The organism is Bradyrhizobium sp. AUGA SZCCT0431 (assembly GCF_018131065.1).
Lineage (GTDB): Bacteria > Pseudomonadota > Alphaproteobacteria > Rhizobiales > Xanthobacteraceae > Bradyrhizobium.
Window position 1 is genome coordinate 56,545 of the sequence record NZ_JAFCLR010000025.1, and the last position, 51,971, is coordinate 108,515.

A 51,971-nucleotide genomic window follows, 5' to 3' on the forward strand; every position below is an offset into this window, starting at 1 on the left:
TGAAGCTGTTATCGTTTCCTATGCACGTACGGGGCTGGCGAAGTCCGGCCGTGGCGGGTTCAATATCACCCCTCCGATGTCGATGGCGGCCCACGCCATCAAGCACGCGGTCGAGCGCGCCGGCGTCGAGAAGGATTACGTCGAGGACTGCTATCTCGGCAATTGCGCGCACGGCGCGCCCAATATCGGCCGCCAGGCGGCGCTGCTCGCTGGCATGCCAAAGTCGACGGCCGGCGTTTCGGTCAACCGCTTCTGCTCCTCAGGGCTGCAGACCATCGCGATGGCCGCCAACTCGATCCGCTCGGACGGCGCCGATTGCATCGTGGCCGGTGGCGTTGAAAGCATCTCGATTCCCGGCGGCGGTTCGCCCAAGGAATCGATCGATCCGGATTTGCTCAAGACCGCGCCCGACATCTTCATGGCGATGATCGACACCGCCGACATCGTCGCCGAGCGCTACAAGCTCAGCCGCGAATACCAGGACGAGTACTCGCTGGAATCGCAACGCCGCATGGCCGCCGCGCAGCAGGCCAACAAGTTCAAGGACGAAATCGTCCCGATGAAGACCAAGATGAAGGTGGTCGACAAGGCGACCAAGGCGGAAAGCATCGTCGACTACACGGTCGATCGCGACGAGTGCAACCGGCCCGAAACCACCATGGAAGGCCTCGCCAAGCTCGAGCCGGTCAAGGGCCCGGGCAAATACGTCACCGCCGGCAATGCCAGCCAGCTCTCGGACGGTGCGGCGGCTGTTGTGCTGATGGAAGCCAAGGATGCCGAAAAGCGCGGCCTGCAGCCGCTCGGCCGTTTCGTTGCATGGGCGGCGGCGGGCTGCGAGCCGGATGAGATGGGCATCGGCCCGATCTTCGCCGTGCCGAAGCTGTTGAAGCGCCATGGCCTCAAGATCGACGACATCGACATCTGGGAACTGAACGAAGCCTTCGCCAGCCAGTGTCTGTATTCCCGCGACAAGCTCGGCATCGACCCCGAGAAGTACAATGTCAACGGCGGCTCGATCGCGATCGGCCATCCCTTCGGCATGACCGGCGCGCGGCTCACCGGCCACATCCTGCAGGAAGGCCGTCGCCGCAAGGCGAAGTGGGGCGTCGTCACCATGTGCATCGGTGGCGGCCAGGGCGGCGCAGGCCTGTTCGAAATCTACAGCTGAGCCGAAGCAATCAGCCGGCGATACCAACAAAGAAAATGGCTCCGCGAGGAGCCATTTTCCGTTGAGCCCTAGTCTCAGGCATCAACCTCAGTAACGATGCTTCTTGATGATCACGACCTTGTCGTGGTGACCATGACCACGATGTCCGCGATGGTAGCCGCGGTCACGATGCCCGCGGTATTCGGCGCGTGCACCGTGGGAGTGGTGATGGCCTTGGTGATAACCGCTGCCACGCTTGATCACAACAGTCTGTGCGCTTGCAATCGACGGCACCCCGATGATGATCGCGCCAAGCGCGGCCAAAACTAATCCAAACTTCTTCATTACTTGTCCTCTCCTCAATTCAGCGAGGATAGAACAGCGCATCGACGGGAACGTTCCGACGAAACTTGAAGAGAATTCTGAATGTCTGTTCAGCAAGGATCGCGGATGCAATGCGTGCGTTGGTTCCACGCACGAGCAAATTTCTTTAGTCCAATAACTCACGCTCGAAACATTGCGTTTACACGTGGCCGTTCTGGACAACCGCGATCCCACGGACCGTCCAGCCGCACGGTCATTGATACCCGTGTGGGTTGATCGGGGGCATGGGCCGGCTTGCGGAAAGCCCGGTCCCGGCGCATCATCGCGCCATAAAAATCATCTGGGGGAGCGATGCCATGAGCGGGTTTTCACGCCGTGATTTTCTAAGCCTGTCAGGATCGGCCGCGGTCGCTGCGATGTCCGCACCGGCCAATGCCGCGATGGGTCCGAACGACAAGTTCGACCTCGTGATCAAGGGCGGCGATGTGCTCGATCCCAGCCAGTCGCTGCGTGGCAAGCGTGACATCGGCATTCGCTGGGGCATGATCGAGGCGATCGAAGCCGACATTCCGGCCGCACGCGCCTCGAAGACCATCGACGCCGCCGGCAAACTGGTGACGCCGGGATTGATCGACCTGCACTCCCATGTCTACCCCTATGGTTCGGCGATCGGCATTCCCGCCGACGAATTGGTGCAGGCCCAGGCAACGACGACAGTAGTGTCGGCGGGGGACGCTGGCGTCAACAATATCGCAGCGCTGCGCCGCTACATCGTGGCGCAATCGCGCGCGCGGATTTACGCCTTCGTCCATATCGCCAATCATGGACTGTCGGGCTTCCCGGTCGCCGAACTATACAACATCGACCACGCGCAGCTCGACGCCTGCGCCATGGCGCTGGCCGAGAATCCGGATTTCCTGCTCGGCGTCAAAGTCCGGATGTCGGAGAATGTCATCGCCAGGCACGGCCTCGAACCACTGAAGCGAGCCATAAAGGCCTGCGAGATGTGCGGCTGGCCGGCCAAGATGATGGTGCATATCGGCGGCGTCGAGACCAGGGAGTTGATGTCGCAGATTCTCGATCTGCTGCGGCCGGGCGACGTGCTGACCCATGCCTATTCCGGCGCACCGAACAACGGCGGCGTCTTCACCAACATCGTGCAGGATGGCAAGCTGCTGCCGGCAGCGCTTGCCGCCAAGCAGCGCGGCGTGATGTTCGACGTCGGCCATGGTGGCGGCAGTTTCGATTTCACGGTGGCGGAAGTCGCGATCGCGGGTGGCTGCCCGCCCGATACGATCTCGTCCGACATCCACGTCTTCTCCGGCAATTCGCCCGGTATGCCGTATCTGCCGAACGTGATGAGCAAGTTCGTCCCGCTCGGATTTACGGTGGAGCAGGTGGTGGCGATGGCAACCTCGGCGCCGGCCAAGATCATCAACCGTGCACCGAAAATCGGCACGCTGCAGGTCGGCGCGCCCGGCGACGTCGCGATCATGGAACTGGCGGAGGCGCAGGTCTCGTTCGTCGACACCCGCAACAACAAGCGCGAGGGCAAGCTGTTGCTGAAACCGGTGCAGACCGTGATCAACGGCGTGCCGTTCGGCCGGCCCTATCAGGCGCCGTTCGCGGTGCGGTAGGCGCCGGCGTCTTTTGGCGAGCCCACTGGATTATCCGTCGTACTGGTAGCGCCTTACGGCATCCTCGTCCCATTCCAGGCCGGCGCCCGGCCGGTTTGGGACCATGAGGAAGCCATCTGCGAGTTTAAATGGCGCGGCGAGGATGGGGTCCGCCCAATCCTGCCATTCCAGCCAATGAGCCGTTTCAGTCACGCGCATCAGATGCGCCGCGAACTCGGGATAGAGGTGCGTCGACATCTCGACACCTGCGGCTCCAGCGATCGATGATGCGCGGATCCAGCCCGTTACACCCCCGATCCGCATGAGATCGGGCATAACATAGTCTCCGGCGCCAATGGACAGGGCTTGATGCAATGCGCGTGGTCCGTAGAAATTTTCGCCAAGCTGCACGGGCGTCGTCAGCTCCCTGCTAAGCTGTGCGTATCCTGCGAGATTGTCGTAAGCGATCGGTTCTTCGAACCAGTAGAGCCCTTGCCGGTCGAGCGCGTGGCAACGGTGCAGCGCCTCGCCAAGACGGAGGCCTTGGTTGAAATCAACCATCAACTTGATTTCCGCGCCGACCGCGGTGCGCACAGCCTCTATCGCGGCGAGATCGTCAGCCAATCTGTCGCGACCCAACCGCAATTTCAGTCCCTTGAAACCACCTTCGGCCACGAGCGCTCGCGCGTCATCGCCCAAACCGGCTACCTCGGTAAGCCAGAGGCCATTGCTGTTATAGGCTGCGACCGGACCGGTTGAGCCCCCCAACAACACGGCCAGTGGCATACCGGCCGCCTTCGCCAAGGCATCCCATGCCGCCATATCGAGCCCGGATACAGCGATCATCGACACGCCTTCGTAACCGATCAGATTCAGCGCTCTACGCGCGTTCTGAAAATCCTCAATCGGGCGGATTGGCTGGCCCTTCCGCGGCTCGGCAAGATCGTAGATTGCGGGCACGATATAGTGCGTCGAGTGCTTCAAATAAGGCTCGAGATAACTGCGCCCGACAACGCCTTCCTCGGTTGCGAGGTCGATGAGAATAATGGGCCATTGATCGAACAGGCCGACCTTGGAAACCACCGGCCTGCGAAGCGGTACCAGCACCGAGCGAACCGTCACGGATCGGAATGTGAGCTTCTCGAAAGTCATCATTTCCTCCCGCGGACAGCATGGCGCTACTCTCGCTGTCGTCAGATCGGATGTCGCTCGGCCGGTGCATTCGAGACGGGATGTGTATTGTTGTAAATTCACTAACCGGTATACATTCCGCTCAGAGGGAGAGAGATGCCACGATCCTCGGCGCCGACTCGCCAGACCATCCTCGATGCAGCCTACGGTCTCTTCCGTCGCAGGGGATTCGTGCGCGTGAGCATGGACGAGATCGCAGCGTCAGCCGCGGTCACCAAGCGGACGCTTTACTATCACTTTGCAAGCAAGGACCTGCTTCTGGCCCAGGTGCTCGAAGCGCAGCACGCTTTGGCTCTGGCCGCTTTCCGGACTTTTGGCGAAAGCCTCGCCGGATCGCCCGAGAGCATCATTGATCAACTGTTCAAGGATCTCGCCGTCTGGTCGGACTCGCCGCGATGGGCAGGCTCGGGTTTTACCCGCCTTGTCATCGAGCTTGCCGATCTGCGTGGACATCCTGCTCGCCTGATCGCGCGCCGTCACAAGGCAATGCTTGAGGCCCATCTAGCTGACCTTTTGGCAAGCGTCGACGCGACGTCGCCGCGGCAACTTGCCCGCGAAATCTGGCTGCTCTCCGAAGGCGCAATCTCACTGATCTTAATCCATGGAGACCGCAGTTATGCTGCGGCGGCCGCCGAAGCGGCCAAGAAACTCATTCGATCAGAATGCGCCCAAAAGAAATACCCCGCGCGAGGGGAAGCCGCCGCGCGAAGGCAACGATCTGAACCTGTGGGAATCAAACGTCGCAGATGAACGATGCAAATCCTTACCCCGGGACCGGCGCTACGATCGCGCCCGCTTCTCCACATTGGCGCTTCGCTCGGGCACGCCGAACTCCTTGCGGCAGACGTCCGCCAGCACGGCGACGCCTTCGCGGATCTGCTCATGGGAGGGGCTGGCAAAGCAAAGGCGCAAGCGGCTGCCGGCATAGGACTTGTCGGTCGACCATTCCGGCCCCGGGTTGATGGCGACGCCGGCGGCCAGCGCTGCCTGGTACAGCTTCAGCGTATCGACATTGTCGGGAAGTTTGACCCACAGGAAGATGCCACCCTTGGGATCCTCGAACTCGGCTGATGTGCCGAACTGCTCGTTGAGCGCCTCCATCAGCGTATCGAGCTTGGCGCGCAGGCCGCGTGTCAACTTCGGCACGTGGGTTGCGAAATGCGGCGTGCAGAATTCCGCCAGCACCATCTGCTCCAGCGCGCCGGAGCCGGCATCGGTCTTCAGCGCCAGCATCCGCGACATCATCTCCCAGGGCGCGACGATGAAACCGACCCGCAGCGCCGGCGCAATCGATTTGGAGAACGAGCCGATATGGATGACGCCGCCTTGCTCGCTCATCGCATAGATCGCGGGCGGGCGCTGGCCGTTCCAGATCAGGTCGGCGTAGCAATCGTCCTCGAAGATCGGCACGCCGTATTCCTGCGACAGTTTTATCATTTCGGCGCGCCGCGCCTCCGGCAGGATCGAGCCGGTCGGGTTCTGCACGGTCGGGATGGTGTAGATGTATTTCGGCATGATGCCGCGGCGCTTGTGGTCGGCCAGCGCCGCCGCCAGCGCATCCATTCGCATGCCCTCGTCGTCGAGGGGAATGCCGACCGTGTTGACGCCGAGCCGGGTCAGCCGGCTCAGCGAGCCCTGATAGGTCTCCTGTTCGATCAGCACGGTATCGCCGCGCGCCAGCAGCGTCGCGTTGACGAGGTCGAGCGCCTGCAGCGAACCGGAGACGATCATGACATCGTCGGCGGCGCAGCCGATACCGGCGTCGCGCTTGAGTTTCCTGGTGAGGAATTCGCGCAGCGGGCGGTAGCCCTGCGGGCCGCTGGCGAGGCCGTAGGTCGCGAGCGTCTTGCCCTCGCGCTGGAGCACGGCAGTCAGCGCCTCGATCAGGCCGTCGACCGGGACCTGGTCGGGATCATTGTTGCCGCCGACGAAACTGTATTTGGCCAGACCCGTCCACCGCGCCGCCGGCGCCGGCAATCCGGCCGGCAGCAATGGTGCGAAATCAAAGATTGATGCGGTAGACATTGGACATTCACTCCCGTTTTGTTTTTCGTTGAGAAGGCCGCTGGCGCGGCCCTCCGGTATTCTCGTTTAGTTCTTGCCGATGATCTTAATCGGTCGCCCCTGGCTGATGAAAGCGTAATGTCCGCTGCCGACGCTGCCGACCATCAGCGCCTCGACCGCGGGCTCGGCGATTTCTTCCGTGGCCGCCCAATCCACGACGAAATTGGCCCCGGTGCCGCCGCGCACTGAGCGTGACCGAGAAATCCGCTCGCAATCTGCCCTGGCTCATCGACACGCTCGAATAAACCGGCACGTAGAAAGCGCCCGATATGGCGAGGGCGTCGGTGGGGACCGCGGTCAGAGAACTGGCGAAATTCTGCTCGATGCTGCCGGCCGCCTGCGCCCGACCATCCCCTGTGTAAAGGATCGACAGGCAGGCAAGAATCGCTAGAAAGAGACCTGTTAGGCGGATGTGACACATTGCTCGTTTGACCATTGCGCCCCGGCCTCTAGGTTGCATTGAGGAAAAGTCAGGAAATATGCACGAGCTTATCGGCGATATCACTTTATGCATCCTGTTTGCCTGGGTGCTTGGCTTGCTGGCGCATTTTACCCGGCAACCGCTGATCCTCGCCTACCTTATCGCCGGGTTTGTCATCGGTCCATTCGGCATGAAATGGGTCCATTCCAAGGACTCGATTCACGTCATCTCCGAACTCGGCCTAATCTTCATGCTGTTCATGATCGGGCTGGAAATTGACCTGAAAAAGATCGTGCGCGCCGGCAAGGTCATCCTGTTCGCCGCGGGCGGGCAATTGGTCGGCGGCTGCCTGCTCGGGATCCTGTTCTTCTGGGGCATCGGGCTGTCGATGGGGGCGGGCCGTTTCGACGCGCTGTATCTCTGCGTCGCCTGCGCGCTCTCCTCAACCGTCATCATCGTCAAGGTGCTGTACGAGAAGCGTGAACTCGATACGCTGCCCGGCCGCATCACGCTCGGCGTGTTGGTGCTGCAGGATATCTTCGCGATCCTGTTCCTCGCCGTGCAGCCGAGCCTCGACAATCTTCAGGTCAGCGTGATCCTGATCTCGATCGGCCGGGTCGGCGTGCTGGTGGCGACCGCTTTGGTGCTGAGCCGCTACGTGCTGCCGCGGCTGTTTCACCAGATCGCACGCCGGCCGGAGCTGATCCTGCTCGGCGCGCTGGCATGGTGCTTTCTGATCGGCGAGATCGCCGAGAAGCTGCATCTGTCGCGCGAGATGGGTTCGCTGGTCGCCGGTGTCTCGCTCTCGACATTCCCCTATGCGCTCGACGTCACCGCCAAGGTGACGACGCTGCGCGATTTCTTCATCACGCTGTTCTTTGTGGCCTTGGGCATGACCATTCCCATTCCCGGCCCGTCGGTGATCGGGTTGGCGCTGTTGATTGCGGCCTTCACCGTGGTGAGCCGCGTGGTGACGACATTTGTGCCGCTCTATCTGATGAAGCAGGGTCTGCGCGCCAGCCTGTTGCCGGCGATCAATCTGGCGCAGATCTCGGAGTTTTCGCTGGTCGTGATCCAGACCGGTGTGATCGCGAACCATATCGGGACCGAAACGTCGAGTGCGGCGTCGTTCGCGTTCGTCATTTTGGCCGTGATCAGCACCTTCGTGATGGGCAAGAGCGACGAGATCACGCGAGCTCTGATCGGTCCAATGAAGAAGATCGGCTTGCGCGATCTCGATCACGGCCAGGGCGAGGCCGCACATGAGGGCGGCCACGAGGCGCGCCGCATCGTCATTCTCGGCTTCTTCCGCGCCGCCAGCGCGCTGCTCGCCGAAATCGAGCGGCAGAATCCGCTCGTGCTCGAACAGATCACCGTGATCGATTTCAATCCCAATGTGTTCCGGACGCTGGCCGATCGCGGTCTGCACGTGATCTATGGCGATATCAGCAATGTCGATACGCTGCTCCATGCCGGTATCGGCAAGTCGGAGCTGATCATCCTGAGCGTGCCGGACTCGCTTCTGAAGGGCGCCAATAACGAGAAACTGGTCCGGCACGTCCGTACCCTCAATCCAACCGCCAAGATCGTCGCGACCGCGGATCTGCTGCGCGACGTCAATGATCTCTATGCAGCCGGCGCCGATTACGTGACCGTGACCCGGCTCAGCGACGCCCACGAATTGTACACCGTGATCGAGGCCGCCGCCGCCGACCTGCTGGGAGACAAGCGCGCCGAAATGGATGCACTGCTCGCCGAGCGCAAGGAAGTGCTGCCGTAAGGCCGTCTGCCTCGCAGGCGGAAGGGTGATGCGGACGTGTGACGTTACGCACGCACCCGCTTGAACCGGATTTAATGCAGCCGACACTGAGTACCGTATGGCGCGCCATTTCCCTGGCGGCAAAGAAATTTCAATCGGTATGCGGTTATCATTATCGTCATCAAATAACGCTCGTGCATCGAGCCTGGCGTCCTCGTCGTCCACGCTGTTCGGTTGCCTGCTGGCGGGAACGGCCGCGATCCTGTTTCAGCTGGCGCTCGGCGCCCTTGTGGTGGCGTACACGCCGGTCGTGCCGTGGATCATCGGGGTGTTCCTGCTCGGTTTGCCGCTGGCCATTGGCGTCACGCGGTTCCGGCCCGGCCTGTTCATGCCTGCGGTCGCGATCATGACATTGACGGGCGTGTCGCCGGCCTTTGTCGTGGATACCCCCTTGTGGGGCCGCACCGTCAATCTGCGTCTGGTCGACGATATTCCTGAAGGTCTCGGCGTCGCCGGCTACGCCGCGCCGCGCTGGCGCGTTGCCACCGAGTTCGCAGCGGAGGCGCGCTTGAGCGGCGGCCGCGGCAGCAAGAGTTACGGCACCCGCCGTCTTGCGCCGCTGGTAGGCGAGGGCTGGAGACCGGAGCTTCCCGTTGAAGTCTGGGTCGCGGGCGAAATCAGGGATTCCGGACGCATTCTCGCCTCGCATCCGCAATTCTGGAACGAATCCGGCGGTGAATATGCCCGGTTCGTCGGCATTGCCGTGACCGGCGCGCAGATCATCGCGCGCGATGCGGCCAAAAAATTCGGCCTCAAGACACTGGATGAGCCGCTCATCGTGACGCGTGCCCCCTCGGTTGCAGGCGCCCTCGCAGAGCAATACCGGGCCATTGCGCGGACGGCAGCCGTGCCCTTGCTGGGGTGGGCCTTCTGCATCCTCCTTGCTGCAGGCTTCTCCAAATGGCGCGAGCAGCGACGGCGGTGAGTTAGCAGGCTACAGGCTGCTTTCCAGCGGCTGATCGGGGCGGTCGAGCCGGGGTGGGGACGGGCCCGCGGCCCCTGCCATCAGGGCGAATCCCGCCCATGCCATCAGGTGGAAATTCAACCGAAAACGCATATGTCTCATCCCTGAATGCCTGCCGATTTCGTACAGCGAAACGCCTTGGGCGGCGTTCTGCCCTGCGTATTGATGCTGGCGCGGGCCCATGAGTCCGGCTAATGCACTCCCTGTCCAAAGCGAGAATTTGAGAAAATGGCCGATACGATCCAGGAAGTTCTGCAAGCCTTTGCCAACGGCGAACTCGTCGTCGTCACCGATGATGACGACCGGGAGGGTGAGGGCGATTTGATCGTCGCCGCCTCGCTCTGCACCGCCGAGAAAATGGCGTTCATCATCCGCCATACCTCCGGCATCGTCTGCGCGCCGATCACGCAGGACGACGCGCGCCGGTTCCGGCTCGATCCGATGGTCGCGCATAATGATTCCAACCACACCACCGCCTTCACGGTCTCGATCGACTACAAGCCCGATGGCGGCACCGGGATTTCGGCGGACGAGCGCGCCTCCTGCTGCCGGGCGCTGGCCAACCCGAATGCCGGCGCCAGTGATTTTGCCCGGCCCGGTCATATCTTTCCGCTGATCGCCCGCGACGGCGGCGTGCTGCTGCGTTCCGGTCATACCGAGGCCGCGGTCGATCTCTGCAAGCTCTCCGGCCTGCCGCCGGTCGGCGTCATCTCCGAGTTGATGAACGACGACGGCACCGTGATGAAGGGCGTGCAGGTCGCAAAATTCGCTGCCACCCACAGGCTCAAGCACGTCACGATCGCTGACATGATCGCCTACCGTCAGGCGCGCGAGAAGCTGATCGAGCGGGTCGCGACCTTTACAACGGATAGCCCGATCGGGCCGCTGCAGGGCTACGCCTACCGTTCGCCGTTCGATGAGATCGCGCATGCCGCCTTCGTCTATAACGGCATCGGCGACGGCAAGAACGTGCTGACGCGGCTGCACAAGCCCAACATCGTCAAGGATCTGTTCACCGGCCAGGCGCGCATGCAGATCGTGCTGAACCATTTCAAGCTGGCCGGCCGCGGCGTGCTGGTGTATTTGCGCGACGGCGCCGCCGGCGTTCCGGTCGAGCCGGTCGGCGAACAGAAATCCGCCGAGGCCGATCGCAACCGGCAATGGCGTGAAGTCGGCGTCGGTGCGCAAATATTGCGCGATCTCGGTATCACTTCGATCCGGCACCTGACGTCGTCGGTACACGACTACAAGGGACTGTCCGGTTTCGGGATCGAGATCGTCTCCAACGAACGGCTCGAAGGGTAACTGCAGTCGTCATTCCGGGGGTTGGTGCGCTAGCACCAGACCTCAGGGGCGCAAGCGCCCCCGGGGAATTTCGAGATTCCGGGTTCGCACTGCGCGCGCCCCGGAATGACGTGAAAGGCCCAATTCAATTGCGCTTCGGACGATAGCGCACTAATTTGGCCGCCAATTCCAATGAGGACAGTGATGCGAAAGGGATTTTTATGAGCGTGCGCCCTCAGTCCAAGGACAAACCGACATCCGCGGGTTTCCAGTGGGACGATCCGTTCCTGCTCGACGAGCAGCTTACCGAAGACGAACGCATGATCCGCGACACCGCGCGTGCCTATGCGCAGGACAAGCTGCTGCCGCGCGTCACCAAGGCCTATCTCGAGGAAAAGACCGATCGCGAGATCTTCAACGAGATGGGCGAGCTTGGCCTGATCGGCATCACGCTGCCGGAAGAATATGGCTGCGCCAGTGCAAGCTACGTCGCCTATGGCCTGGTGGCGCGTGAAATCGAGCGCGTCGATTCCGGCTATCGTTCGATGAACTCCGTGCAGTCCTCGCTGGTGATGCACCCGATCTACGCCTATGGCGACGACAGCCAGCGCAAGAAATATCTGCCCAAGCTCGCGACCGGCGAATGGGTCGGCTGCTTCGGCCTGACCGAGCCGGATGCCGGCTCCGATCCCGGCGGCATGAAGACCCGCGCCGAGAAGGTCTCCGACGGCTACAAGCTGACCGGCAGCAAGATGTGGATTTCCAACGCGCCGATCGCCGACGTCTTTGTCGTCTGGGCGAAATCGGCCGCGCATGACAACCAGATCCGCGGCTTCATCCTGGAAAAAGGCATGAAGGGCCTGTCGGCGCCGAAAATCGGCGGCAAGCTTTCGCTGCGCGCCTCGATCACCGGCGAGATCGTGATGGACGGCGTGGTGGTGCCGGAGAGCGCGCTGTTGCCCAATGTGTCCGGTCTGAAGGGGCCGTTCGGCTGCCTCAACCGCGCCCGCTACGGCATCTCCTGGGGCGTGATGGGCGCCGCCGAAGACTGCATGGCGCGCGCGCGGCAATACACGCTCGAGCGCAAGCAGTTTGGCCGCCCGCTGGCGGCAACGCAATTGGTGCAGAAGAAACTTGCCGACATGCAGACCGAGATCTCGCTGGGCCTGCAGGCCTCGTTGCGGGTCGGCCGCCTGATGGACGAGGGCAAGGTGGCGCCGGAGATGATCTCGATCGTCAAGCGCAACAATTGCGGCAAGGCGCTCGACATCGCCCGCGTCGCCCGCGACATGCACGGCGGGAACGGCATCCAGATCGAATATCACGTGATGCGCCACTCCTCGAATCTGGAAACCGTGAACACCTATGAAGGCGCCCACGACGTCCACGCCCTGATCCTGGGCCGCGCGATCACGGGCATCCAGGCGTTTTCGTGAGGCCTTGGACAGGGCACCCGAGGTGGCGTCAAACTTAGCTGTCATCGTCCGCGAAGGCGGACGATCCAGTATCCCAGAGACCTCCCGTTTAGTCTCGAACGCCGGCGTTTACTGGATACCCCGCCTTCGCGGGGTATGACGACTGTAGCTTGGTGACAGCGGGCAGGAACTCCCATGGCCGAAACCGACAACGAAACCATCCCGTTCAACCGTGACTTTCCCCTTCTGCCGGGCGTCGTCGACGAAGCCCGCCCGGGCGTGCGGCGGGTGCTCTGCAACAATCCGAGCCCCTTCACCTTCACCGGCACGGTCAGTTACATCGTGGGCAAGGGCAAGGTCGCGATCATCGATCCCGGGCCAAACGACGAGGCGCATGCGAGAGCGCTGCTGGACGCCGTGCGCGGCGAAACCGTGACGCATATTCTCGTCACCCACACCCACAACGACCATTCGCCGAACACCGCGCGGATCAAGGCCGCGACCGGCGCGCCGGTCTACGCCGAGGGGCCGCACCGCGCCTCGCGGCCGCGCTTCGAGAGCGAGAAGCACAATCCGGAATCGGGGGCCGACCGCAACTTCCGGCCGGACATCGAGGTCAAGGACGGTGACACCATCGAAGGCTCCGGCTGGGCGCTGGAAGCGGTGGCAACCCCCGGCCACACCGCCAATCATCTGGCGTTCGCCTGGCCCGAGCGAAAGATCAGTTTCGTCGGCGACCACGTGATGGGCTGGTCGACCTCGATCGTGGCCCCGCCTGATGGCTCGATGATCGACTACATGGAATCGCTGGCGCGGCTGGAAAGCCGCTCGGAGGATCTGTATTTCTCAGGCCATGGGCCGGAAATTCCGGAAGGCCCGCGCTTTGTGCGTTTCCTGAGCCGGCACCGCCGCGCGCGCGAAGCCTCGATCCTGCATCGCCTTGCCAAGGGCGAGACCGACATCCCGACCATGGTGCGCGCGATCTATATCGGCCTCGATCCGCGGCTGACGGGTGCCGCCGGTTATTCCGTGCTGGCCCATCTGGAAGATCTGGTGTCGCGCGGCATCGTGGCGACCGACGGCGATCCCGTGATCGGCGGGACCTACCGGATGGCTTCCTAGAACGAACCATATTTTTTCATTCCCCGATGTGCAATTGCACATCTGAGGACGCGCGTAGCGCAGGCCCGGAATCCATGCTCCCACTGGTGGATTCTCTGATGTGCAATTGCACATCATAGCTCGTGCTGAACACGCCTCGCTACGAAAGCCACCGACTACGGGCCCCACCACGTTCGAGGTACAGCAGTGATCCGCGCCATGGTCCGACGTGCACTTGTACTGATCGCGGCATTGGTCGCGGGGCTGACGCCGGTCATGTGCCTTGGCGAGGGCAACAATCGGTTACCGACCAAGGCAACAAAGGAACTTCCCCCTGAACTGCTCTCGCTGCTCCAACAGAAGAAGATGCCCAAATATTCACCTATCGTAGTGCGCCTTTTCAAGGAAGAGGCGGAGCTCGAAGTCTGGAAACAGGACACCACCGGCCGTTTCCAGATCCTCAAGATCTATCCGATCTGTCGGTGGTCGGGCGATCTTGGACCGAAGCTGCACGAGGGCGACCGTCAGGCTCCAGAGGGATTCTATGCAGTTACACCTGAGTTGATGAATCCCAACTCCAACTTCTATCTTTCGATCAACCTTGGCTACCCCAACAGATTCGACAAGGCGAACAACCGCGATGGCAGCTTCCTCATGATCCACGGCGACTGCTGGTCGAGCGGTTGCTATGCCATGACCGACGAACAGATAAGCGAGATTTATTCGCTGGCGCGCGACACATTCCTCGGCGGGCGGCCGGCGTTCCAGGTCCAAGCCTATCCGTTCCGCTTGACGCCGGCGAATCTGGCGCGGCATCGAAATAGTCCGAACTTGGCCTTCTGGAAAATGCTCAAGATCGGCAACGATCATTTCGAGACGACGCAACTCGAACCCAAGGTGGATGTGTGCAATCGCCACTATGTATTCGATGCGCAACCTCTCCCAAATTCGCCGCATCCTCTTGTGTTCAATCCCACCGAAAAATGCCCCTCCTTTGTCGTCAATCCGGAAATCGCGCGGCGGGCGCGGGAAAAAAATCGCATCGACGAGCTCGAATACGCCCAATTGCTTGAAGACAACGTGCCGGTTGCCCCGATCTACAGCGGATTGGACGGCGGAATGAACAAGGCTTTTCTCGCGCGGTTTCCGGGCAGAGTGATGCTTGCGAAAGTGATGCCGTATGCATCTTACCTGCCGCAATTGCCACCGATCCCCTGGATCGACAACGATGGCTCGTTGACGAGCAAATGGTTTGGCGCCTCGTTCTCCAAGCCGGTTGTGTGCGATCCGGCTCGTGCCAGCTTCCCATCGAGCCGGTGCTGAACTCTTGTCCAACGTCCGCCATGGGTCAGGCGCTGGCTTAACAGCGGCGACCCGAATGTTGCAGACCGAGGACGGAGGGCTGAGTTACTGGACCTCGGCGATCTTCGGTCCAGATGACGGCATCTGCGCGTTAGTTGCCGGGGGCCGGTTCGACGGCAATGCCGGGTTCGGCAATCGGAAAGCGGCGCCGGGCGGCGCTCCCTGGGATGGTCGACGGGCAGCGGTTACCGGAAGCACGATCACTTTCGCTCCCACTTTCACCCGCTCATAAAGGTCCACGACGTCCTCATTGGTCAGCCGGATACAGCCGGACGAAACCTGTTTCCCGATCGTGTCGGGCTTGTTGGTGCCGTGAATTCTATATTCGGTCTCGCCCAGATACATCGCCCGAGCGCCGAGCGGGTTGCCGGGACCGCCTGCCATAAACCGCGGCAGGTAAGGCTGACGCACAAGCATCTCTGCAGGCGGACGCCAATCCGGCCATTCTGTCTTGCGGGCCACCGTCTGTTCACCGGACCATGTGAAGCCTTCGCGGCCAACGCCGATGCCGTAGCGCATTGCTTGCGTGTCGTTCAGAACGAAATATAGGAATGTGTTCTTGATATCGATGATCACGGTGCCCGGCATCTGGTGGCTGGCGTAGTCAACCACCTGCCGAACAAATGCTCCGGGAGCATCAGCGGCTTTTGGTGTTTCGAATTGAGGCGCCGGGGCCGAAATCGGAGCCGGAGCTGCAATCGGAGCCGGAGCCGGAGCTGACGCTGATGCATGAACCGGAGTTGACACGTAGACCGGAGTTGACGAGGCCAGGGCCTGGTGCGCGGACGGTTTCCGTATCGGTTGCACGCTCGTCGGGCGAGACAGCAAACTGTACCCCAATGCGGCGACCGCCACGGCGCCAATTGCAACTCTCCCGACCATTGGTAGTGCGAGCGTCTCTGCCTTTCCACGTTTAGCCCGCTTACTCATATCGTTCCCCAGGTCACCGTGCCTGGAAGGGGTACACAGCAAAATTTAAGAAACTTCGAAGCGATTTCGCTCAGACTGGAACCGCTAGCGGTGGTTAACGCCGAACTCTTGTTCTGCAACATAAAAATTGGGCAGAGCGGACACGCTCCGCTCTTTCGTTAACGGCGGCTTTGGGTCATTCGCGTCGTTCTGATCGTGTGTCGATGACGTCCGGTCTGCCGAGGTGAACGGACATTCTCAGGACGGGCGGCATCTCTCAAAGGTGCCAAAAGGAGAAGGACCCAAGAACCGCCAAGTTCGCAATGGAGGATTGAGCCTCAATTGCGTGATCCCGCGAGAAAATATGGAAGCTTTATGGACGCGAAATCAGCCGCAAAATTCAAGCAGCACGCAGAGCGCGTCATAGAGGAGTTGTCCTTGGCGCTCACGCTCGCCAAACAGGCCTCTCCAACAGATGAGTTTCTGAGATTGAGGACCTCGATGGGCGATCTCATAGCTCGAGTAGACGCCATGCTTCTTGAGAATATCTATAAAGATCATCCCGATCTAGATGGCATGAAACGCTGAACCTGTTTAGCGTCTGCTATGGATCAGTCGCGTCGGTTTGGTCCTGTCCGCGTGATGTCCGATTTAGGGGGCAGTCTCGCAAATGCCGTTCTGTACCCCGCGCAAGCGCGGGGGCGAGTAGCTACGGCCAGCGCGCTACTGCTTCTTCACCGTCTTGGCCGGTGCCTTCGCGGGCGCCGCCGGTTTCTTGGCGGCCGGCTTGGTGTCGGCCACGGTGTTGATGTCCGCGATCAGCTTGGTGATGCGTGAGGCGTTGCTGCCGAGGTCGCTGTCGAAATAGCGCGAGGCCGAGCGGATATCGACGCGGGAATCCTCGCCGTCGGCCTTGATTCGGATCGAGACGTCTTCGCGAAATCCCATGATCATCGTTTGCGCGATCGCCTCGATGCGTCCTTCGCGGCGCGCCTGCGGCGGGCGTTCGTCGACCACGCGCCATTTGCGCTTGTTGACGAGCGCGAGCGTGATCTCATAGGCGCGCTGCGGCGGGACTTCGAGCTCCACGGTCTCGATATCAGGGTAGGCGATCGCCTGCTGCTCGGCTGAATAGAGCCCGGCATAGACGGCCGGATTGGTGCCTTCGCCGGCGCGCAGCGGCGCCAGCGCCTGGAACCGTGGCGGATCGATCGAATCGGTGGTGATGTCGTAGATCCGCGGCAGCTTGCGGTATTGCAGGGCCAGATAGGCGGGGTAAGCGAGGATGGCGGCGTCAAGCAACAGCGCCAGCAGGATGCGGCCCATGCCGCGCGAACCGTTCTGCCAGATCGCGGCAAACGCAGCCAGGCCGACCAGGATGGAAAGGCCGGCCAAGGCCAGCGCGCCGAAGAAGGTCGCCAGCGCCGGCTTCATTTCGAGGAAGCCGAAGCGGACGATCATGATCGAGACCACCACCGCAATCAGTGAGAACAGTGCGAGGTTGCGCGCCCATGTGGCGAGGCTGGACACGGGCTCCGTCTGGTAGGGAGCGGAAAACCTGCGGGCCATCCTCAAACTTCCATCATGGATTCAGCTGCCGTTCCGGTCGCAATACTGGAGACCCGGCGCCCTGAACTAGCGCATTTTTCGGCATTGTGGAAAGCAGCTTGCGCCGGAATCAGTCCAAATGGTGGTGCCGGGCGCATCATGCCGGCCGCCCGAACTGCGCGGCCACAAAGTCGATAAAGGCCTTGATGCGCGGGGCGCGGTGCCGGCCCGGGACCGTCAGTGCGTGGATCGGAAACGTCTCGGGGATGTGACTGTCTCCGAGCAGCGGAACGAGGGTGCCTTGCTGTATCGCCCGCGCGACCATGAAATCCGCTAATCGCGCAATGCCGAGCCCGGTTACCGCCATATCGCGCAGCAGGTCGGCGTTGTCGCTGACAAACGTGCCCGAAACGGCGATGCGATTGATGCCTTCAGGGGTGTGGAAGGGCCAATGCGACCACGCCGGTCCGGGCAGCGTCAGGCAATTATGCTGCAGCAGATCGGCCGGCACGCGCGGTGATCCGTGTTGCTTCAAATAGAGCGGACTGGCGCAGATAACCCGTGTGGCGTCGCCGATCTTGCGCGCCACGAGGGTTGAGTCGCCGAGTGCGCCGGAGCGGATGGCGACGTCGACCTGCTCGGCAACCAGGTCGACCTGGTGGTCCGAAACATGAAGCTCGACGCTGATGTCTGGATAATGGCTAAGGAAAACCGGAAGTGCCGGGCCGAGTATCTGTTTGGCCAGGGCCGTTCCGACGCTGATCCGCAAATGGCCGCGTGGCAGCCGGCTTGCCGCCGTTACCTCGGCTTCGGCCGCTTCGATCGACGCGAGAATGTCCCGGCTCCGGGCCAGAAACAGATCGCCCTCGGCGGTCAGGGCGAGCCTGCGCGTGGTCCTGGTCAGGAGGCGCACACCCAGCCGGTCTTCGATGCGCGTGACCAGCTTGGACAAAGCAGAGGGGGTCACGCCGAGGTCGTCGGCCGCGGCGGCAAAGCTGCCGCGCTCGACCACCCGCACGAACCCATTCATCTCGGCCGAGGCTGCGTTGATATTCATGAATTTAGTTCACGAGTGAATGTAATTCTTATGAGATTATATCACATCGGAAACGTAATACCAATTCCCTTCGCAATGAAGGGAGCACCGATATGTCTTGGGAAGAGAAGCCGGACGGCCCCACGCGGCGGGGTATTGACGGCGCGCTACGTCACCCGGACGGCAGCCCAGATATCGCCGCCTACGCCAGAATCGCGCGCCGTGAGCGGCAAGAGGCCATCGTTTCCGCCGTGCAGGATGCAGCGCGCAACGTGCGTGCGATGTCGTCAGCGATCTGGCGTGTTGTGGGCCGGCCGGGGCGCATTCGGTCGAATGCGCCCCTCCGAGGCTAGGCCGCCGCGTTCGGAAAACTGTAGCTCTTGAACTGGTCGCGCAGCGCGGTTTTCAGGATCTTGCCGGTCGCGGTGTGCGGAATGCCCTCGACGAAGGCGACGTCGTCGGGCATCCACCATTTCGCAATCTTGCCATCCATGTATTTGAGGATGTCTTCGCGCGTCGCCTTCTGGCCGGCCTTGAGCTGCACGATCAGCAGCGGACGCTCGTCCCATTTGGGATGATGGATGCCGATCACGGCGGCTTCGGCGACCGCCGGATGGCCGACCGCGAGGTTTTCCAGATCGATCGACGAAATCCATTCGCCGCCCGACTTGATGACGTCCTTGGAGCGGTCGGTGATGCGCATGTAGCCGTGCTGGTCGATGGTCGCGACGTCGCCGGTGTCGAAATAGCCGTGCTCGTCGAGAATCTCGCTGTCGACCTTGAAGTAGCCCTTCGCGACGGCGGGCCCGGCGACCTTGAGCCGGCCAAAGGTCTTGCCGTCCCACGGCAATTCCTTGCCGGCATCGTCGGTGATCTTCATCTGCACACCGAACGGCGGATAACCTTGCGTCTGCAGGATATCGAGCCGCTCCTCGCCGGCGAGTTCGGCAAACGGCGGCTTCAGCGCCGCCACGGTGCCGATCGGGCTCATCTCGGTCATGCCCCAGGCGTGGCGCACGCGAACGCCCATGTCGACGAACGCCTTGATCATCGAGCGCGGCATCGCCGAGCCGCCGCACACCACGCTCTTCAGGTGGGGCAGCTTCAGGTTTCCGGCGGCCATGTGGTTGAGCAGCATCAGCCACACCGTCGGCACGCCGGCGGTGTGCGTGACCTTCTCGGTGTCGAGAAGCTCATAGACCGAAGCACCGTCGAGCTTGGCGCCCGGCATCACGAGCTTGGTGCCCATCGAGGGCGCGGAGAACGCGATGCCCCAGCTGTTGGCGTGGAACAACGGCACCACCGGCAGCATTGTCTCAGCGGCGCTGGTGCCGAGCGCGTCGACATTGTTGGCCATCAACCCGTGCAGCACGTTGGAGCGGTGCGAATACAACACGCCTTTTGGATCGCCCGTGGTACCCGAGGTGTAGCACATCGCGGCTGCGGTATTCTCGTCGAAGGTCTTCCACTCGAACTTGCCGTCGGCTTCCGCGATCCAGTCCTCATAGGCGACCGCGTTCTTCAGCGTGGTCTGCGGCATGTGGGCCTTGTCGGTGAACACGATATAGCGTTCGACGCTGGGCAGGCTGTCGGCGATCTTTTCCAGGATCGGAATGAAGGTGAGATCGGTCATCACCACGCGGTCTTGCGCATGGTTGATGATCCAGGCGATCTGGTCGGGGAACAGCCGCGGGTTGACGGTATGGCAGATCGCGCCGATGCCCATGATGCCGTACCAGGCTTCAAGGTGGCGCCAGGTGTTCCATGCGATGGTGGCGACGCGGTCACCGAGCTTGATGCCGTCGCGGTCGAGGCGTTGCGATACTTTCAGCGCACGATCGCGAATTTCGGCGTAATTGGTGCGATGAATGGGCCCTTCGACCGACCGCGTGACGACCTCTTGCGTACCGTGATACTGCGCCGCGTGTTCGATAATCCGGTGGCAAAGCAAAGGCCAGTCTTGCATCAATCCGAGCATACGCACGTCCCTCCCAAAGGTTATTTCCTCAAGCATGATCCGCCAAAGTGCTGGTGTTTTGGCGTTCGATCATGGAATTGACATGAACTGTAGCGCGGAGAAAGCAAGCCGAAAATGGGCTTTTGGCGCCTTTGGTCGCACGGCGGCGGCAATGGTTACCGTTGCGGCGGGCTTGCTTGTGCTCGGTCTGCTCTCCGACCAGGCGCTGGCCGCGAAAACGTCCCGGCAGCCGGGGTGGCAGTCGCCTTGGGGCGATCTGTTCGGGATCCATCCGCCGAGGCAGCGTGGAAAGGTCCACCGTGCGGCGGTACCGCTGCCGCGACCGCGCCCGGCCGATGCACCAACCGCTGAGCCCGCCAAGCCCACGGCTGACGAGTCCTCCAAGGAAGCTGCCAAGGAAGCTGCCAAGGAAACGGCCAAGGAGACCACAAAAGAAGGCAAGCCCACCGAACAGGCCGCACCCCAGCCACCTCCGCCCTCGGCCTGCCGGCTGGCACTGACGGAGGCCATCGCCATTGCTCCCAGCATTCCCGACATCCGTGGCGCCGGTGGCTGCGGGGGCGAGGACCTGGTGCGGCTCGAGGCGATCGTGCTGCCGGACAAGCGTCAGGTCTCGGTGAAGCCGGCGGCGATCCTGCGCTGCGCGATGGCCTCTGCATTGGCGGACTGGATCCGGACCGACATCGCGCCGCTGGCGGGGCGCCTCGGCAGCACGATCAGTGATCTCGACAATTTCGACTCGTTTGAATGCCGCGGCCGCAACCGCATCGTCGGCGCAAGACTCTCCGAACATGGCCGCGCCAATGCGCTCGACGTCCGCGCCCTCAAGCTGGCCAATGGCCGCTCAATCTCGCTCACCGATCGCACCGTGCCGCGCGAGGTGCGCGAAGCCGTGCTGCATTCGGCGTGCGCGCGGTTCTCGACGGTGCTGGGTCCGGGGTCGGACTGGTACCACGAGGACCACATCCATCTCGACCTGATGGAACGGCGGAACAACTATCGGATCTGCCAATGGGACGTGTGGGACCCGCTGCCGCAGAAAGCGCCGCTGATGCCGGCCGAGCGGCCGGAAGAGGCGCCGCCGCGCGAGGTTGCCGCCAAACCCGAAGCGGCCAAATCGGACGCTGCCAAACCCGCTGCGGGGAAATCCAGCGCCGCCCCGGCGGATGAGAAATCCGATGCAGTGGAAGTGGCGCCCAAGCCAAAGCCCGCAACAAAAAAACGCCGGCAAAACCGGCGCTCCTGATTGTCCTTGCGCGGCGTCATTTGTCGTCAGTTAGAGCGTTTTTGAGCGAAGCATGCCCTCGGACTTGATCCGGGGGTGGATACCGGTTCGCGTGAAGAAAACGCGTCAAAACAAGAGTCTGGAGCTTCGGTTCTGATTCCATCAGAACGATAGGATTCTAGCGCGCCAGTCGTGCCCTAAACGTGACGATTCATTGACCGCATTGCTGTTGCAATCGGCCGTAATTCCAGCGTTTACGTGCCATCTGGGCTTGCCGCGGGAGACGGCTGTGTCTTTCTGGCCGCATGGCCGCGGACCCCGTGGATTTTGGCCGACATTTTGGCCACGCCCGGGGTTTCAGCGCCCCGTAGCCGCGCGTTCTCCGCGACACCGACCGACAAATAAAAAACGCCGGCAAGGCCGGCGTTTTGATCGCGTTGCGATGGGATGCAATCCGCTATTGCGTTATCGAGCTGCCGCCGCCCTGGAGCGCCATCTTCGAATTGTACGGCGAGTCACCCTGCTTCGGGTCCAGCACCACCACGATCGTACCTTGCTTGACCTTGCTGTAGAGGTCGATGACGTCCTCATTGGTCATGCGAATGCAGCCCGAGGAAATCGATGCGCCGATATATTCCGGCTGGTTGGTGCCGTGAATCCGGAACAGGGTGTCGCGGCCGCCCTGGTAAAGATAGAGGGCGCGGGCGCCGAGCGGATTGTCGACGCCGCCGGGCACCGAGGCGGGCAGGCCTTCAATGCGCTTATGGATATCCGCGGTTGGCGTCCATTTCGGCCATTCCGCCATGTTGCCAACCTTGGCAATGCCGGAGAACGCCAAGGCTTCTTCGCCGACGGTGATGCCGTAACGGATCGCCTTGCCGCCGTCCTGCACCAGGTAAAGATAGTGGTTGTCGGAATCGACCACGATCGTGCCGGGTAGTTCGCGGCGGTGATAGTCGACGATGGCGCGGCGGAACGGTTCGGCCACGGCAACCTTGGCGTAACGCGCCTTTGCGAGCTGGACCTTGTCATTCGGCTTGAGCGTGGCCTCGGGCGCAGCCTGATAGCTCGTGGTCTGCATGCAGCCCGACAACATCAGGCCTGCAGCCAGAATTCCCAACTTTGCCTTCAGCGACGTCATTGCGCACTTCCAATCGACGATACCGCGGTTACGCGCCAATTTGCGCCGCAAACGCCACGATTCCATTAATCCCATTATTGGCAAAAACCGGTAATTATTCCAGTGCTTAGACGCTTGTTCGGCGCTGCGGGAGCCTGGCTGTGGCTTTTTTGCCGCAAGTTTTTCGATTTCCGGTTGATTTATAGGCAACGCCGGCGTCCTTGCCGAATCGTGGCCACGCTACCGCCACCCCGCCGCCATAAATGTGGATGGCGGGTTAATACGCCAGTCATCAAGCGCTTGCCAGAATCGCGTTTAGTCCGCTGGGTGGCGGTGTCGCGCGGGAGCGGATCCCGGGTTCGCGCGACGACACGTCAGGACCAAAAGACGACCGCCCTGTTCCGGAGTTCCCCATGTTGTCAGTGTACGTCCCCTCTGAATCCACTCTGAAGAAAGTCGAGGTGCCAGAGCCGGCGACTTTGCCGGAAAGCGCGGTCTGGATCGACATGGTGAAACCGACGACCGAGGAAGACCGGGCCGTGGAGCGGCTGACCGGGATCGCGGTGCCGACCCGGGAGGACATGCAGGAGATCGAGATTTCCAGCCGGCTCTATATCGAGAATGGCGCGCGCTACATGACCGCGACGTTGATGTGCCATTCCGATACCGACATGCCGCGGACGACGGCCGTCACCTTCATCATGGCCGGTCACCGGTTGGTAACCGTGCGCTACGACATGCCGAAGCCGTTTGCACTGGTGGAGAACAAGCTGGGGCGGTCGTGCATGCCGGGCATAACAGGCGAAATGGTGCTGATGGAACTGGTCGACGCGGTGATCGACCGTTGCGCCGACATTCTGGAAAAGGTCGGCGCCGACGTCGATCAGGTTTCCCATGACATCTTCGAACCCGAAAGCGAGCGTCACGGCCAGGCCAAGCGATATTCGCAGATCCTGATCGCGATCGGGCGCAAGGGGGATTTGACCTCGAAGGTCCGCGAGAGCCTGGTCTCGGTCGGCCGTGTCGTCACTTTCCTCTCGGCGGTCATGGAAGGCGTCAAATGGTCCAAGGACATGCGCGAGCAGCTCAAGACCATGCAGCGCGACGTGTCCTCGCTGACCGACCACGCGTCCTACCTCTCCAACAAGATCACCTTCGTGCTCGACGCCATGCTGGGCGTCGTCAATCTCGAGCAGAACAACATCATCAAGCTGTTCTCGGTGATGGCCGTGGTCTTGATGCCGCCGACGCTGATCGCCTCGATCTACGGCATGAATTTCAAGGCGATGCCGGAGCTCGAATGGGCGCACGGCTATCCGATGGCGCTGGTGATGATGCTCATGGCAGCCGTGCTGCCTTACTTTCTTTTCAGATGGAAGAAGTGGCTGTAGTCACAACCTGACTGTTCGCCACGGTGACTGTCGTCACCAAGGTGACTGTTGTCACCGAGGTGACTGTCGTCACCGAGGTGGCCGTAGTAACCGAGATGTTAAGGCGCGCGCATGATCTCGGGGGTATTCATGCGCCTGCAAAAAAAACAGGAAGCTGCCCCATTTGTACGAGTAAAATTTGAGCGTCGCGATGAACCTTTGCGCGACAGCTTTCTGCGATAACGCTGTCACAAGCCGCGAGGACAGCAATGGTTGAAAAATTCATAACGTCACCCCGCAACGTCATCGATTTTGCGCGCTACCAACAGGGCCGCATCGTTGGCAAGGCGCAGGCGATCGCGGCGCGGCTCTGCCGGCATTGCGGTGCTGCGCTTGCCGATGGCGAGAACGAAGACGAATGCTCCAGCGCCTTCAACATCGAGGCGCAGGACCTGCGAACCGCGCCACGGAAAACGCGGAGCAAGTTTTACGCGGAGTGAAGCGCGCCAGCGTTTTCGCGTGAAGCATGCCCTCGGACTTGATCCGGGGGTGCAAACCGGTTCGCGCAAGGAAAACGCGTCAAAAAGAAAATCCAGAGCTTCGGTTCTGATTCAATCAGAACCGATCATGCGCCAGAGCGTTTTCCAGCGAAGTGGACACCGGTTCGCGTCAAGAAAACGCGTCAAATCAAAAATCTAGAGCCCCGTTCCGATTCAATCGGAACGGAAAAGGCTCTAGACGTGCTGGCCGCCGTTGATGTGGATCTCGGCGCCGTTCACATACGAACTGGTTTCGGTACACAGCACGTAGATGATCTTGGCCACCTCGTCCGGTGTACCGAGCCGATGCATCGGGATCTGCTGGTCGACGATCTTCTCGGTGCCCGGCGACAGGATCGAGGTGTCGATCTCGCCCGGTGCGATCGAATTGACGCGGACGCCGACACGGCCGAAATCGGACGCCATTTCACGTGTGAGTGAAGCAAGTGCCGCCTTCGACGTCGCATAGGCCACGCCCGCGAACGGATGCACGCGCGAGCCCGCAATCGAGGTGACGTTCACCACCGAGCCCTTGGTGGCCTTCAATTCCTCGATCAGCCCGCGCGCCATCATGATGGGCGCGAAGAAATTCACCCGGAAAACATGGCTCCAGGTCTCGATGTCGGTATCCATGGTGCCCATCCGCGTGCCTTCAGCGGTCTTCGGCGAAATCGCGGCATTGTTGACCAGCGCGTGCAGCGCGCCGCCTTCGAGGCGTTCGCGGATTTCCGAAATCGCCCGTGTGGTATCGGCATGGTCGGCAAGATCGACCTGGATGTGATCCTCAGGCCCGGCGTCCCACGGACAGTTGTCGGGGAAGGGATGCCGCGAGCAGGTGATGACGCGCCAGCCCGCCGATGAAAAGCGGATCACCGTGGCATGGCCGATGCCGCGGCTGGCCCCGGTCAGGAGCAGCGTGCGTCGCGGCGTGTTGGTGGAAGTCGACATGTCTTTCAGGCTTTCGGCGTCAGGGGTAGAGCCGCACTTTGGTCCATGGTTGAACCGGCGCGTCGCGGCGGAATTCGATGCGGTCGTGGAGGCGGAACGGACGGTCGTGCCAGAATTCGAAACGGACCGGTTCAATGCGCCAGCCGCTCCAGCCTGGCGGACGCGGCACCTCGCCGATGATGTGCTTGGCGGCAACCAGCGCGATCGCTTGTTCGAAGGCAAAGCGGCTTTCCAGCGGCTGCGACTGCTTGCTGGCCCAGGCGCCGATCTGCGCCTGTTTCGGGCGGGTGGCGAAATAGGCGTCGGCTTCTTCCGGTGTCACGGGCGACACGTTGCCGCGGATACGCACCTGACGGCGCAGCGATTTCCAGTGAAATAGTAAAGCCGCCTTAGGATTTGCGGCGAGTTCGCGACCCTTCTGGCTGGCGATGTGGCTGTAGAACACGAAACCATCTGCATCATAGCCTTTCATCAGCACCATGCGGACATCGGGAAGTCCGTCGGCATCGACGGTTGCGAGCGCCATCGCGTTGGGATCGTTCGGTTCTGCCTTCACGGCTTCGGCGAACCACGCACCGAACAACGCAAATGGTTCCTCGGCGGCGGTAAAATCACCCGATGTTAACGGTGTCGGGTGTTTGATGGAGGTTGTGTCGGTCATGCCAGGAGTTCCAGTTGCGTCCGTTCGCGTTAGAGAGCGCGCTACAGCCCCAGTATAGGTTCGCCCTATATAGGATATGGGGACGCGTTGGCCTATCCGCGATCCGGCCGGCGGGCGCGGTGATGACCATGATTTTGATCGGCCTCGGCGCGGGCGGTTGCAGCCTGTCTCGCTCCGACGCTCTCGCCAAGCTGGAAGAAAAAGACGTCACGGGGTCGGTGACGCCCCAGGCCGCCCCTCCGGTACCGACCGAGAGCGATCTCGCCTTTGCCCGCACAGCCGCCTCCGATGTATTGACCAAGGGCGGCAAGGATTCCAGCCAGCCCTGGGAGAACCCCGAAACCGGCGCGCGGGGTTCGGTGACGCCGCTGTCCCAGGCCTATGCCTCGGACGATGGCCGTACCTGCCGGGATTTCCTGGCCAGCTACGTCAAGGATCGTGCGGAAAGCTGGCTGCAGGGCGCCGCCTGCAGGGGTGAACAGGGTCGATGGGAAATTCGTACCCTCAGGCCCTGGAAACGGAGCTAAGCTACCCCCAAGAATCATGAGGGCCCGTTTTGAGGGTCAGTTTTCAGGGGCATCGGCAGTTGCAAAAATGCAACTGGCTCCCCAGATGAAGGCAAAGCGGGCGAATAGCCCAAGAGTTAGAACCGATTTCCCGTGAAGGAGACGTGACGGATGCGCGACCCCTATGAGGTCTTGGGGGTGCCGCGGGGCGCCAGCGCTGCGGCGATCAAGAGTGCTTACCGCAAGCTCGCCAAGAAGCATCACCCCGACAACAACACCAACGATCCGAAATCCGCGGCGCGTTTTTCCGAGATCAACTCGGCCAACGAGATCATCGGCGACGAGGACAAGCGCAAGCAGTTCGATCGCGGTGAGATCGACGCCGAGGGCAAGCCGCGCTTTCAGGGCTTTCCCGGCGGCGGCCCGCGCGGCCGTGCCGGCGGTCCGGGCGGCGGCTTTGAAAGCCACACTTTCCGTACCGGCGGCGGTCCCGGCGGCGGCTTCGAGGACATCCTCAACAGCATGTTCGGCGGCGCGGCCCGCGGGCAACGTCCCGGCAGCGGCAGCGCATTTGAATTCGATACCGGCGGCATCGGCCTCGATCTCGATCTCAGCGTCGCCATGACGGTGTCGCTGGAGGAGTCGGTCAAGGGTGCCGAGAAGCGCGTCCGCTTGCCGACCGGCAAGGAGCTCAATGTCAGGATACCGGCAGGCGTCGCCGCCGGTCAGCAGATCCGGCTGAAGGGCCAGGGCGAGACCGCGCAGGGTCATCCGCCGGGCGACCTTCTGATCACCGTCAGCGTTGCGCCGCATCCCTTCTTCAAGATCGACGGCAGCGACTTGCGGCTCGATCTGCCGATCACGCTCTATGAGGCGGTGCTCGGGGCCAAGATTCGGGTGCCGACCCTCGGCGGCGCGGTCGAATTTCCGATCCCGAAGAACACCTCCAGCGGTCGCACCTTCCGTCTCAAGGGCAAGGGGCTGCCGAAGGCAGGCGGGACCGGCGACCTGTTCGTCACGACAAGGATTATTCTTCCCGACGGGAACGATGCCGAGCTTGAAGCATTGATGCAAAAGTGGCGCGACGGCCACCCTTACAATCCGCGCAGCGATTTCGGCTGACCAAAAACACGTCTAATAAAACAGCGGAGTGCGGCAGGCCATTTCCCGATACAATTCAGGCGCTTCCCTTAAAAAGGGCGGCCTCGAAAGGGGGACCAGCGCGGTACCAAACCCCGATCGAGGCCGCTTGCGCCGATCGGCGGATCGAACGCTGCTCATTTTCGCGTGATCACCCAGTGCGATAATGAGACGCGCCGATGTCTTGATTCCAGATTTTCGATGTCAGAATTGGGACAAGTGGCTTGACGTAAAGCGTTTTCGAGCGAGACGTGCCCCGCGCTTGATGCGGGACGGACACCGGCTCGCGCCAGGAAAGCGCATCAAACAAGAGACTTGTTCAACCCGGGCGGTGCGAGCGTTCAACCCCCGGTCTTTTCCATCTGGTCGTACACGGACTGGGCTATCTGCGTCAGTCGGCCACGGTCGCCGACGCTGCTCACCACCACATAGGCCACGCCGCGATCGGCCCAGAACAGGGCGCTCTCCTTGCCCTCCGACGAAAATCGCATCTGCGTCGCCTCGGCTTCCGACTTTGCCGTGTAGATCGTGAAGCGCTCGCCCGATGCGCTCTCATACATCATGAACGAGGCAGGCCCGGTGGCGCCGGGCAACAGCCGCCCGCCGACCAGCTTCAATCCCGCCGCGGTCAATTCCGGCGCGCGCACCAGCCAGCCGCAGCGCTTGGTCAGCCATGCCTGCAGATGCGCGCGTTCGCTGCCGGGTACTTCGACGGGATGGCGCACTTCGACCACATAGAGCCGGTGCGCATCGAGCGCATCCGTCGTGAAACTCTGCAGCGCCGAGGGTGCCGCTGCAGCCCCGCGCGCCATCCAGCCGACGCCGCCGCCGACAATGAATGCCGCCAGCGTTGCGGCAATCGCGCCGTAGAACCATTTGCGCGGCTGGCGCACCAGCCGCTCGATCTCGAGCCGCCTCGGCACCGCCTCGTCGACGATGCCGTCGTAGCGGACATGCAGCGCTTCCGCCATCGTGCGCCACGACCGCACGCGCGCCGCATCGTCGGGGTGCGCCGCGAGCCATGCTTCGACATCGCCGCGGCGCTCCGCCGGCAGCTCGTTGTCGACGTAAGCATGCAGCTCGTCTTCGGTGACGGGAATATGGGGGTTGGTCATCGTCGTCGTCTCTGTCTATTCCGGATCGGAATCTGCCTATGCATATCGCCTGCCATCACGAGTCTTGTTTGCATCACCTGCATCACTTCACCCGTCTGAGCGCGGTGCGTTCGCCCTCGAGCGAGGCTTTGACGTGCGCGCGCGCCCGGGCAAGCCGGGACATGACAGTCCCGATCGGTACGCCCTGGATGTCGGCGACCTCGCGGTAACTCAACCCTTCCAGCATCACCAGCAGCAGCACCGAGCGCTGCTCTTCCACCAGCGTCGACAGCGCGCGGGCGATGTCACGGCCTTCCGCTTCGGTGCCGCTGGCGTCCGGGTTGTTGTCGAGCAGCGGCATGAATTGCGGCCGCCGCGCCAGCGATCGCCGCCGGTTCTTGTTGAGGTTGGTCAGGATCGTATAGAGCCAGCTCCTGACGTCGCCGCCGAGAAACAACCGTTCCGAACGCAACGCGCGCACCAGCGTGTCCTGCACCAGATCGTCGGCGATATCGGCATCGCGCGCGAGCGCGCGCGCGTAGCGGCGCAGCGCCGGGATCATGGCTTCGACACTTTGGCGAAACGCGGTCATTGTCACCAGATATTCAGGTCATTCCGGCGCGAACGCCATATCCAGCATAACACCCAATCGACGCGTCTATTCCGCCCATTGAGGCTCACGCAAGACAGCGTTAATCCAGGTTAATCTCAAGCTTAATCCCAAGATTAGCCTCAAGCGGATTTGGGCTGTACCCCGCTGGAGTGCTGGTGTACCTCAAATCGTAATACCAAGCGCGACTGGAAGCCGCATGCCGCGCGCTCTCCCATTCGTTGCCTGAGGAATAGCCGCCAGTCCGATGCCTGCGCCTGTCATCTATTACATTCGCCATGGCGAGACATCGTGGAATGCCGAAGGCCGGTTGCAGGGCGTGCAGGACATTCCGCTGAACGATCTCGGCCGCAGGCAGGCGGTCCATGCCGGCAATGTCCTCGGCGATCTCTTTGCCCGCCATGGCCGCGACAAATCGGAGCTGGCGTTTGTCGCGAGCCCGCTGATCCGCGCCCGCGCGACGATGGAGCTGGTGCGCGGATCACTGAAGCTGCCGCGCGACGGCTACGCGCTCGACGACCGTTTGCGCGAGATCGGCTACGGCCAGTGGGAAGGCGCGACGCTATCAGAGTTGCAGCTGCGCGACCCCGATCTCTATGCCAAACGCCAGACCGAGAAATGGACGGTGTCGCCGCCCGGCGGCGAGAGCTATGTCGACGTGCAGGCGAGGATGCAGGATTGGTACGCGTCGGTGGCGGCGGACACGGTCGCGGTGGCGCATGGCGGCACGGCGCGGGCCCTGATGGTGGCGCTCGGCATCGAGACGCCGCTCAGCGCGGCTGACCTGACCATCGAGCAGGGCGCCGTTTACGTCTTTCGGGACGGGGCGCTGCAGAAGTATAGTTAAATCCGCATCCCCATCCCCCGTCATTCCGGGGCGCGAAGCGAACCCGGAATCTCGAGATTCCGGGTCTGGTGCTAGCGCACCATCCCGGAATGACGGCCTAACGTTTGACCGCGGGGGGCGCGCGCGTTACCACACGACATAATCGTTGTATGTCAACGCAAGCACAAACGCGAAGCAACCATGTCCTTCAACACCTTCGGCCACATGTTCCGGGTCACGACCTTCGGCGAGAGCCACGGGATCGCGATCGGCTGCGTGGTCGACGGCTGCCCGCCGCTGATCCCGCTGACCAATGAGGACATCCAGATCGATCTCGATCGCCGCCGTCCCGGCCAGTCGCGCTTCACCACCCAGCGCCAGGAACCGGATGCGGTCAAAATCCTGTCCGGCGTGATGGCCCATCCCGAGACCGGGGTGCAGGTGACGACGGGAACGCCGATCGCGCTTCTGATCGAAAACACCGACCAGCGCTCGAAGGACTATTCCGAGATCAAGGACAAGTTTCGTCCCGGCCACGCCGACTTCACCTATGAGGCCAAATATGGCCTGCGCGACTATCGCGGCGGCGGACGCTCGTCGGCGCGCGAGACCGCGACGCGGGTCGCGGCCGGCGCCATCGCGCGAAAGATCCTGCCCGATGTGAAGGTGCGCGGCGCGCTGGTGCAGATGGGCCCGCACAAGATCGATCGCGAGAAGTGGGACTGGGACGAGATCGCGCGCAATCCGTTCTTCTGCCCGGACAAGGACAAGGCCGCGTTCTTCGAGCAATATCTGGACGGTATCCGCAAGAGCGGCTCCTCGATCGGCGCCGTGATCGAAGTCGTCGCCGAAGGCGTGCCGGCCGGCCTCGGCGCGCCGATCTACGCCAAGCTCGACGGCGAACTGGCGGCGGCGATGATGAGCATCAACGCGGTGAAGGGCGTCGAGATCGGCGCCGGCTTTGGCGCCGCCGAATTGTCGGGCGAGCAAAACGCCGACGAAATGCGCACCGGCAACAACGGCACGCGGTTTTTATCAAATCATGCCGGCGGCGTGCTCGGCGGCATTTCCACCGGCCAGCCGGTCGTGGTGCGCTTTGCGGTGAAGCCGACGTCGTCGATCCTGTCGCCGCGCCAAACCGTGGATCGCTCCGGCGCCGACACCGACATCATGACCAAGGGTCGTCACGACCCCTGCGTCGGCATCCGCGCGGTGCCGGTCGGCGAAGCCATGATGGCCTGCGTGCTGGCGGATCATCTGCTGCGCCACCGCGGGCAGGTCGGCGGGTGAACCCGGAAATTACGTTGCGTTGCCCCGAACCACGGCTGCGTTGTCAATTTTGAGCGCGAGCAGCTTTGAAAGCCGCTTTCTTGGCTTCGCGCTCTCTCGCAAAAGCCTCGCCAAATCGCGGCACTAGTTGGTCTTGGCGCATATCCCCTCCGCAGATCTGACACACGGGGCCTAGTCCCGGATCCTGGCCGCACGGAATATGAGTGTAGTGAATGGCGCGCTCCTCCTTCTCGGACTTCAACCAGGTCTCTCCCCACGATCGCAGCGCCAGCAGTACGGAATAGAACGCGAGTCCAGCCTCCGTAAGGTAATAGTCGTGCCGAAGTGGGCGAGTGCTGTAAGGGCGGCGCTCGACCAGACCGTCGGACTCCAGTTTTTTTAGACGGGCGGCGAGCATCTGCGGAGTCGCTCCCATCTGTGCCTGGATTTCTTCGAAGCGACGGTTGCCCATGGTCAACTCCCGCAAGACGAGCACCGTCCAGCGATCGCCGACGATGCTTAGCGCGCGCGCGACTGGGCACCCGGTCTCTTTCGACACCGGAGAAGAAATCGTCGGCTTAGTGCCTTTCTTTATCATAGCATCTTGACCCTATGAAAATCATATGCGCATATAGGCGCCTTCGCAGGTGAGTTGCAAGCGCTCTGGGAGCGTATCCCGCTGCAGCTGCATGACAAAAAGGAGAGGTTTTATGTCCAAGAACTTGAACATCGCCGAGATCGCGGATCGCTACGCCGCCGCCTGGTTGTCCCACAATCCGGACGCCATCCTCGCGCTCCACGCACCAGACTCAAAATTCCAGGCTCATGGCCGGACCGATGAAGTAAAAGGTAACGCCGCCTTGCGTGAGGAGTTTGCGCAGATCTTCGAGCGCTATCCTGATTTCGGCGTCGTGACGGATCGCCTGTTGGTCGGGGATAATCACTGGACGCTTGACTGGACACTCACCTTCCAGCCGCCCGGCAAGGATCGACGCAGTTTTCGCGCTCTCGACGTTGTCGAAGTGGATGCCAAGGGCTTGGTCACACGGAAAGACACGTTCTTCAACTTTGCCCAGGTCAAAGCCGCGTTCGAAGCGGCATGATGGACACGAACATGACGAACGCGAAAACTCTCGCTGACCAGAAGACACCGGTGTTCGATCGCGCGTTGATCAACGCGTTGCCAGTCGAGCATCTGTGCGATCTCAGCATTGATCTGGAACTCCGCCAGGTGATCCCGACTCCCCTCGGCACGCGTGTGACCGTTGTGGTGAAAGGCGGCCGTTTCGAAGGTCCACGCTTCCGGGGCGAAATGCTGCCAGGCGGCGGCGACTGGGTCTCCGTCGGCGCCGACGGCATCAGTCGCATGGATGTTCGTGCAACCATGCGCACCCACGACGGTGTTCTGATCCACTATGAGTCGCAAGGCGTCCTTAGTTTTCTGGGAGACGGCCGTGAGCGTCTGGCAAAGGGCGAGCGGGTGTCCTTCGACGACAGCTATGTGCGGCCAACGCCCAGGTTCGAGACGTCAGACGAGCGCTACGCCTGGCTTTGCGGAATCGTCACCGTCGGATACGGCGAATACGGCGTGGGGCGGATCGATCATCGGCTGTTTCGCATCCTCTGAGCCTGGCGGTCAGGCAGCGCGGCTTTGCCGCCGCCACAGGTCATCCTCCAAATGAAGGTCTTCCAGTCTTCGGCATTCTCATGTATGCATAGCCTATGCATGAATTGCTAGCAAACAAGCTAGCTGCTCTGTCGATCGCCATCGACGACCGAACGGACGCCGGCGCACGGCGTTCCCGTTCGGCAGCAGCTGCTTTGCAGACACTCCGCCATTGGGGGGCGCTGACCGCGACCGAGTTGGCCAGAATCCTGGGTGTCTCGCAGCCGACCATGGTGCGTGTTGTGGATGGCCTGATCCGGGAGCGGCTGGTCATACGCCGCGGCAAACAAGCGCGTCGCGTGGAGCTCGAGTTGACCCGAGCCGGCCGCAGCGAAGCTGCGCGCCTGCGGCGCGCGCGCCTGGCTGATGTGTCGAACCTCCTCCGCGCGCTTGACGTCGAGCAAGCGCGCTCTTTCGAAGAGTCGGTGGACCTCCTGTTGGCGGCCATCACGGATGGCCGTCCAACCGCCCGACGGATCTGCCGATTTTGCGCCCATGACATATGTGACGGACCCGCATGCCCTGTGGGCTCGCGGGCGACGACGCTTGAAGGTGAACTCAAGGAGAAGCCGCGTGGCGATATTGGAGCATGAGGGCCTCCGCCCAAAAATAGACCCGACAACGCGTATCGCGCCAACTGCTACGGTTTGCGGTGACGTGACGATAGGGCCGAACACATCAGTTGGATTCGGCGCGGTCATCGTCGCTGAGAGCGGTCCGGTCGAGATTGGCGCAAATTGCGTCATCATGGATACCGCAGTCCTGCGTGGCCTAAAGCACGCGAAGCTGACGCTCGGGGACAATGTACTGGTTGGACCTCACGCCTATCTAACAGGGTGCACGGTTGAAGACGATGTATTCCTCGCGACCGGGTGCACGATCTTTAATGGCGCTGTCATTGGCTGCCAATCGGAGGTGCGTATCAACGCCATTGTCCATCTAAGGACAAGGTTGCCCAAAGGCTCGATGGTGCCGCTAAACTGGATCGCCGTCGGCGATCCCGCCGTCGTTCTGCCTCCCGAGGATCACGAGAAGATCTGGGCAATCCAGAAACCTCTGGACTTTCCACGTTACGTCTTTGGTGTTGAACGTCCTCCGCCGGGAGAAACCATCATGCCCGAAGTCATGCCCCGCTATGCGGCCGCATTGCGCCGGCGTCACGCGACTGACCGTGAGGTCGACATCGTCAGCCTGTAAGCGTGTAGCTCCGCGTCAAGGACACGCGCATCACCTGGAAACAACTTGGCCTTTTCCCCGAACATTCGCGGAAGTCTGTTGATGGCCGCCGCCATGGCGAACTTCACGATCGTCGACGCAATCACCAAGGCGGTGTCGACCGAAATGAATATCGGCGAGATCATGCTGGTGCGGGGCGTGTTCGCGATTGCGCTGATCGCAACGCTCGCATGGCATCGAGACGCGCTGCGGCCGCTGTCCACGCTCATGATGAAGCCGATCGCGCTACGGGTGGTCGGTGAAATCGGCGGTACGGTTTCGTTCATGGCGGCGATCGTGCACCTGCCGCTCGCCAACGCCGCCGCGATCGTTCAGGCGCTGCCGCTGGCCATCACATTCGGTGCCGCGTTGATTTTCGGCGAGCCGGTCGGCTGGCGCCGCTGGCTCGCCATCACCGCCGGTTTCGTCGGCGTCCTCATCGTGGTTCGGCCGGGCGCTGAAGGCTTCAGCCAGTTTTCGCTGCTGGCGCTGACCGCGGTGGTGTTCTGTGCCGTGCGCGACCTTGCGACCAAGCAGGTTCCTGTGGAGATTCCCTCGCTGTTCATTACCCTGGTGACGACCGTAACGGTTGCGATAACCGGAGCCGTGATACTGGTTCCGCTCGGCGGCTGGACGCCGCCATCCGGTCGCGCGCTCGGCCTGCTGGCATTCGCCGCGGTTCTGCTTCTGATCGGCTACCAATGCATCATCATGGCGTTGCGGTCGGGCGATATCTCGGCGGTGGCGCCGTTCCGTTATTCCGCGCTGCTATGGGCGATGCTGCTCGGGTACCTGGCGTTCGGCGATGTGCCCGACGCGACGATGGTGACGGGTGCTTCGATCATCGTGCTGTCCGGCCTCTACGCCTTCTACCGCGAGCGCAAGCGTCATCGGCCGGTGGCGGCGGACGCATCCGGCCCGCCGCCCGAAGGGCTGTGATCGCGCCTTGCGCCCTGCCGCCGAAATCGCCAACCCTGACCGCGTCGTCTCGCGTGCAAACGAAATTTCGCGGGCCGTGTGCGACAGAATAGCCCGACGGGCAAATCAGTTCTGATTTACGGAAATCGTGTCAAGCCCCGGAATCAAAAATATTTCGCTTTTCCAGAAGTCGAAATCATGGCACATAATAGCCATCCCGTCCCACTCAGAGGGCGGCGGCCGTCGTCACGGACGTTGGACGGGTTGCGGTGGACGCTGATGTTGCGACTGACGAGCGCAGCTTGAGCGTACGGTAAAGACGCGTGGTCCTGACTTGCCCCGTATGCTGGCGTCAAGTTCCAAAGAAGCTAACGCTTCCGAGGGGCGACGGTGACAACGAGCACGGCCCGACCGGGGAGATCGCGTTATAAGCCGTAAAGCCATTGCGCAGGGAATGTCGGATGCTCTCCGCTGCCCTGTATGCTCGTGTGCACCATTTTGTTGCACAATCGCACACGAGACCGCGGGTGCAGCGCGCACCCGGCATTCCCTGCGCCCTCTGTTTTCAGTGGGCGAAGAATCCAGCATAGCCCGGGCTTATGGATGCCGCGGGGCGCGAACGCTTGTCTGAAGGTCGACGCTTTGACAATAATCGGACGAAACCCACATCGGTCCCGGCGGTTTGCGATACCTGCCTTGACGCGCGCGCAGCTTGCGCGGCAAATGCACCTGTCATGAACGCATCCGAACTGCAGCAACTCACCAACTGGCTGATCGATGGCGCCAGGTCCGCGGTCAATTCGCCGCGGCTGATGGCCGAGATTTGCGAGCGGCTGGTCGAGACCGGACTGCCGCTTTGGCGTGTCGGCATTTTCGTTCGAACCCTGCATCCCGATATTTACGGCCGCAACTTCGTGTGGCGGCCGGGCGCCGAGGTCGAGGTCGGAACGGTTGATTTCAAGATTCTCGACTCGCCGGATTTTCACTCCAGTCCCCTGATCCATGTGTTTCAGCAGGGCCTGGAAATTCGTGCCCGCGTGGACGATCCGCAGAGCAACCGCTTTCCGATCATCGCGGACATGCGCGCCGAAGGCGTCACGGATTATGTCGCGCTGCCGCTGTTTTTTACCGATGGTTCGGTCAACGCGTCGAGCTGGACCACGAAGCAGCCGGGCGGCTTCACCGATGACCAGTTGGCGGCGCTACGACAGATAGCAACGCCGCTGGCGCGGGTGGCCGAGATCGTCAATTTGCGCCGCATGGCGTCGAGCCTGCTCGATACCTATGTCGGCAACCGCGCCGGCGAGCGGATCATGGGCGGGCAGATCCGCCGCGGCCATACCGAGTCGATGAACGCGGCGATCTGGCTGTCCGATTTGCGCGGCTTTACGGCGCTGTCCGACCGGCTGCCGTCCGAGACGGTCGTGGATATTCTCAATCAGTATTTCGACTGCCAGGTCGCCGCGATCCGCTCCCATGGCGGCGAAGTCCTCAAATATATGGGCGACGGCTTGCTCGCGGTGTTCCCGATCGACGAATATGTCGGCGACGAGCAGCAGGTTTGCTCGCACGTGCTCGAAGCCGCCCAACAGTCCCGTGCCAGCGTCGCGGAATTGCAGTATCCGATCGGCGACGCGATCGAACGTTTTCGTTTCGGTGTCGCCCTGCATGTCGGGCGAATTCTCTATGGCAATATCGGCGGCGGCAACCGGCTCGACTTCACCTGCATCGGTCCTGCCGTGAATCTGGCGGCGCGGCTGGAAAAGATCGCCAGCCGTCTGCAGCGCACGGTGGTGGCATCGGAAGGATTTGCCGGCATCTGCCGGGGAGGGTGGAGCGATCTTGGCGAGTTTCCGATTGCCGGGTTCTCAAAGGCCGAGCGTGTCTTTGGTTTGGTCGACGAAACCTCGCCGGCCTAGCCGCGGTCTGCCCCGCTATTCCTCGGGCTCCGTGGTGAACAGCAGCGGATAGCCCTTGGCGCGGCCGGCGTCGGTGGCGCGCGTCGCCTTGGTCTCGGCGACGTCCTTGGTGAAGACGGCGACCACGCACACCCCGCGGCGGTGCGCGGTGATCATGACCTTGTGGGCCTGATCCTCGGTCATGCGGAATTCGGCCTTCAATACCGTGACGACGAATTCGCGCGGGGTGTAATCGTCATTGACGAGGATGACCTTGTGCAGGCGCGGCCGTTCGGTCTTGGTTTTGACCTTTGTTTTTGGCTTGGCGACGGTATCGATCATTCCTGCGGCGGCTCCGAAACCATAGCGTTTTCGAGCGAAGTGGATACCGGTTCGCATAGCAATCAAGTTTACGCAGATTGCGTAGCCTTATCTGCGGTAGAAAACGCGTCAAAAAATGAGACAGCTCCGCGCCGTGGTTAGCGGGCGCGGCAATCCGCCAGGCGCTGCGTCATGCTCTGATCGCCGCGGCTGACGGCCGTCTCGATCAGTTTACAGGCTCCGGGCCGGTCCTGAAACTGGGCGTTTTTCGACAGTTTCAGGTCGATCAGCGCGGCCATCGCGCCGGGTTCGTCGAGTTCCGCGGCCTCGGTCGCATAATAGAGCAGATGCTTGGGATTCTTGATCCGGACCTCGGGATTGCCTGCGAGGATCCGCACCACCTCGGTGCGCGCGTCGAGGTCCCATACGCCGGCCTGGTCGAGCAGGTTTGCCGCCTGCTGGACGTCGCGGGGCACCACTTTGCCTTCGAGATAGAGCCGTCCCAGCACGCCCTTGACGCCTGTCGTGTCGGTGCGTGCCGTGAGCAAAGCGAGGGCGCGCTTGGGGTCGGCGGGACCGCCTTCACCGGCGATCAGCATTTCGGCCAGCGGTGGCGGCGCGCCGCCGGGATCGGGCCGCAGGGACTCTTCGAGCAGCGTTCGCGCGCGAACCGGGTCGTCCTTGCGGATGGCGATCGCCAACTCCCGCCTGGCGCCGAACACGCCGGCCGTTGCCATTCGCTCGAGGATGTCGATGCCGCGGGCGCGTTCGTCCGGCCTGTCCGACGTCACCAGCAAGCGGCCGAGCAGCACCTGAAGGTCTCCCTTGCTCGTGTCTTTCGCCGGGTTGGCGACCGCGCGCTCCGCCCAATACCGCGCGGCAACCGGATCGCGTTTCACCGTCGAACCCCGGTTGAGCAGGATCGCCAGCATCTGCGTGGAAAAGGGATGTCCGAGTTCGGCCGCCCTGTGCAGCGCCCGATCGGCCTCGGCGCGCGTCACCATCGGCACCTTGTCGAGGTCGCCGCGGTCCCAGGATTTGTGATGCTCATAGAGTTCGTAATAGGCCCCGGCGTTGCCTTGTGCGGCGGCCTCGCGCAGCAGGGCCAGCGCCTCGACCTTCCTGGCGTAGGGCATCGATCGCGCCACCGCGACCTTGAAATGGGTATTTTCGGGCTGATTGACCAACGCCAGGGTGCAACTTTCGCTCCGCAAGGTCCAGCGGCGGCGCAGCGCCTCGTCGCTCATGTAGCCCTTGGGATTTTCGGAAAGGCGCAGACAGAGTTCGCCGGCATTGGCCGAATTCAGCGCTGGTTCCGCTGGCGCAGCCTCGGGCTGCGCCGCTCCGGATATTTTCGGTGGCAGCAACAGCGCCGCCGCGACGATGAACGTGGAAAACAGCAGGACCGACGGCACGACCGCGCGCGGCGACATTCGCCGGCGCGCAATTTCGGGACGTTTCGGGGGTATGACCATGTCCATGCCATCCGCAGCCTGGTCGCCGCACGCCCCCTCTGTCGCGGTGAATGCCGGATTTGTTCAAACCGGACATCACCGTATTCCTACGTGCTGCTCTGGCGGATACTTCCAAACGCCATCGCGAATCGAGGCGCGGCGAAGCTTGCCTCGATTCGAGGCAGTGGAGAGCTAACCCAAATGTGAAGGACAGATGATATCTGCGCTTTGCGCGGCGCAATTTGCGTGTCACCATTGTCACCAGTCGACGGGAGGGCAGCGATGCGCTGGTATGTCTCGATCGGAGCTGTGCTTGTGGCAGGCGTACTCGCCGGTGGCGATGTCGCGGGGGTCGCCGCGCCGGGCACAAGGAGCCAACTTAGCCATCCACCGAGCCGTCAATTGGCGGACAAGGGAGCCACGCCGTCCGTCGATGTCGAACTGGTTCTTGCCGTCGACGTCTCCTATTCGATGGACATGGACGAGCTGGCGATCCAGCGCGAGGGTTACGCCCAGGCCATCGTCTCCAAGGAGTTCCTGCAGGCGCTGAAGACCGGCCCGCACGGCAAGATCTCGGTGACGTATTTCGAGTGGGCGGCTTCCACCGACCAGAAGATCATCATTCCGTGGCGATTGATCGATGGTCCGGAAACGGCGGACGCCGTTGCCAATGAGATCATGAAAACCCCGATCCGCCGGGCGTCGCGCACCTCGATATCGGGTGCGATCAATTTCGCGATGCCGCTGTTCGACGAGAATCCGCATCGCGGGTTGCGGCGCGTGATCGATATTTCCGGCGACGGTCCGAACAACAACGGCGGTCCCGTCGTCGTCGCCCGCGATGCTGCCCTGGAGAAGGGGGTCGTCATCAATGGTCTGCCGATCATGGTGAAGGAGCCGTCTTATTCCACCATGGATATCGACAATCTGGATGCCTACTATGAGGATTGCGTGATCGGGGGTCCCGGCTCGTTCGTGGTGACGATCAAGGAGCGCGAGAAATTCAAGGAAGCGATCCGGACCAAATTATTGCTCGAAATCGCGGGCCGCACGCCGGAACGCCCGGTGGTGCCGGTTGCAGCCAAGGAGAAGGAGCCGCGGGTCAATTGCCTGATCGGTGAGAAGATCTGGCAGGACCGCTGGGGACGGTAGGTTCCCGGCTGCTGGTTCAGCGCTTGCGCACGAAGCGCGCCACCAGTTCGATATGCGGCGTGTGACGAAACTGGTCGACCGGCGTGACGCCCTCGATCGTATAGCCGCCGTCGATCAGGATTTTGGCGTCGCGCGCGAAGGTCGTGACGTTGCAAGACACCGCTACCACCGTCGGGATCTTGCTCGCCGCGAGTTGCGTCACCTGGGCCTGCGCGCCCTGCCGTGGCGGATCGAACACGATCGCATCGTAATCGCGCAGCTCCTGCGGCATCAGCGGCCGGCGGAACAGATCGCGCGCCTCGGCCTTGACCGGCTTCAGGCCCGACGTCGATGTCGCCGCCTTCTGCAAGGCTGCCACCGCGCCTGCGTCGCTGTCGAAGGCGGCAATCCGCGATTTGGTGGCGAGGCGAAGCGCGAACGGGCCGACACCGCAAAACAGGTCGGCGATATGCTTGGCGCGCTTGCAGTGGCCGGCGACCAATGCTGCGAGCGCTTCCTCGCCGGCCACGGTCGCCTGCAGGAACGATCCGGGCGGCAGGGCTACCTGGGCGGCACCTAAGCTGACGACCGGCGGCGTTCGCATCAGCACCAGCTCGCCATGGCGGGTCAGCCGCGCCAGTTTGTGCCGCTCGGCGACATCAGACAATCTTGCGATCAGCGCTGTCGCGAGCGCGCCGGAGCCACGCACGTCGACATCGAGGCCACTGCTGGTGGCCGTGATCTGAATGTCGAGCGGCTTTCCAACCGAGATCAGCGGTTCAGCGATCGCCCAGGCGGCCTCAAGCGCGCCGTCCAGATGCGGGTCGAGGATCGGGCAACGGTCGATCGGGATGATGTCGTGCGAGCCGGCCGCCGCAAAACCAACCTTGAGCACTTCATGCGTACCCATCCGCGCGTGCAGGGTGATGCGGCGTCGGCCAAGGCCATGGGCGTCGATCAGGGGCGCGACGTCGCAAGCAATTCCGGCTTGCGCCAGCGTCGTGACCACGATTTCCCGTTTCCAGGCGCGATAGTGCTCGGCGTCCCAATGCTGGATGGCGCAACCGCCGCAGACGCCGAAATGCGGACAGAAGGGTGCTATGCGCTCCGCGCTGGCGCGTTCGACCTTGATCAGCCGCCGGCGGTCGGGATGACCCGGCACGTGCTCGACCTCGACCGTTTCGGTGCCAAGCGCGTAGGGCACGTAGACGCTGATGCCGCCGGCCGTGACGACGCCGTCGCCGCGATGGCCAACATGGTCGATCACAAGGTGTTCGGCTTCAGCCACGGCGCGCACCGAGGAAGAATTCGATGTTGCCGTCGCCGCCGGTGATCGAGGATGGAAATATCTGGATGTCGGTGCAGCCCTGCGAGGTCGCGAATGCCGCGATGTCGTCGCAAATTTCCTGATGCACCATCGCATTGCGGATGATGCCGCGCTTGGAGTGCTTTCGTGCCGCCTCGAACTGCGGCTTGATCAGCGCCAGCAGATGCATGGGGGCGGCCGCCAGCGACAGCGCCACCGGCAGCACGGCTTTCAACGAGATGAAGCTGACGTCGATCACGACGATGTCGGGTCGCGCGGGCAGGCGCTTGCCTTCGAAGGCGCGAATATCGGTCGCTTCCATCGAAACGATCTTGGGATGGCCCTGCAGCGCGGGATGCAGCTGGCTGTGGCCGACATCGATCGCGAACACGAGGCTGGCGCCGTTCGCGAGCAACACCTCGGTGAAGCCGCCGGTCGATGCGCCGACGTCGAGGCAGACATGGTCTTCGATTTCGAACGGATATTGTTCCAGCGCGCCCGCCAGCTTGACGCCGCCGCGCGAGACATAGGGATGCGCGGGTTGCGCGACGAGATTCGCGTCAGCGGCGATCAGGTCAGAAGCCTTTGCGACCGGTTTGCCGTCGGCCGTTACGCCGCCGGCCTCGATCGCGGCGCGGGCGCGAGCCCGGCTTTCGAACAGGCCGCGTTCGACCAGCAGCACGTCCGCGCGCTTGCGGGAAGCAGTCTTGTTGTCGTGCGTGTCAGCCAATTTCAGCTCGATTTGCCTTTGACGTGATCCACCGCCAAGCCGACGCAGGCCTCGAACGCGGTGAGGTCGTGCCAGATATCCGCAGATAGCTGACGCGGTGTCACCAGCGGGCAGCCGTGCAGATCGAGCGCGTGAATCATCATGAGATTATCCGGCCAGCCGAAATCTTCCACGGTAAGCCCCTCCGGGTCGACGAGCCGCCCGTCGGCAGACGTCGTCACGTCGCAAATTCGCGCGACGCGATCGCGATAGGCAGTCGGGTCGTTGCTGTAGGCGAGACAGAACTTGCCGCGACCCGCCGCATAGCCAAGTTCATAGACCGTACCGGCGTCGGCACTTGGGCCCCGAAATGGCGTCAAATTGGCAATAATGGCATCCGCCGCATCCATCATCGCTTCATTGCCCTTGAAGATCGCAAGCGAAGCGTCGCTGGCCGAGAGGTTGACGACATTATCGAGCGGATAAAGTCCGGTCAGGCCATGGCGTGCGCAGATTTCGGCCTTGCGCCGTCCGATCTCGATCGCGTCTGGCAGGAATACATCGGGGCCTGCCAGATAGATCTTCATGGGATCACCGGGTATTTCAGACGCGTTTTCTTGACGCGAACCGGTTCCCACCCCGGATCAAATCCGGGGCAGGTTTTCGCCCGAAAACGCCATGCAATCTCAGGCGAGCTTGACCGTCTCGGCCTTGTAATCCTTGCCGAGCGCCTCGAACACCTTGGCCACGATGCCCTTGGCGTCGAGGCCGGCATAGGCATACATCGCGTTCGGCGAGTCATGGTCGATGAACTCGTCGGGGAGGATCATCGCGCGCATCCGCAGTCCGCCGTCGAGCATACCGTTGTCGGACAACGTCTGCATGACGTGCGAGCCGAAGCCGCCGATCGAGCCTTCCTCGATCGTGAGCAGCACTTCGTGTTCGCGCGCCAGCTTCAGCACCAGATCGACATCCAACGGCTTCATGAAGCGGGCGTCGGCAATCGTGGTGGAAAGGCCGTGGGCTGCGAGTTCGTCGGCAGCCTTTTCGCATTCGGCCATGCGCGTGCCGAACGACAACAGCGCGATCTTGCTGCCCTGGCGGACGATGCGGCCCTTGCCGATTTCGAGGGGAATGCCGACTTCGGGCATCTCGACGCCGCGGCCTTCGCCGCGCGGATAGCGCACCGCGCTCGGACGGTCATTGATCGCAACCTGCGTGGCGACCATGTGAACCAGTTCGGCTTCATCGGAGGCGGCCATGATCACGAAGTTCGGCAGACAGCCCAGATAGGCGTTGTCGAACGAGCCGGCATGGGTGGCGCCGTCGGCGCCAACGAGACCGGCGCGATCGATCGCGAAACGAACCGGCAGGCTCTGGATCGCCACGTCGTGGACCACCTGGTCATAGCCGCGCTGCAGGAAGGTCGAGTAGATCGCGCAGAACGGCTTGTAACCTTCGGTGGCGAGGCCGGCCGCGAACGTCACCGCGTGCTGCTCGGCGATACCGACGTCGAAAGTGCGGTTGGGGAAGGCCTTGTTGAAGATATCAACGCCGGTGCCCGACGGCATCGCCGCAGTGATAGCGACGATCTTGTCGTCCTTCTCGGCTTCCTTGACGAGGCTCTGGCCGAATACGTTCTGGTAGGCGGGCGCGTTCGGCTTGGCCTTGGCCTGGGCGCCGGTGGCAACGTCGAACTTGACGACGGCGTGGTATTTGTCGGCGGAGGCTTCGGCCGGGCCATAGCCCTTGCCTTTCTGCGTCACGACATGAACCAGGATCGGGCCGGTCTCCATGTCGCGGACGTTCTTCAGCACCGGCAGCAGATGGTCGAGGTTGTGACCGTCGATCGGGCCGACATAGTAGAAGCCGAGTTCCTCGAACAACGTGCCGCCGTCCATCATGAAGCCGCGGGAATATTCCTCGACGCGGTTGGCGCGGTTGGCGATGATCTTCGGCAGGCGCTTGTTGATCTGCTTTGCCGCCTCGCGCAGCGTGCGGTAGGTCTTGCCCGAGTAGAGCCGCGACAGGTACGCGCTCATCGCTCCAACCGGGGGCGCAATCGACATGTCATTGTCGTTGAGGATGACGATCAGGCGCGAGTTCATGGCGCCCGCATTGTTCATCGCCTCATAGGCCATGCCCGCTGACATCGAGCCGTCACCGATCACGGAGATAATGTTATTCTTGCCGCCGGAGAGGTCGCGCGCCACCGCCATGCCGAGGCCGGCCGAAATCGAGGTCGAGGAGTGCGCGGCGCCGAACGGATCGTAGTCGCTCTCGCTGCGCTTGGTGAAGCCGGACAGACCGCCGGCGGTGCGCAGCGTGCGAATCCGATCACGGCGGCCGGTGAGGATCTTGTGCGGATAGGCCTGGTGGCCAACGTCCCAGATCAGGCGGTCGCGGGGCGTATCGAAGACGTAATGGATAGCCGTGGTCAGTTCGACGACGCCGAGGCCGGCGCCGAAGTGCCCGCCGGTCACCGAAACCGCGTCGATGGTTTCCTGGCGAAGCTCGTCGGCAACCTGCTGGACCTGCTCGATCTTGAGCTTGCGAAGGTCGTCGGGCGTGCGGATGGTATCGAGAAGGGGCGTCTTACTAAATTCGGTCACAGCGATATTCCAATTTTGCATGTCGGAGCGAATGGTCCGACGCGAGATGGGTTGCGCGTTAACCGCGCAGCGAAAATCCAGACCCCGGGTGCCATCTCGGCAGGCCGATTTCTGATTTGAAAGCCAAGATACACTCCGGATCGAGCCATGTGATCTACATCACGCTGGTCCGTTTAACCCTTCCCGGTCAGTTTCTTCAGCCATTTGAAGAACTTGCTTCCGTCGGAAATGACCGGCAGACCCGCTCTCCACAGCCCATAGAATTGCAAGCTTTACACCAAAGCGGCGGCCAAAGCCAACCCGCTGCTAGGTCAGAGTTCCCGGCCGTTCGGTTCAAAAACCTCGATTTCTTAACCGCTCAGGCGGGCGGAAGGTTCCATGTCGCCTAAATCGTCGGCATCCGGCGCGCCGGTCTTGGCGGTTTCGATCCGTTTCCAGGCCCATTCGCGGGCGGCCGGATCGCCGGTTGCAACCGCCAGCGCGGCATCCGGAACGGCCATGCGCGCGCTCAGGGGGATCGGTCCGCAGACGATCATGAAGAAATCGTAGGCGTCGGGCTGTTCGTTGGCCATCACGAACTGGAAATGGACCTTGAAGAATTGCCAGCGGAAGGTCTCGTAATGGTCGGCCCGGACGATGTCGCGGAAACGCACCGCCACGATGGTGGGATTGCGCCGGGCGTTTCCGACCTCGATGCCGTGGCCCTTGATCGGATCGAACTGGTAGAAGTTCATCACGTCCTTGCGTGCCTGGCAGTCGATCCAGTCGATCGACGGCTCGACGGCGAGCTGGCGCAGATGCTCGCGGAAATCCTTCGCCGCCGCGTGGAAGCCGACGATTGGTAAATTGCCGCCGATCGTCAGCAGCACGATGCGCGGACCGTGACGCCCCAGTGCCGGATCGAGCTTAAGCGCGCGCGCCAGCATTTCGGTGCCCAGGAATGATCCGGAACTGTGGCCGACAACGACGATCTCTTCGGCGTCACTTGAATGCGCCACATTGACGAGGTGCTGCGCGAAGCGGTCGAGGCGCTGGTCCCAGTCGGGGCGGGCGCGGTGCGCAAAGTCCCAGGTCCAGATCCAGTCGGACAGCAGATAGAGCACGTAAGTGCTGTTTTCGGTGTATTTCAGCATGGTGCCGAGCAGTGCCACGAATATCGCGACAGAAGCGGCAATGCTGAAGGGCCCCGGGATGCCCAGTGCATCGAGGCCCTTCTGGAATACGAAGGCGATGCCGGCCGAGCCCAGGGCTTCCAGCAGCAGCACGAAATGCGGGTAGGTGATGAAGGCCGCGAAACGCCAGTTCGCACTTGTGAAGCGCGCGAGCGTGCCGTTGAACACCAGCCGCCAATAGATCCAGACCGCGTTGAAAACCGTGCGCCAGATCGGCGAGGCGAGGTCGCGCTGGATGAAGTCTTCGAAGCGCAGGAAGTCGTAGCTGGTATGGGTCTGCCAGTCGTCCGCCTTGGTCTCGATGGTCCAGGACGCCATCTCGTCGTCGGCTGCGACCTTGGGCCGGCTGATGGTGGCGGAAAGCTGGTACAGCCGGCCGAATTTCCGCAGTTCGGTACGGAACATGCGGTAGTATTGCGCCAATCCGCGCGGATCGTACCCCTGTATGTAGATGATATGGCGGTGCTGAACGCGCACGAACTGTCCCCGGGTGCTGGCCGGACTATATCAGGCCGTTTTGCGCGCCAAGAACTAATTCGGCAACTAATTCGGCGGCTGATTCGGTAGCTAATTCGGTCGCTATTTTGGGCCCTTGCGGGATGGCGAGCGTCACATTCGCCTAATGTTCTCGATTATTGCACATCGAGCGGCTCGGTGCCGGTCACCTGTCCGCTGGCGTCGGTGGTGATCTTGTCGACGCGGGCCTCGGCCTGCCGCAGCAGTTCCTCGCAGCGCCGCTTCAGGGCTTCGCCGCGCTCGTAGATCGCAACCGATTCCTCAAGCGGCACCTTGCCGTCCTCGAGCCGCTTGACGATCGATTCAAGTTCCTCGATCGCGCGCTCGAAGCTCAGCTTTTTGACGTCCACTTGGGTGTTTTCGGCCATATATTGCGTTCCCAATTGCGATCTCTTTCTGGAGCATGATCCTTATCGGAAAACCGGTTCCCACTTTTCCGGATCATGCTCGCCCAAGCGCGGAATCAAGCGAAGTTTTGCGGGCGTATTGTGGCGGGGATTTACGTGCCCATCAATGCAGTGACATGGGATGCGACCGACTCTTTCAGCCCCTGCAGGTCGTAGCCGCCCTCCAGCATCGAGACCACCCGCCCACCGGCGCTTGCATCCGCGACATCCATCAGCTTGCGCGTGACCCAGCCGAAATCCTCCGCCTTCACGTTGAGCGAGGCCAGGGGATCGCGGAAATGCGCGTCGAAGCCGGCGGAGATGATGATGAGTTCGGGGCTGAATTTCTGCAACTGCGGCAGGATCAGGTTTTCGAACGCCATGCGGAACTTGACGCTGCCGTCCTCCGACGCCAGCGGCGCGTTGACGATGGTGTCGTGCTCGCCGCGCTCGCCGGAGGCACCGGTGCCGGGAAACAGCGGCATCTGGTGCGTCGAGCAATACATCACGGTCGGATCGGACCAGAAAATATCCTGCGTGCCGTTGCCGTGATGGACGTCGAAATCGACCACCGCCGCGCGCGCGATGCCGTATTTGCGCTGGGCATGGCGTGCGGCGATCGCGGCATTGTCGAAGAAGCAGAAGCCCATCGGCTTGCTCACTTCAGCATGGTGCCCAGGCGGGCGGACCGCGACGAACGCGTTGTGGTGGGCGCCGGACATGACCGCGTCGGTCGCGGCCACCGCGCCGCCGACGCCGCGCATCACAGCTTCCCAGGTTCCCGGCGACATCGAGGTGTCGCCGTCGATATAGATCAGGCCGCTGGTGGGCGCGATGTGGCGGAGTTCGCCGACATAATGCTCGCCATGGCACAGCGTCACGGAATCGAGACTGCCTTCCGGCGCTTCGCCGCGCACCAGCGGCTTGAAGCGATCCTCGCCGAGCACCTCGGCGACGGCGCGCAGCCGGTCGGGACGCTCGGGATGTCCCGGCGGCGTCAGATGGTCGAGACAGGCGGAATGCGTCAGTAACAGCGTCATGCGAAATCCTGGCGTGCGGGCGGGCCGCGAACGCACAATCTAGGCGCTCAACGGCCGCTCGGAAAGGGCCATGGTTCCTCCCCGCGGGGACGGCGGACTGGACCTCAGTTGATTCGGGCGATGCGATTGACGGCGCCGGGCGCGACCGGACTGTTGGCCAGGAAATAGCTGTTCAACGCATCGATGTCGTAGACGCCGATTCGCGGGGCGGTTCCTTGCGTCAGGATCGTAAAGCCGTCGCCGCCGACGGCGAGGAAATTGTTGACGGTCACGCGATAGTTCCCAGCGGGATCGATCGGCGCACCGTTCAGCGTCATTCGCTCAGGGAGAATGCGCTCGCCGTCCGGCTTGGTGTTGTCCCAGGCGTAGCTGAAGCCTTTCGAGACCTGCAGGATCCGCGGCCGTTTCGGATCGAACCATTGCTGCTCCAGCATGTCCTTGATCTGCTTTCCGGTCAGCGTCAGCGTCACCAATTGGTTGCGGAACGGCTGGCTCGCGAACAGATCGGCATAGGTCACCGCGCCGTCTTCCTTGCGCGTGATGTCGATGCGCACGCCGCCGGGATTGGTGAAGGCCATCACCGCGCCGCCGTTCGCGGGCGCGCTGGTCGCCGCGAGTTGCGCGTCGGCGATGACATCGCCGAGCGGGCTCTCGCCGGCATTGTTGGGCACGCGCGACAGCGTTTCCGTGATCGAGCCGGCCGGACGGTTGGCGATCGGCGCTGCAACCCGGTCATAGGCTTCGATCAGTGCGGTCTGTTCAGGATTCCTGGCGTAGGTCGCGGTGCGGACGATGGTGTTGCTGGCTCTGGCACTGATGATGTCGCGGCTCTTGGGATCGAGCTTGACGTCGATCGCGGTAACGATGGTGCCGTATTTGTCGCCTGACGTGACCAGCCTGCCGTCGATCTCGCAGACATAGGCTTGATGCGTGTGGCCGGAGACGACGATGTCGACCGCCCTGTCGAACTTCCTGACGATGTCGACGATCGGGCCTGATATGCCCGGGCACTCATTGTAGTCGCCGGTCGGCAGGCCGCCTTCATGGATCAGCACCACGATGGCCTCGACGCCGCGCGCCTTCAGTTCGGGGATCAGCGCATTCACCGTCTCGGCCTCGTCGCGGAATTCAAGGCCGGCGGCGCTCTCCGGCGAGATGACATTGGGCGTGCCCTTCAGGGTCAGGCCGATGAAGGCCACCGGAATGCCCTCGAACGTCTTGATCTCATAGGCGGGAAGCACGGTTTTTCCGGTCGCCTTCTCGAACGTGCTGGCGGCGAGATAGCGGAACTTGGCGCCGAGGAAGGGATGCGGTCCCTGGCACTTGTCGACCGGATGGCAGCCGCCGTTCTGCATGCGCAGCAGTTCGGCCTTGCCCTCGTCGAACTCGTGATTGCCGACCGAGGAAATATCCAGCCCCATCATCGACAGCGCCTCGATGGTGGGCTCGTCGTGGAACATCGCCGACAGGAACGGGCTGGCGCCGATCAGATCGCCGGCGGCGACGAAGATCGAATTCTTGTGGCCGTCGCGCAATTCCTTGACCAGGGTCGCCATGTGTTCGGCGCCGCCGGCGGCGACGAAGGTCTTTTTGGTCTTGTCCTCGGGGTCGGCGATCCGGATTCCGAGCTGCGGCGGGCGGAGATAGCCGTGAAAATCATTGATTGCGAGAATGCGCAGATCGATGGGGGCGGGGGTTTGGGCGAGCGATGATGTGGCAAGCGCGGCCGTGATCGCCAAGGCAAGAATAGGACTGAAGAGAATTCTCATGGCACCGTCATTGCGAGGAGCGTAGCGACGAAGCAATCCATTCTTTCTTCATGCGGCGCGATGGATTGCTTCGCTGCGCTCGCAATGACGGCGGGGGTATCACGCCGTTCGGCTACCCCTTCTTGCGTTCGAAGAAGCCCTTGAAGGCCGCGATCGCTTCCTTGGAACGCATCCGTTCGCCGAACAGATGGCGCTCCTGGTCGATCCGACGGGTCATGTCCTCCGGCTGCAGTTTCAGCAGTTTGCGCGAGATCGCCACCGCTTCCGCCGGCAGCGCGCAGATTTCGCGCGCGACCTTGCGCGCCTCGGCCTCGGTCTGCCCGGGCGCCACCACGGCATTGACGAAGCCGGCCGCGTGCGCATCGTCGGCGCTGAATTTGCGTCCCATCACCAGCATCGCGAACGCGCGCTGGTGTCCCATGGTCCGCGGCATCAGGAGGCTGGAGGCGCCTTCCGGCACCAGGCCGAGATTGATGAACGGGGTGGAGAACGTCGCGGTCTTGCTGGCGAGCACATGGTCGCAATGAAACAGCATCGTGGTGCCGATGCCGATCGCGATGCCGTCGACGGCGGCAATCAGCGGCTTGGCGTTGTGCGCCAGCGAATAGAGAAACTTTGCGGCGTTGGAGGCGCGCGGCACATCGGCATTGGAGGTGCCGTCTTTCAGGAAATCCTCCAGGTCGTTGCCGGCGGTGAACACGCCGGAGCCGCCGGTGATGATGATGCAGCGGATGGCCGGATTGTCCTGCGCCTTGTCGATCGCATCGCTCATCTCGCGATACATGTCTTGCGTGATCGCGTTCTTCTTTTCGGGCCGCCGCATCGTGATCACGCGCGTTGCGTCTTCGTCTGATACAATGAGGTGTTCGGTCATGGGAGCGGTCCCTGAAACAGGCGGCGATCGTGCCGCTGGCGAATAGTCAGACTATATCCTACATGATCATATCACTACATGATCCTCGTGAAGACCCAAATCGCCGCACCTGTTTTTCTCGCGACAAGGATGCCGCCATGCAGCTCACCGGAATTCACCATTTGACCGCGATTTCGGCGAAGCCGCGCGAGAATCTGGCCTTCTACACCGGCCTGCTCGGCATGCGGCTGGTCAAGAAGACGGTCAATCAGGATGACGTCAGCGCCTACCATCTGTTCTATGCCGACGGCAAAGCCAATCCCGGCACGGACCTTACCTTCTTCGATTTTCCGGCGGCGCCGGAGCGGCGCGGCACCAATTCGATCTCGCGCACGGGCTTGCGTGTCGCCGGCGAAAAGACGCTCGGGTTTTGGCGCGACCGCCTGAGGGCGGCGGGCGGCGTGACCTTCGATGTCATCGAGGTCGACGGCCGGCTGACCTTGCCGTTCGAGGACGGCGAAGGCCAGCGCCTGGTATTGATCGATGACGGCGGGGCTGGCGCTTCCTCGCCCTGGGAGCGCAGTACGGTTCCGGCCGAGCATCAGATCCGCGGTCTCGGCCCGATCGTGCTCACCGTGCACGATCTGTCCCGCACCGCGTTCGTGCTTACCGATGTCATGAACATGCGCCGCGTCCGCGACTATGCCGCGCACGGGGCGCAGATTCACGTGTTCGCGATGGGCGAGGCAAAGGACGAGAACAATCCCGCCGCCGAGCTGCATGTGCTCGAGGACAAGGCTTCGCCGATGGCGCGCCAGGGCGCAGGCGGCGTGCACCACGTCGCGTTCCGCACGCCCGACGAGGCGCAGTATCACGCCTGGACGCAGCGGCTGACGGATTTGCGCGTGCCCAACAGCGGTGAGGTCGACCGGTTCTATTTTCGCAGCCTTTATTTTCGCGAACCCAACGGCATCCTGTTCGAGATCGCAACCGACGGTCCCGGCTTTGCGACCGACGAGCCGATGGCAACGCTCGGCGAGAAACTGGCGCTGCCGCCGTTCCTCGAACCGCGCCGCGCGGCGATCGAAGCGGGGCTGAAGCCGATCGGGTAGGGTTGTTTTCGAATCATCCATCGTCGTCCCGGCGAACGCCGGGACCCATAACCCCGGTCATCTGTTGTTGACGGAAGTCGTCGACTATCGTGCGCAGTAACAACCGCTGCGGCGTATGGGTCCCCCCCGATGCGCAATTGCGCATCTGAGCTCAAGGCCGGGACGACGGTGGTGTTTGTTGTTCGCACCATCATCCGAAACATACTTTCGCGATCTCGCGGCGCGTTGCGCCCGAGCTTTGCCAGAAATTCCTCACCCTCTGAAAACAAAGGGCGCAGGGAAGACCGGGTGCGCGCTGCACCCGCGGTCTCGCGTGCGGTTTGCACAAAACAAAGTGCACACGAGCATACAGGTCCAGCGGAGAGCATCCGGCCTTCCCTGCGCAATGGCTTTACGGCTTATATCG

General features: G+C 62.4%; 49 protein-coding genes and 1 pseudogene (1 of these 50 running past the window's edge). 25 read left to right on the top strand and 25 right to left on the bottom strand.

Annotated elements, in window-relative coordinates:
* Positions 1-1,168, top strand: partial view of an acetyl-CoA C-acyltransferase gene (locus JQ567_RS23525; protein WP_212441007.1) — the 3' portion only. The gene continues 5 nt to the left of window position 1, outside the view; the window shows 1,168 of its 1,173 coding nt (coding positions 6-1,173); its start codon lies beyond the left edge, outside the window; it ends in the stop codon at positions 1,166-1,168.
* Between the two features lie 87 nt (positions 1,169-1,255).
* Here JQ567_RS23525 and JQ567_RS23530 read toward each other — a convergent pair whose 3' ends face one another.
* Complete coding sequence (locus tag JQ567_RS23530) at positions 1,256-1,492, bottom strand: hypothetical protein (RefSeq protein ID WP_212441008.1); 237 nt, start codon at positions 1,490-1,492, stop codon at positions 1,256-1,258.
* A gap of 335 nt (positions 1,493-1,827) precedes the next feature.
* On the opposite strand from JQ567_RS23530, the gene JQ567_RS23535 reads away from it, so the two are divergent.
* Positions 1,828-3,108: an amidohydrolase family protein gene (locus JQ567_RS23535; protein ID WP_212441009.1), complete on the top strand. Its 1,281-nt coding sequence runs from the start codon at positions 1,828-1,830 to the stop codon at positions 3,106-3,108.
* A gap of 30 nt (positions 3,109-3,138) precedes the next feature.
* Here the strand turns inward: JQ567_RS23535 and JQ567_RS23540 are convergent, their stop codons facing one another.
* On the bottom strand, positions 3,139-4,239 hold the full coding sequence (locus tag JQ567_RS23540; RefSeq protein WP_212441010.1) for an enolase C-terminal domain-like protein: 1,101 nt from the start codon (positions 4,237-4,239) through the stop codon (positions 3,139-3,141).
* Positions 4,240-4,374: 135 nt separating this feature from the next.
* Between JQ567_RS23540 and JQ567_RS23545 the strand changes: the two genes are divergently transcribed.
* Complete coding sequence (locus JQ567_RS23545) at positions 4,375-5,028, top strand: TetR/AcrR family transcriptional regulator (RefSeq protein ID WP_212441011.1); 654 nt, start codon at positions 4,375-4,377, stop codon at positions 5,026-5,028.
* Positions 5,029-5,058: 30 nt separating this feature from the next.
* On the opposite strand, the gene JQ567_RS23550 is transcribed toward JQ567_RS23545, so the two are convergent.
* Both JQ567_RS23550 and JQ567_RS23555 read right to left on the bottom strand, forming a co-directional pair.
* Positions 5,059-6,303: a PLP-dependent aminotransferase family protein gene (locus tag JQ567_RS23550; protein ID WP_212441012.1), complete on the bottom strand. Its 1,245-nt coding sequence runs from the start codon at positions 6,301-6,303 to the stop codon at positions 5,059-5,061.
* Positions 6,304-6,369: 66 nt separating this feature from the next.
* Positions 6,370-6,763: pseudogene (locus JQ567_RS23555) on the bottom strand (DUF3124 domain-containing protein).
* Positions 6,764-6,821: 58 nt separating this feature from the next.
* Here JQ567_RS23555 and JQ567_RS23560 point away from each other — a divergent pair.
* The 6 genes from JQ567_RS23560 to JQ567_RS23585 all read left to right on the top strand — a co-directional run bounded on the left by JQ567_RS23560 (position 6,822) and on the right by JQ567_RS23585 (position 14,669).
* Positions 6,822-8,543 carry a cation:proton antiporter gene (locus tag JQ567_RS23560; RefSeq protein WP_212441013.1) on the top strand — a complete coding sequence of 574 codons (1,722 nt, stop codon included), beginning with the start codon at positions 6,822-6,824 and terminating at the stop codon, positions 8,541-8,543.
* 139 nt (positions 8,544-8,682) lie between these two features.
* Positions 8,683-9,507, top strand: a complete 825-nt coding sequence (locus JQ567_RS23565) for a hypothetical protein (RefSeq protein WP_212441014.1) — start codon at positions 8,683-8,685, stop codon at positions 9,505-9,507.
* Between the two features lie 267 nt (positions 9,508-9,774).
* Positions 9,775-10,851, top strand: a complete 1,077-nt coding sequence (gene ribB / locus JQ567_RS23570; protein WP_212441015.1) for a 3,4-dihydroxy-2-butanone-4-phosphate synthase — start codon at positions 9,775-9,777, stop codon at positions 10,849-10,851.
* A gap of 200 nt (positions 10,852-11,051) precedes the next feature.
* Positions 11,052-12,266 (top strand): acyl-CoA dehydrogenase, encoded by a 1,215-nt coding sequence (locus JQ567_RS23575; RefSeq protein ID WP_212214143.1) that lies wholly within the window; start codon positions 11,052-11,054, stop codon positions 12,264-12,266.
* A 174-nt stretch (positions 12,267-12,440) separates the two neighbouring features.
* Entirely contained in the window at positions 12,441-13,367 is a 927-nt protein-coding gene (locus JQ567_RS23580; protein ID WP_212441016.1) for an MBL fold metallo-hydrolase, read from the top strand.
* Positions 13,368-13,553: 186 nt separating this feature from the next.
* On the top strand, positions 13,554-14,669 hold the full coding sequence (locus tag JQ567_RS23585) for a murein L,D-transpeptidase family protein (protein WP_312017455.1): 1,116 nt from the start codon (positions 13,554-13,556) through the stop codon (positions 14,667-14,669).
* A gap of 84 nt (positions 14,670-14,753) precedes the next feature.
* On the opposite strand, the gene JQ567_RS23590 is transcribed toward JQ567_RS23585, so the two are convergent.
* Positions 14,754-15,638 (bottom strand): L,D-transpeptidase, encoded by an 885-nt coding sequence (locus JQ567_RS23590; RefSeq protein WP_212441017.1) that lies wholly within the window; start codon positions 15,636-15,638, stop codon positions 14,754-14,756.
* Positions 15,639-15,992: 354 nt separating this feature from the next.
* On the opposite strand from JQ567_RS23590, the gene JQ567_RS23595 reads away from it, so the two are divergent.
* On the top strand, positions 15,993-16,205 hold the full coding sequence (locus JQ567_RS23595; RefSeq protein WP_212441018.1) for a hypothetical protein: 213 nt from the start codon (positions 15,993-15,995) through the stop codon (positions 16,203-16,205).
* 135 nt (positions 16,206-16,340) lie between these two features.
* On the opposite strand, the gene JQ567_RS23600 is transcribed toward JQ567_RS23595, so the two are convergent.
* The 3 genes from JQ567_RS23600 to JQ567_RS23610 form a co-directional block, all read right to left on the bottom strand.
* The gene (locus tag JQ567_RS23600) at positions 16,341-17,186 is read right to left on the bottom strand and encodes a DUF1499 domain-containing protein (protein ID WP_212441019.1); all 846 of its coding nucleotides are present in this window, start codon (positions 17,184-17,186) and stop codon (positions 16,341-16,343) included.
* A 136-nt stretch (positions 17,187-17,322) separates the two neighbouring features.
* Positions 17,323-18,183: a LysR family transcriptional regulator gene (locus tag JQ567_RS23605; protein ID WP_312017456.1), complete on the bottom strand. Its 861-nt coding sequence runs from the start codon at positions 18,181-18,183 to the stop codon at positions 17,323-17,325.
* A gap of 367 nt (positions 18,184-18,550) precedes the next feature.
* Positions 18,551-20,179, bottom strand: coding sequence for a fatty-acid--CoA ligase (locus tag JQ567_RS23610; RefSeq protein WP_212441020.1), 1,629 nt, complete (start codon positions 20,177-20,179; stop codon positions 18,551-18,553).
* Positions 20,180-20,261: 82 nt separating this feature from the next.
* On the opposite strand from JQ567_RS23610, the gene JQ567_RS23615 reads away from it, so the two are divergent.
* Positions 20,262-21,425 carry an extensin family protein gene (locus JQ567_RS23615; protein ID WP_212441021.1) on the top strand — a complete coding sequence of 388 codons (1,164 nt, stop codon included), beginning with the start codon at positions 20,262-20,264 and terminating at the stop codon, positions 21,423-21,425.
* A gap of 436 nt (positions 21,426-21,861) precedes the next feature.
* On the opposite strand, the gene JQ567_RS23620 is transcribed toward JQ567_RS23615, so the two are convergent.
* Positions 21,862-22,545, bottom strand: a complete 684-nt coding sequence (locus tag JQ567_RS23620; protein WP_212441022.1) for a L,D-transpeptidase — start codon at positions 22,543-22,545, stop codon at positions 21,862-21,864.
* A 392-nt stretch (positions 22,546-22,937) separates the two neighbouring features.
* Between JQ567_RS23620 and JQ567_RS23625 the strand changes: the two genes are divergently transcribed.
* Both JQ567_RS23625 and JQ567_RS23630 read left to right on the top strand, forming a co-directional pair.
* Positions 22,938-23,915, top strand: coding sequence for a magnesium transporter CorA family protein (locus JQ567_RS23625; protein ID WP_212441023.1), 978 nt, complete (start codon positions 22,938-22,940; stop codon positions 23,913-23,915).
* 248 nt (positions 23,916-24,163) lie between these two features.
* On the top strand, positions 24,164-24,394 hold the full coding sequence (locus JQ567_RS23630) for a hypothetical protein (protein ID WP_212441024.1): 231 nt from the start codon (positions 24,164-24,166) through the stop codon (positions 24,392-24,394).
* 234 nt (positions 24,395-24,628) lie between these two features.
* On the opposite strand, the gene JQ567_RS23635 is transcribed toward JQ567_RS23630, so the two are convergent.
* Complete coding sequence (locus JQ567_RS23635; protein ID WP_212441025.1) at positions 24,629-25,381, bottom strand: SDR family NAD(P)-dependent oxidoreductase; 753 nt, start codon at positions 25,379-25,381, stop codon at positions 24,629-24,631.
* A 19-nt stretch (positions 25,382-25,400) separates the two neighbouring features.
* Positions 25,401-26,042, bottom strand: a complete 642-nt coding sequence (gene pdxH / locus JQ567_RS23640; RefSeq protein WP_212441026.1) for a pyridoxamine 5'-phosphate oxidase — start codon at positions 26,040-26,042, stop codon at positions 25,401-25,403.
* Positions 26,043-26,164: 122 nt separating this feature from the next.
* Here pdxH and JQ567_RS23645 point away from each other — a divergent pair, with 122 nt between their 5' ends.
* Both JQ567_RS23645 and JQ567_RS23650 read left to right on the top strand, forming a co-directional pair.
* Complete coding sequence (locus JQ567_RS23645) at positions 26,165-26,569, top strand: RT0821/Lpp0805 family surface protein (RefSeq protein ID WP_212441027.1); 405 nt, start codon at positions 26,165-26,167, stop codon at positions 26,567-26,569.
* A gap of 150 nt (positions 26,570-26,719) precedes the next feature.
* Positions 26,720-27,670, top strand: coding sequence for a DnaJ C-terminal domain-containing protein (locus JQ567_RS23650; protein WP_212441028.1), 951 nt, complete (start codon positions 26,720-26,722; stop codon positions 27,668-27,670).
* A 359-nt stretch (positions 27,671-28,029) separates the two neighbouring features.
* Here JQ567_RS23650 and JQ567_RS23655 read toward each other — a convergent pair whose 3' ends face one another.
* A complete protein-coding gene (locus JQ567_RS23655) occupies positions 28,030-28,803 on the bottom strand; it encodes an anti-sigma factor (RefSeq protein ID WP_212441029.1) in 774 nt (257 codons plus the stop codon).
* Between the two features lie 82 nt (positions 28,804-28,885).
* Entirely contained in the window at positions 28,886-29,374 is a 489-nt protein-coding gene (locus JQ567_RS23660) for an RNA polymerase sigma factor (RefSeq protein ID WP_209846728.1), read from the bottom strand.
* Positions 29,375-29,639: 265 nt separating this feature from the next.
* On the opposite strand from JQ567_RS23660, the gene JQ567_RS23665 reads away from it, so the two are divergent.
* Entirely contained in the window at positions 29,640-30,239 is a 600-nt protein-coding gene (locus tag JQ567_RS23665; RefSeq protein WP_212441030.1) for a histidine phosphatase family protein, read from the top strand.
* Between the two features lie 180 nt (positions 30,240-30,419).
* Positions 30,420-31,508: a chorismate synthase gene (gene aroC, locus JQ567_RS23670; protein ID WP_212441031.1), complete on the top strand. Its 1,089-nt coding sequence runs from the start codon at positions 30,420-30,422 to the stop codon at positions 31,506-31,508.
* 43 nt (positions 31,509-31,551) lie between these two features.
* Here the strand turns inward: aroC and JQ567_RS23675 are convergent, their stop codons facing one another.
* Entirely contained in the window at positions 31,552-32,085 is a 534-nt protein-coding gene (locus JQ567_RS23675; RefSeq protein WP_212441032.1) for a helix-turn-helix domain-containing protein, read from the bottom strand.
* A gap of 112 nt (positions 32,086-32,197) precedes the next feature.
* Between JQ567_RS23675 and JQ567_RS23680 the strand changes: the two genes are divergently transcribed.
* The 6 genes from JQ567_RS23680 to JQ567_RS23705 all read left to right on the top strand — a co-directional run bounded on the left by JQ567_RS23680 (position 32,198) and on the right by JQ567_RS23705 (position 37,205).
* The gene (locus JQ567_RS23680; RefSeq protein WP_212441033.1) at positions 32,198-32,590 is read left to right on the top strand and encodes a nuclear transport factor 2 family protein; all 393 of its coding nucleotides are present in this window, start codon (positions 32,198-32,200) and stop codon (positions 32,588-32,590) included.
* A complete protein-coding gene (locus JQ567_RS23685) occupies positions 32,590-33,114 on the top strand; it encodes a DUF3237 domain-containing protein (RefSeq protein ID WP_212441034.1) in 525 nt (174 codons plus the stop codon). Before JQ567_RS23680 ends, JQ567_RS23685 begins: the two co-directional genes overlap by 1 nt.
* 95 nt (positions 33,115-33,209) lie before the next feature.
* Positions 33,210-33,746 carry a MarR family winged helix-turn-helix transcriptional regulator gene (locus tag JQ567_RS23690; protein WP_212441035.1) on the top strand — a complete coding sequence of 179 codons (537 nt, stop codon included), beginning with the start codon at positions 33,210-33,212 and terminating at the stop codon, positions 33,744-33,746.
* Positions 33,727-34,350 (top strand): gamma carbonic anhydrase family protein, encoded by a 624-nt coding sequence (locus JQ567_RS23695; protein WP_212441036.1) that lies wholly within the window; start codon positions 33,727-33,729, stop codon positions 34,348-34,350. The genes JQ567_RS23690 and JQ567_RS23695 overlap by 20 nt, the downstream gene beginning before the upstream one ends.
* A gap of 45 nt (positions 34,351-34,395) precedes the next feature.
* Positions 34,396-35,307, top strand: coding sequence for a DMT family transporter (locus JQ567_RS23700; protein ID WP_212441037.1), 912 nt, complete (start codon positions 34,396-34,398; stop codon positions 35,305-35,307).
* A 713-nt stretch (positions 35,308-36,020) separates the two neighbouring features.
* A complete protein-coding gene (locus JQ567_RS23705) occupies positions 36,021-37,205 on the top strand; it encodes an adenylate/guanylate cyclase domain-containing protein (RefSeq protein WP_212441038.1) in 1,185 nt (394 codons plus the stop codon).
* A 15-nt stretch (positions 37,206-37,220) separates the two neighbouring features.
* Here the strand turns inward: JQ567_RS23705 and clpS are convergent, their stop codons facing one another.
* On the bottom strand, positions 37,221-37,526 hold the full coding sequence (gene clpS, locus JQ567_RS23710) for an ATP-dependent Clp protease adapter ClpS (RefSeq protein WP_211999152.1): 306 nt from the start codon (positions 37,524-37,526) through the stop codon (positions 37,221-37,223).
* Positions 37,527-37,663: 137 nt separating this feature from the next.
* Positions 37,664-38,980 (bottom strand): SEL1-like repeat protein, encoded by a 1,317-nt coding sequence (locus tag JQ567_RS23715; RefSeq protein WP_212441039.1) that lies wholly within the window; start codon positions 38,978-38,980, stop codon positions 37,664-37,666.
* Positions 38,981-39,241: 261 nt separating this feature from the next.
* On the opposite strand from JQ567_RS23715, the gene JQ567_RS23720 reads away from it, so the two are divergent.
* The gene (locus JQ567_RS23720; RefSeq protein WP_212441040.1) at positions 39,242-40,111 is read left to right on the top strand and encodes a DUF1194 domain-containing protein; all 870 of its coding nucleotides are present in this window, start codon (positions 39,242-39,244) and stop codon (positions 40,109-40,111) included.
* 16 nt (positions 40,112-40,127) lie between these two features.
* Here JQ567_RS23720 and JQ567_RS23725 read toward each other — a convergent pair whose 3' ends face one another.
* The 9 genes from JQ567_RS23725 to JQ567_RS23765 all read right to left on the bottom strand — a co-directional run bounded on the left by JQ567_RS23725 (position 40,128) and on the right by JQ567_RS23765 (position 50,474).
* Positions 40,128-41,378, bottom strand: coding sequence for a methyltransferase (locus tag JQ567_RS23725; RefSeq protein ID WP_212441041.1), 1,251 nt, complete (start codon positions 41,376-41,378; stop codon positions 40,128-40,130).
* Positions 41,371-42,126: a TlyA family RNA methyltransferase gene (locus JQ567_RS23730; protein WP_212441042.1), complete on the bottom strand. Its 756-nt coding sequence runs from the start codon at positions 42,124-42,126 to the stop codon at positions 41,371-41,373. The genes JQ567_RS23725 and JQ567_RS23730 overlap by 8 nt, the downstream gene beginning before the upstream one ends.
* A gap of 2 nt (positions 42,127-42,128) precedes the next feature.
* Positions 42,129-42,692: a nucleoside 2-deoxyribosyltransferase gene (locus tag JQ567_RS23735; RefSeq protein WP_212441043.1), complete on the bottom strand. Its 564-nt coding sequence runs from the start codon at positions 42,690-42,692 to the stop codon at positions 42,129-42,131.
* Between the two features lie 99 nt (positions 42,693-42,791).
* The gene (gene dxs, locus JQ567_RS23740; protein ID WP_192735115.1) at positions 42,792-44,738 is read right to left on the bottom strand and encodes a 1-deoxy-D-xylulose-5-phosphate synthase; all 1,947 of its coding nucleotides are present in this window, start codon (positions 44,736-44,738) and stop codon (positions 42,792-42,794) included.
* Positions 44,739-45,067: 329 nt separating this feature from the next.
* A complete protein-coding gene (locus JQ567_RS23745; protein WP_212441044.1) occupies positions 45,068-46,366 on the bottom strand; it encodes a hypothetical protein in 1,299 nt (432 codons plus the stop codon).
* A gap of 155 nt (positions 46,367-46,521) precedes the next feature.
* A complete protein-coding gene (locus JQ567_RS23750) occupies positions 46,522-46,773 on the bottom strand; it encodes an exodeoxyribonuclease VII small subunit (RefSeq protein WP_065730974.1) in 252 nt (83 codons plus the stop codon).
* Between the two features lie 131 nt (positions 46,774-46,904).
* The gene (locus tag JQ567_RS23755) at positions 46,905-47,831 is read right to left on the bottom strand and encodes a histone deacetylase family protein (RefSeq protein ID WP_212441045.1); all 927 of its coding nucleotides are present in this window, start codon (positions 47,829-47,831) and stop codon (positions 46,905-46,907) included.
* A 104-nt stretch (positions 47,832-47,935) separates the two neighbouring features.
* Positions 47,936-49,600, bottom strand: coding sequence for a bifunctional UDP-sugar hydrolase/5'-nucleotidase (locus tag JQ567_RS23760; RefSeq protein ID WP_212441046.1), 1,665 nt, complete (start codon positions 49,598-49,600; stop codon positions 47,936-47,938).
* A gap of 112 nt (positions 49,601-49,712) precedes the next feature.
* Positions 49,713-50,474, bottom strand: a complete 762-nt coding sequence (locus JQ567_RS23765; protein WP_212441047.1) for a crotonase/enoyl-CoA hydratase family protein — start codon at positions 50,472-50,474, stop codon at positions 49,713-49,715.
* 137 nt (positions 50,475-50,611) lie between these two features.
* Between JQ567_RS23765 and JQ567_RS23770 the strand changes: the two genes are divergently transcribed.
* Positions 50,612-51,565: a ring-cleaving dioxygenase gene (locus tag JQ567_RS23770; RefSeq protein ID WP_212441048.1), complete on the top strand. Its 954-nt coding sequence runs from the start codon at positions 50,612-50,614 to the stop codon at positions 51,563-51,565.
* The last annotated feature ends 406 nt before the right edge of the window (positions 51,566-51,971 follow it).

What these genes read in the sequence shown, in the direction of transcription:
- JQ567_RS23530 (WP_212441008.1), bottom strand. Translation starts at nt 1,492, where the DNA reads ATGAAGAAGTTTGGATTAGTTTTGGCCGCGCTTGGCGCGATCATCATC.
- JQ567_RS23535 (WP_212441009.1), top strand. Translation starts at nt 1,828, where the DNA reads ATGAGCGGGTTTTCACGCCGTGATTTTCTAAGCCTGTCAGGATCGGCC.
- JQ567_RS23540 (WP_212441010.1), bottom strand. Translation starts at nt 4,239, where the DNA reads ATGACTTTCGAGAAGCTCACATTCCGATCCGTGACGGTTCGCTCGGTG.
- JQ567_RS23545 (WP_212441011.1), top strand. Translation starts at nt 4,375, where the DNA reads ATGCCACGATCCTCGGCGCCGACTCGCCAGACCATCCTCGATGCAGCC.
- JQ567_RS23550 (WP_212441012.1), bottom strand. Translation starts at nt 6,303, where the DNA reads ATGTCTACCGCATCAATCTTTGATTTCGCACCATTGCTGCCGGCCGGA.
- JQ567_RS23560 (WP_212441013.1), top strand. Translation starts at nt 6,822, where the DNA reads ATGCACGAGCTTATCGGCGATATCACTTTATGCATCCTGTTTGCCTGG.
- JQ567_RS23565 (WP_212441014.1), top strand. Translation starts at nt 8,683, where the DNA reads ATGCGGTTATCATTATCGTCATCAAATAACGCTCGTGCATCGAGCCTG.
- ribB (WP_212441015.1), top strand. Translation starts at nt 9,775, where the DNA reads ATGGCCGATACGATCCAGGAAGTTCTGCAAGCCTTTGCCAACGGCGAA.
- JQ567_RS23575 (WP_212214143.1), top strand. Translation starts at nt 11,052, where the DNA reads ATGAGCGTGCGCCCTCAGTCCAAGGACAAACCGACATCCGCGGGTTTC.
- JQ567_RS23580 (WP_212441016.1), top strand. Translation starts at nt 12,441, where the DNA reads ATGGCCGAAACCGACAACGAAACCATCCCGTTCAACCGTGACTTTCCC.
- JQ567_RS23590 (WP_212441017.1), bottom strand. Translation starts at nt 15,638, where the DNA reads ATGAGTAAGCGGGCTAAACGTGGAAAGGCAGAGACGCTCGCACTACCA.
- JQ567_RS23595 (WP_212441018.1), top strand. Translation starts at nt 15,993, where the DNA reads ATGGACGCGAAATCAGCCGCAAAATTCAAGCAGCACGCAGAGCGCGTC.
- JQ567_RS23600 (WP_212441019.1), bottom strand. Translation starts at nt 17,186, where the DNA reads ATGGCCCGCAGGTTTTCCGCTCCCTACCAGACGGAGCCCGTGTCCAGC.
- JQ567_RS23610 (WP_212441020.1), bottom strand. Translation starts at nt 20,179, where the DNA reads ATGCTCGGATTGATGCAAGACTGGCCTTTGCTTTGCCACCGGATTATC.
- JQ567_RS23615 (WP_212441021.1), top strand. Translation starts at nt 20,262, where the DNA reads ATGAACTGTAGCGCGGAGAAAGCAAGCCGAAAATGGGCTTTTGGCGCC.
- JQ567_RS23620 (WP_212441022.1), bottom strand. Translation starts at nt 22,545, where the DNA reads ATGACGTCGCTGAAGGCAAAGTTGGGAATTCTGGCTGCAGGCCTGATG.
- JQ567_RS23625 (WP_212441023.1), top strand. Translation starts at nt 22,938, where the DNA reads ATGTTGTCAGTGTACGTCCCCTCTGAATCCACTCTGAAGAAAGTCGAG.
- JQ567_RS23630 (WP_212441024.1), top strand. Translation starts at nt 24,164, where the DNA reads ATGGTTGAAAAATTCATAACGTCACCCCGCAACGTCATCGATTTTGCG.
- JQ567_RS23635 (WP_212441025.1), bottom strand. Translation starts at nt 25,381, where the DNA reads ATGTCGACTTCCACCAACACGCCGCGACGCACGCTGCTCCTGACCGGG.
- pdxH (WP_212441026.1), bottom strand. Translation starts at nt 26,042, where the DNA reads ATGACCGACACAACCTCCATCAAACACCCGACACCGTTAACATCGGGT.
- JQ567_RS23645 (WP_212441027.1), top strand. Translation starts at nt 26,165, where the DNA reads ATGACCATGATTTTGATCGGCCTCGGCGCGGGCGGTTGCAGCCTGTCT.
- JQ567_RS23650 (WP_212441028.1), top strand. Translation starts at nt 26,720, where the DNA reads ATGCGCGACCCCTATGAGGTCTTGGGGGTGCCGCGGGGCGCCAGCGCT.
- JQ567_RS23655 (WP_212441029.1), bottom strand. Translation starts at nt 28,803, where the DNA reads ATGACCAACCCCCATATTCCCGTCACCGAAGACGAGCTGCATGCTTAC.
- JQ567_RS23660 (WP_209846728.1), bottom strand. Translation starts at nt 29,374, where the DNA reads ATGACCGCGTTTCGCCAAAGTGTCGAAGCCATGATCCCGGCGCTGCGC.
- JQ567_RS23665 (WP_212441030.1), top strand. Translation starts at nt 29,640, where the DNA reads ATGCCTGCGCCTGTCATCTATTACATTCGCCATGGCGAGACATCGTGG.
- aroC (WP_212441031.1), top strand. Translation starts at nt 30,420, where the DNA reads ATGTCCTTCAACACCTTCGGCCACATGTTCCGGGTCACGACCTTCGGC.
- JQ567_RS23675 (WP_212441032.1), bottom strand. Translation starts at nt 32,085, where the DNA reads ATGATAAAGAAAGGCACTAAGCCGACGATTTCTTCTCCGGTGTCGAAA.
- JQ567_RS23680 (WP_212441033.1), top strand. Translation starts at nt 32,198, where the DNA reads ATGTCCAAGAACTTGAACATCGCCGAGATCGCGGATCGCTACGCCGCC.
- JQ567_RS23685 (WP_212441034.1), top strand. Translation starts at nt 32,590, where the DNA reads ATGGACACGAACATGACGAACGCGAAAACTCTCGCTGACCAGAAGACA.
- JQ567_RS23690 (WP_212441035.1), top strand. Translation starts at nt 33,210, where the DNA reads ATGCATGAATTGCTAGCAAACAAGCTAGCTGCTCTGTCGATCGCCATC.
- JQ567_RS23705 (WP_212441038.1), top strand. Translation starts at nt 36,021, where the DNA reads ATGAACGCATCCGAACTGCAGCAACTCACCAACTGGCTGATCGATGGC.
- clpS (WP_211999152.1), bottom strand. Translation starts at nt 37,526, where the DNA reads ATGATCGATACCGTCGCCAAGCCAAAAACAAAGGTCAAAACCAAGACC.
- JQ567_RS23715 (WP_212441039.1), bottom strand. Translation starts at nt 38,980, where the DNA reads ATGGTCATACCCCCGAAACGTCCCGAAATTGCGCGCCGGCGAATGTCG.
- JQ567_RS23720 (WP_212441040.1), top strand. Translation starts at nt 39,242, where the DNA reads ATGCGCTGGTATGTCTCGATCGGAGCTGTGCTTGTGGCAGGCGTACTC.
- JQ567_RS23735 (WP_212441043.1), bottom strand. Translation starts at nt 42,692, where the DNA reads ATGAAGATCTATCTGGCAGGCCCCGATGTATTCCTGCCAGACGCGATC.
- dxs (WP_192735115.1), bottom strand. Translation starts at nt 44,738, where the DNA reads ATGCAAAATTGGAATATCGCTGTGACCGAATTTAGTAAGACGCCCCTT.
- JQ567_RS23750 (WP_065730974.1), bottom strand. Translation starts at nt 46,773, where the DNA reads ATGGCCGAAAACACCCAAGTGGACGTCAAAAAGCTGAGCTTCGAGCGC.
- JQ567_RS23755 (WP_212441045.1), bottom strand. Translation starts at nt 47,831, where the DNA reads ATGACGCTGTTACTGACGCATTCCGCCTGTCTCGACCATCTGACGCCG.
- JQ567_RS23760 (WP_212441046.1), bottom strand. Translation starts at nt 49,600, where the DNA reads ATGAGAATTCTCTTCAGTCCTATTCTTGCCTTGGCGATCACGGCCGCG.
- JQ567_RS23765 (WP_212441047.1), bottom strand. Translation starts at nt 50,474, where the DNA reads ATGACCGAACACCTCATTGTATCAGACGAAGACGCAACGCGCGTGATC.
- JQ567_RS23770 (WP_212441048.1), top strand. Translation starts at nt 50,612, where the DNA reads ATGCAGCTCACCGGAATTCACCATTTGACCGCGATTTCGGCGAAGCCG.